We start from the raw sequence: 52,436 nt of genomic DNA, 5'->3' as shown, positions 1-52,436 counted from the left end.
AAAAGCGCCCATGCTATCGATAGCATGCGCTTTTTGTATGGCAATATTGAGCAACAGTAGTAGCGAACAGCAGTATCGGAACTATTTATAATCTCGCTTATAAAATCTTGAAAAAAACCGATAGCGTCGAAGGGCGCGTGGCTTTGGCTTCAATGAGCCTAAGTAAATAGCAAACATCGTTAATAATGCGCCACTCCACTGTAAAGTGTTAATCGGCTTGTCCAGCCAGCTATAGTCAATGACAAGGGCTGCAATAGGTTCAGTCAATAATAGCAGTCCAGTCAGTGCCAGAGATAGTTTAGGAATAGAGTAGGCAATCAAGCCCCATGCCAAGCATTGCATCACTGTACCATAGATAAGTACCCAGCCAATCTCAGACCATGTATTGGGCAGGATATTACCTGTGTCAAATACAAACATCGGTATAATCATGGCTAAGACGCCGCCAATACTAATCAGCTGCATGAGCATAAATATAGGCGTCGGTTCAGTGTCATGCGTTTTTCGGATAAAGGTCATCGAAGCCGCTAACATGGCACCTGACACAATACCAGTGACAAAGCCCCAAGTCGCAGCGGTGTTATGTGCAAATTCAGGACTACCTATCATCGCCACGCCTGTCATGGCTAAAAACAAACTAATAAGCTGCACGATAGACTGACGCTCATTAAAATACAAAAACCCAATCGCAGCCAAGAAAAATATTTGCAGACTATTAAGCAGCGTCGAAATACCAGGCCCAACCGCATAAATACTCTCATGCCACAGCGCCAAATCTAATCCTAAAAACGCCCCTGATAGTAGCGCATAAAAAAAATGGCCCGTCTTGATTTGGGCATTCGCTGGCCCATTATCTTAGCCAATACCGCAAATACAATACCAGAAACAGCCAATCGCCAAAACGACATGGCCCAACCACCAATATCGACGTGAGCGACAATTAAGCTGCCCAATCCAAAAATGATACAACCAATGACTAAGCCAATAGGTGCAGATCGCGTTGAAGCAATAGCCATAATTTATCCTTATAACAGTATTTGAATAACAGCACTCTTATTATCATTGCATCATGTCAGAACTTATGTTGACATAGAGCCATATTGTCGTGGTTTTAAACGCAAAATGAAATGGCAAAACCACAATTTATTATGCTGAATGCAGATGCTATCGCTGTAAGGAAAATTATTGGGCACGTTAGACGCAAATAAATGACCAAAGTATCTGATATAGTTACGTTTTTCACAATAGGCTTATGATAATTGGGTAATAGTATTTATATCAAAATATTTGTATCAGGGCGACGATTCGTAGGAGTATGAAAGAGCATAATGTATGCAAGTGATATTTCTGTACGGAGAATATGTGTGTAACACTTTAAGCGACATTAACGCGGCAACACATGTATAGTAGATTGACGATATAATGTACTTAACGTCTGATTGGTTATACCAAACAATCTATATTATTTGTCTAGGTTTATTTATGCTTCAACGATTGCTATCAAAAAAACAGCCACATACATTGTCTGGCTTGCTACCAAAAATATCGCAATACATTGTCGTCGTGACGATGCTATCTAGCGCATTGTTTTTTTATGCCTAGCGCACACGCCGCCAGTTGTAAAATCCCAAAAAGTTATTATAAAAACGTTTCCTGCACAGCCAGTAGCAGTTACTTTTTGGCGATCAAGGATTTTGGTGCGCCAGTGGCTTTAATCGATAAAAAAGGCAAACGAGTCGTTGATTTATCGCGTTATCAAAAAGTCGATGCCGATAAACTGTCAGGTGGACTGTTGCCTGTACTGCGCAACAGTCGCGTCGGTTATCTCAATATGCAGGGCCGCGAAGTCGTGCCTGCCATGTACGATATATTGACAGAGAGTCAAGGATGGGCGCGGCCTGTATCGGATGGGCGTATCGTGGTAAAAAAAGAGGGTAACTATGGTGTGATTAACACAGCCAATAGTACCGTTGTCTCATTTTCTGCAGCGATTGATGATATTGATAATTATCGTAATGGGTTGGCGCGTGTACGCAAAGGCCGTGCAACCAGTTGGGTGGATAAAAACGGTAATGCAGCGAATGATCCAAATGCCCAGAACGACACTCAGGCAGTGAATAAATCTACTTCTTCTAACGAAAAACCTAGCGCAGCATCACAGTCTGCACCAGCGCGTTTTACGACACTTCAATCGCGTCAGCAAGATGGTAAATGGGGTTTCGTCGATGACAATAATGTCACGATGATTACGTATTCATTTGATGAAGTGCGTCCGTTTTCTGAGGAATATGCTGGCGTGCGTATCGGTGAAGAGTGGGGCTTTGTCAATTTAGGCGGTGAGCTGGTGATTCCTTTTCGCTTTGCTAATAATGGTGTGAACGCTAACGATAGCTATCAGGGCAAACCATCCTTCGTATTTATAGGTGGTAAGGCGTGGATTGGCAACCTAAAGAATGGGAATAAAATGTGTATTGATAAGGAAGGCGCTGGCGTTGCTTGTGATTGATGCAATTGCTAGGGCGTGTCCTCGTTTTAAGAGTGGTGATAAAAATGAGATAAATCGCAGTCAAACAAGGAAAATAGCGCAGATAATATCGAGATATTAACCAGCTATTTGACACAATTTGGCAAGATTTATCTCATTTTTAACCCATTTAGATAGCTATCGATTGAATTGAGGACACGCCCTAGGATTAAATAGGCAATAAAAAAGAGTGTAAAACCTATGAGTTTTCGATAGGTTTTACACTCTTTTTTTGACATTGATGTTTTTAAAGCTAGTTGCTCGATAAATGATTACTGATTAAGTCAACCATATAAGGCTGATAATACTCTGGAATATCGTGTGCCATGCCTTCGATGAGATGGAACGTAGCATTAGGGATGGTCTTGGCAACGACTCGGCTGTGAGGCAGGCAGGAGTCCATCAGCGCTACCATGTAATACAATCGTCGGTGCTTTGACTTGCTTACTAAATCGGCTGATAGAGCCTGATGCCAAGATAGCATTGAGCTGCTGTACTGTACCAAGCGGGTGGAAGTTGCGCTGATAGCGAATCTTAGCGATTTCACGGACCATACGCACATTCACATGACCTGGTGTACCAACGGTCTTCATAAACCAAACACTATGACGCACGATATCACGCTCAGAGTGGCTCTCTGGACGATTGATAAGGGTATATAGCTGTTTGGGCTTTGGCGGCTTTAAAAACGCACGATTGGTCGTGGTAAACATAAGCGCCATTCGCTGCACTAAGCTTGGATAACGTGCCGCCACAATTTGTGCAATCATACCGCCCATCGAAGCCCCAAGCAGGTGTGTTTTACCAAGCTTTAGTGCTTTAATCAAACGCGCGGTGTCTTCAGCCATGTCCGTCAAGTTATAAGCAACCTGCGTGCTTTTATTAGACAGCCCTGTCTGTAGACGTACCATCATTTTAAGCTGGCTAATACGCGGCAAGCCTTCTATCTGCACTTTAGAAGACAAGCCGATATCTCGATTATCAAAACGAATCACAAAAAAAACCAGCATCGATAAAGCGCTTAATAAAATTGTCTGGCCAAAATATCATTTGTGAGCCTAGCCCCATAATCATCAGTAGCGGCGGATTATTAGGATTACCGCCAGCTTCGACACACAACTCAATACCATCACCGATGTCAATCATTGCTTGACGAAGGTGCTTACTCAAGTCAGAGTCGCGCCATTGATGCTCCCCAAACTTGCGCCACTCAGGAGTAGGGTAGTTATTCAGATGATCTTCTAGATTGTTATCTAGCGTTTCAGGCAATTTGGCACTATTGATGTCATTTGATTTTGTCATGAAGTGTCCTAATTAGAGGGTCATCTACTACAGCTCAAGCATCTCAAAATCAAGCTTACCGACACCGCACTCAGGGCAAGTCCAGTCATCAGGGATGTCTTCCCACTTAGTGCCAGGTGCGATACCTTCTTCTGGGCAGCCAAGCGCCTCATCATATATCCAGCCGCAGACAATACATTCATAACGTTTCATAAATAGTCCTATCGATCATTACCAGTATTACAGTTACAGCGTGCTATAAACGCTCATTTTTAATATTACAGCTATTATATTAGACTGCAAAAACGCACGTAGTTTAGCATATAACCGCAATTTTCATAGTTAAGTTTACACTTGTATATTGAGATGACTTTTCTTTTATCAAGTCAATCACATACGTTACCTTATTAACGCTTAATAACAAGACTGGACGCCAGCCCGCCACACGAAAACCAATTATGCTATAATAATCGCCGCTAAATTCACAGTAATGCTTAGCATTTATCGCTGATATATCATCCAGTTGTTGTCTTATCTAAACTAACTAAACCATCTAAATACATAAGCTAAGGGTCATCATGAGTACCAATGCCGCCGCCACATCCGCCACCAACAATGAGACGTCTCATGTGCTCAATACTGACCATCCGTTTTGGCAGATTATTCGCACAGTACCAGACTTTCCAAAAGCTGGCATTGATTTTTATGACATTACCCCGTTACTGCGCAGTCATATTGACGCTGTCATCGATGCGCTACTTGCCGCTTTGCCAGAAGGGCTTATGGACGAGGTAGATTGTCTGGGTGCAGTGGAAGCGCGTGGCTTTGTCTTTGCCAGTATGCTAGCAGGCCGTCTGGGCAAAGGCATGATCTTGCTACGTAAACCAGGTAAGCTGCCGCCACCAGTTGCCAACAAAGCCTATGCACTGGAATATGGTAAAGACACGCTTGAGATGCAAAATAATCTACCGCCTGAGCGCGTACTATTGGTCGATGACATCTTGGCAACTGGTGGCACGTTGACTACTGCTTACGAGCTGTGTCAATCGGCTGACCATACTGTGGTCGGCGCGTTAGTGTTATTGGACTTGGTTGACTTGCATGGCGAGTTCCCAGTACCTGTTTATACGGTACTAAAAGCTTAAAATGAATTACTATTCCTTTGACTACTAGACACTTTGGATAGTCGATATATAGTCGGTGAACTACTAAATCGCTACGGCGTTACCCTCCTTAGATGTATTATTTGTACAATCTGCAGTCGGCTGCCTTGTACCCATTTTAGAGTTCTTTGACTATAGTTAAACGATTCTCCAAATAAAAAGCGCCTGATACTATGTCAGGGCGCTTTTTTTGATACTGTACTGATGTTTTTTTAGTATTGTGTTGAGTAGGCTGTATTTATTGCACTTCGTCTTGTTCGTAGTCTTTACAAGACTGCTCTATCACCGTACGACCGACTGTCTTTGGGGTAGTGACTTTAAAGTCTTTTGTAGTCAATATTGGTTTTTCTGACTGCCATGACTTGGTTACTTTGCCTTCAGCATCGTAGTTAACAAAGGCTCGTCTATAGTAACTGGCGTCTTTACATGAAATGAGCAGTTGTTGCTCACTATGGTCAATATTGCTTTTTTCTTCCTTCTGGTCATCGGACTTGGTATCTTTATCTTTAGGATAGGTTCTAAGGATAGATACCGTGATATTTTCGACGTCTTTTTCATCTATGATACTGATGTCAGAGCTTTCAATAGAATCCAAATCTATACTAAAAATTGATCCAGAGCTGCTCTCGGACACCTCTACCCAGTTAACTGCCTGGGCGCTGATCGCTAAAGCACTGCCTGTCAATAATATTGATAGCCGTTTCATATAAGCCTTGCTTCTTGTCATTTGAAGTAGGTAATGATAGCCAACTTACTATTAGTAGGCAAATATCTTTTGTGCCAGCCCAGTATCCGTCGTGCTCTGTCGTGTGGCTATTATTGGCCGCGAATGGCTGCCAATGTCTTAGCCAGCTCGTCACGCGCTCCGATAAAACCATCAATACCCTTAGGTAATAAGTCTTGCGTAACCTTGTCTTGCTGATACGCAGCATTAAACTCTTCATGCGTTAAGCTTACCTGAGTCATCGCCTTCATATCCATCGACATACTCGGAGACAGTTGGCGAGTTACCTCGGTATCCATGGCTGCCAACTCATCAATGAGGTTGGGAGCTATCGTCAACAAGTCACAACCTGCCAATGCCAAAATTTGCTCGGTAGAGCGGAAACTGGCGCCCATTACTTGCGTCTGGTAACCGTGCTGTTTGTAATACTGGTAAATGAGCTTGACTGACTGTACGCCCATGTCATCAGAAGCCGGTACGTTTTGACGGCTTTGTTGGCGTTTTTGCCAATCTAGAATACGGCCAACGAAAGGTGATATCAGGGTCACGCCAGCATCTGCACAGGCAATCGCTTGGTGTTGTCCAAACAGTAGGGTCAGGTTACAGTGAATATTTTGAGTCTCAAGGTAGCGCGCCGCCTCAATACCTTGCCAAGTTGCCGCCATTTTGATCAATACTCGCTCTGAATCGACGCCTGCTTTTTGATAAGCATCCATAAAGGCCAGTGCCTTATCTATCGTCGCTTGAGTATCATAAGATAAGCGAGCGTCCACTTCAGTAGAGACTCGGCCTTCGATCAGCTCTAAAATATCGCAGCCAACCTGAATGGTCAGCGCATCGATCACGGCATCCACGTCACCATTATGACGACTCATGGTCTCTGACAACATGCCTTGATTATCAGGATGAATCAGAGCCTTGGTAATAAGGCTTGGGTTGGTGGTTGCATCGATAGGTTTTAAACGGGCAATAGCGGCAAGGTCACCAGTATCAGCAACAATCGTGGTCATAGTGCGTAGCTGTTGTAATGTGCTCATCAGGTATCCTTTTTTTTATTAATCACATGATGCTCCTCTTATATATAACAGGGTAGGGAGCTGAACTGGAACTGTAACACAGTTTTGGACAGGTGTTGCCTCATAGTTATGCTATGTGTCGCTGTTATCTGGCTCAGCTGTGCTAATATTAATAACAGTTGGTATATTTATACGCATTTACGCATGGGCACTGACCTTAGTTTTTGCTATAGTAGAGCCGGCTATGTATCAAGCTGCTGTATTTGGCAGTAAGGGCGTGTTGAACATTCAAATATTAGGGCTGCTGATCGCTAAAATTGCACCAAACTAGGCGCAAGCCGACGATAATGTCGAGACCTTAACTAGGCTTGTAACGACGTTTGGGGTGATTTTAGCATCAGCCTTTCAGGGCAGTACTATTTTCTGCCAATATATGGCGAAATTGTTTAACCTAGAATGACTAGGCGTCAAAAATTTCACTGCATATTGTCTAAAAAAATAGTCACTGCCAGCACCACATTTGAATGTTCAACACGCCCTAATATAGCATTAACGCCAAATGGCACTAGCAATATAAGGTGTTTTTGATAGACTGTTTTGAGGTTGATTTTGAATAGAGTTTCTATCATCAGTCTTAGTCTTTAACTAAAAACAGAAAACAGTCAGATTTGGCAATAGTGCTACTTAAGTAATAGCAATGTAATAACAATATTTAAATAATAGTAATATCTAACAGCGATAAAATCTAAAAAGGATGGGCGGTAATGAGCGAGCAGTCACCAGAGCAAACAATGGATAATCTAAATCAAACCACTACAGGCGCTAGCGATACCGCAACTGAAAAAGAGTTTTTAGACAATATTCGCCAAAATATTGACGCAGTAGACTGTGAGATCCAAACGTTAATCAACAACCGTGCAAAGCTGGCTCAGCAAGTAGCCATGGTAAAGAAAAACCATACCGCTGCTGATGACAATAGCAATCCTATCTTTTACCGCCCTGAGCGTGAAGCACAGGTGCTAAAAGCTGTCATGGAGCGTAATGCGGGTCCCATTGCTGATGAGAAAATGGCGCGTTTATTCCGTGAAATCATGTCAGTATGCTTGGATTTAGAAGCGCCGCAGCGTATTGCCTTCTTGGGCCCTGTCGGTACCTTTACGCATGCCGCTGCGCTCAAGCACTTTGGTAAAGCCGCTGATACTGTGCCAATGACAACCATTACTGATGTGTTCCGCGAAGTCGAAGCGGGTACAGCGATGTATGGCGTGGTCCCTGTCGAAAACTCTTCAGAAGGCGTAGTCAACCATACTCTAGATGGTTTCTTGTCTTCTACCTTGAAGATCATTGGCGAAGTTGAACTGCCAATTCATCAAAACTTCTTGGTTGCTGAGCATACTAAAATTGATGGCTTGAGCCGTATTTATTCGCATCAGCAGTCGCTTGCTCAGTGCCGTCATTGGCTAGATGTAAACTTCCCTAATGTCGAACGCGTTGCTGTATCGAGTAATGGTGAAGCTGCTCGCCGCCTTAAAAACGAATGGCATTCAGCTGCGATTGCAGGTGACGTCGCTGTTGCAGAGTATGGCTTGCATAAGCTTTATTCAAATATCGAAGACAATCCAAGCAATACCACGCGCTTCCTTATTATCGGTCATGAAGCGATTGCACCATCTGGCCAAGACAAAACCTCTATCGTCGTCTCAGCTCACGATAAAGCAGGCGCACTGATCGAAATCTTGAAACCTTTGTCATATCATGGCGTATCGATGACCAGTATTGAGACGCGTCCTGAGCGTCCTAACAAGTGGGCATACGTATTCTTTATCGATATGAATGGACACGTTAATGATCCAAACGTTAGCGCTGCCATCAATGATATCCGTCCATTGGTCAAAGATTTGCGCATATTAGGCTCATATCCAAAAGCTGTCCTATAGGCGACTACCTATAGATAACTATAGGCTTATTCACTGGTATTCATACATAATAGATGGGTCTTAGCTTTTGCAGATAGCATTAAAAAAGCATTTACAGATACTATCTAAGGATAAACCATGCAGACTACTCAATTGACCGCGTCAGATCTATCGCCGTTAACGCCAGCTTACGACAGTATTTTGACATTGGCACCTTATCAAACTGGTAAGCCAATTGAGGAGCTGACACGTGAGTATGGTGTTTCAGACGTGGTAAAGCTGGCTAGCAATGAGAATCCAATGGGATGCTCACCACGAGTGACGCTAGCAGTGACTGAGCAGCTAGGGCAGTTGTCGCGCTATCCTGATGGCAACGGTTACTATCTAAAGCAAGCGCTGTCTGATTTTAACGATGTCAATGCCAATCAAATTACCTTGGGTAATGGCTCTGATGATTTGCTCGATATTTTAGCACGTAGCTTTGTGGGTGCTGATGATGCCATCGTCTATAGCCAGTATGCTTTTGTGGTATATCCTATGCTAGCGAAGATGCAAGGTGCCACGGGCATTGAAGTGCCTGCTCAACGCTTCGGCCACAATCTAAAAGCCATGAGCCAAGCGGTACAAGATAATCCGAATACTAAAATCGTTTTTATTGCCAATCCGAACAATCCAACGGGTACGCAGCTAGAGCAAAAAGAGCTGCGCCAGTTCGTTGCCAGTGTACCAAGCTCAGTCTTGGTGGTACTAGATGAAGCTTATATCGAGTATAGTCCTGAGAGTAATAACCGCGCACTATTGGATGAGTTCGATAATGTCATTATTGTGCGCACTTTTTCTAAAGCTTATGGGCTGGCAGGTTTACGCGTCGGTTATGCTCTAAGCTCGGTGGCAGTGGCGGATTTATTGAATCGTATTCGTCAGCCATTTAATGTCAGCCGTATCGGTTTAGCTGCCGCTGCTGCTGCGCTTGCCGATCAAGACTTCATCGAAAAAAACTCGTCTGATAAATGATGAGCAAATGCGTTGGTTAGAAAAGCAGTTTGACGCGCTAGGATTGGGTTTTGTGAAGTCGCATGCCAATTTTATTATGGTCGAAGTGCAGGTTGAGATGGAAGATATAACTGCTGCTTCTATCCATCAGGCACTACTTGAACAAGGCGTTATTGTCCGTCCGTTGGATGCTTATGGATTGCCTAACTGGCTGCGTATCACAGTAGGTGTGGCTGAAGACAATCTGCGTTTGATTGATACTCTGCGTTCTATTTTGACTGAAGACTAAGCGCATCTATTAATATTTTTTAACTTAAAAACTGTGCTTAATTAGCCATTAAAATTTATAACACTAAGACTGGCTCTATCTATGTCTTAGTGTGTTCAACGAGAAAAGCCGTGAGTAGTCAGAAAAATAATAAACTTCAATCGTCCCTAAATACTACGCTACCTATATTTAAACAAGTTTGTGTGATTGGACTTGGGCTGATTGGTGCCAGTTTTGCGCAAGCCATCAAAGACAATGGCTTAAGCGCGCGTCTGGTAGCAGTCGATAGACATGCGCCAAGTATTACAGAAGCTATTGAGCATGGTCTGCTAGATGCAGGTAGTGCAGACGCACAGGACGTCATCGCTGGCAGTGATTTAATCATTATTGCAGTGCCAGTACAGGCAGTCCAAGCAGTGTTTGTTGATATCAAACAAGCGATGGATAACGGACAGCTTGCCAATGATTGCATCATGACAGATGTCTGTAGTACTAAGGTCAATATCATTGATGCCGCTAAAGCAGTGTTCGGCTCGCTGCCGATAGGATTAGTGCCAGCGCATCCAATTGCTGGGGCTGAAAATTCAGGGTATCATGCGCGCCGCGCCAGTTTATTTGTCAATCATAGCGTCATTATTTGCGAGCTACCGACAACCAGTGCAACTGCTATTGCAAAGTTGCGACTATTATGGGAATCAGTAGGCGCAAATGTTATGTCAATGGATGCTGAGCACCATGACCGCATATTAGCGCACACCAGCCATTTGCCACACCTGCTTGCCTTCAACCTGGTTGAGCAATTGGCAAGCCATGATGATAATTTAGATATGTTTCGTTATGCCGCTGGTGGTTTCCGCGATTTTACGCGTATCGCCGCCAGTGACCCTAAAATGTGGCATGATATATTTTTTTGCCAACCAAAGCGCGATTGTCAGCGCTCTTGATGAGTATGGTGTCTATTTACAGACGATGCGCCAGCTTATCATTGATCAAGATTCAACTGCCTGATGGGACTTTTGGGCCGCGCGCAAGCCGCACGGCGACATTTCGGCCATATGTTAGCCAGCACCCCTTATACGGATACTTCTGCTATGTCAGCTTCTTATAATATTACCCCTAGCAATACTGTTTCTGGCACCATTGCGATCCCTGGTGACAAATCTATCTCGCATCGCAGCATTATGCTCGGCAGTCTTGCCACAGGCGTGACAAATGTGACTGGGTTTTTGGAAGGGAGGATGCGTTAGCGACGCTACAAGCATTCCGCGATATGGGTGTGACTATCGAAGGCCCTGATAATGGCAGTTTGACCATTCATGGTGTCGGTATGAATGGTTTAAAGCCTAGCAAAACCCCACTGTATATGGGTAACTCTGGTACCAGTATGCGTCTGCTATCTGGTATCTTGGCAGCACAATCATTTGATAGCGTGCTGACAGGTGATACTAGCTTGAATAAACGCCCGATGGAGCGCGTGGCGGCACCGTTACGGTCTATGGGAGCTGTGATTCAGAGTACTGGGCATAGTGGTACTGCGCCGCTGAGTATCACTGGTCGTGATACAGCTGGCAAGCCATTACAAGGCACTGAGTATGATATGCCAGTTGCTTCAGCTCAGGTGAAATCTTGCTTGCTACTAGCAGGCCTATGGGCCGAGGGTACGACAACGGTCACACAGCCTGAGATCAGCCGTGACCATACGGAGCGTATGCTATCGGCCTTTGGTTATCCGGTGACCGTAGAAGGCAATCGCATTAGTGTCACTGGCGGCGGCACACTAACAGGCGGCGATATCGCGGTTCCTGCCGATATCTCATCTGCAGCGTTTTTTATGGTGGCAGCGGCCATCAGTCAAAATAGTGAGCTGACCTTGACCCAAGTAGGTATCAACCCTACGCGTACTGGCATTATTGATATTCTAAAATTAATGAATGCAGATATTAGCCTAAGCAATGAAACACATGTTGGCGGCGAGCCAGTTGCTGATATTACGATTCGCAGCTCAAATTTGGTCGGTATTGAGATACCAGAGCATCTTGTACCATTGGCGATCGATGAATTTCCTGTATTATTTGTTGCAGCTAGCTGTGCACAAGGTCGTACGGTATTGACTGGTGCCAAAGAGCTGCGTGTCAAAGAATCAGACCGTATCGCTGTGATGGCAGAAGGGCTACACACACTTGGTATTGATTGTACTGTAACTGATGATGGTCTCATTATCGAAGGCAAAGGCGTTGGTACCGAAAACGGTGAAGTAAACAATAGCCAGCCTGTCTTTGGTGGCGGTCATATTGTCTCGCATCATGATCACCGTATTGCAATGAGCTTCTCTGTTGCCAGTCTGCGTGCATCCCAGAAAATTACCATTGAAGGGGTTGAAACGGTCAATACTAGCTTCCCAGGATTTGCTGAACTTGCCAACCAAATCGGTATGTCTATCCAAGTGGATACTGGTGCTGAGTAAGTCGCTAAGCTACTATTAACTCTTAAAGATTTAATCTAACATCGTTAGCAATGTACTCATGTCACTATTGGCGTGAGTACATTGCTTTTTACCTTATAATCTCACTGTAGTAACCCTGCACTCTCACTATTCGATTGACAATAATAATTAGAATTAGGTGAGAGCGCGCTTTGCTCTAAAAAGTTGTCCTATATTATGACTACCCAAAATGTCATCAAAAAACCCGTTGCCCCAATCATCACAACCAGACGCGGCATTATTACTGCGCTTATCGCGTTCTTTATTTGGGGCGGATTTCCGCTATACTTCAAGCAGTTATCTGATTATGATGCGACGGAGATCATTGGTCACCGTATCGTTTGGACGTTTTGTTGCCTATTGATTGTATTAGTGGCTACCAAACGCTGGGGGTGGATAGAAACACTCAAGCAAAACCCAAGATGGATTGCACTATCTCTATTGTCCAGTGTGATTATCGCAACCAACTGGCTGACTTATGTATGGGCGGTCAATCAAGACCGTATCCTTGAGGCCAGTTTGGGCTATTTTATTGGGCCATTGGTTGGCGTTGCACTATCCATGATTTTATTCAAAGAGCGTTTGCGTCCTTTGCAATGGGTAGCCATTGGCTTTGCATTATTTTCTGTGGTCATTCAAGTGGTGATGCTTGGCAGTCTGCCGTGGATATCGTTGATTTTGGCGTTCAGTTTTAGTACTTACGGGACGATTCAACGACAAACGCCATTGACTGCTGTCGATGCCATGTTTGTCGAGACTGCGATGTTGGTGCCGTTATGTCTGTGGTGGTTTTGGCAGTCTGATGTGGCAAGTCATCAACTGAGCTTTTGGTTTAGCTCAAATATTTGGCTGCTGATGATCGCAGGTCCGATTACGCTAATACCGCTTTTATTATTCAATAAATCTACCAAGCTCGTTGCATACAGTATTCTTAGCTTTATGAACTATCTGACGCCGACCTTCATTTTCTTTTTGGCGGTGTTCTATTATAAAGAACCATTCGATTTACAACGTTTGGCAGTATTTGGTTTGATTTGGTTAGGTCTGCTATTATTCAGCATCGACCTGTGGCGCCATCGTCCAAGTAAAGTGTTAAAAGCGGCGCGCCTACGTGAAGAAGCGCTAAAATCAGTTAAGTAAACACTAAAAACACGAAAAAAATTAGCAAACAAGGATGACAGGATGTTTCATACTCAGTCTGACGTGGTATTTATAAAAGGTCTAAAAGTTGAGGCGGTCATCGGTGTGTTTGATTGGGAGCGAGCCATTACTCAGCCATTACTCATTGATATTGCGCTTGAAACGGACATTAGCCGTGCTGCTGTGTCAGATGATGTCAGCGATGCCTGAGTTATAAAGAAGTCTGCGATGATGTGAGCGAGTGGTGCAAAGAGATTCAAGCAAAGCTGCTTGAGCATTTAGCTGGTCAAATCTCTGATAAGATATTTGCAAAATATGACTGTCAAAAAAATAACGTTGAGCATTGCTAAGCCTACCGCTATTGCCCAAGCTGATGCGGTAGGGGTGCAAATAACGCGCTATGCGCCAGCATCAACCAACGAGCCAGCTACTAAAGAAGCTGCCAAAGAAGTTAACGTCAGCCAAGCTGATGATGCATAAAACGTCAGTGGATTTGAATGTGGCAACGTTAAAACGATGCGCACCTGAGATGGTGCAAGCACGGCCTGTGGTAGAGCTAGTGTTAGCGCTAGGCAGTAACTATCAAGCCGACAAGTATCTCCCGCTTGCTCGGCAGCGCTTGGCAGCGCTAGGTGAGGTGCGATTGTCTACGGCTTTCCAAAATCCTGATTTTACTGCGACTACCCAATTACCAAAGCCTGATTATACCAATCAGTGTGTACATCTAACATTGATCACACCGATAAGCCTGCAGCAACTACAGCAAACCTTCAAAACGCTTGAAGGAGATTGTCATAGATGTCGACAGACTAAGCCGAATCAAGTACGGCGAGTGACAATGGACATTGATATTTTGATGATTAAATTGGCTAATATAGAAAATAGCCTAAGCAAAGATTCGATATTTAAATCAATGTCTGATTGGATAGTAATGGCAGATCGTTATCCGTTTAAAGCGCATGAGGAAGCGGGAGTTAAAGAATTGATTTTAACCAAGCTATAGTTTGGCTAATAAGTAGCCGTATCTTAATCGCCATTGTATCTTGTTATCTGAAACCATCGCTGTTCAGTACTCACTCTGCCTCAACCCATCAGTTCCTAGACAAAAATCTAATAAAAACTATGCGATTATCTAAGCAGTTGTTAGTATAAGTGACGATGTAATCTTCAAGATACTACTACCTATGCAAAAACCAATGAACTTTTTGAATAGAAAAATAATCAAGAGTTTAGTAGCAATAATCATTATATCTACTTTACCTGCCTGCGATAAAACGCCTTCCGAGCATCTTCAATCTCTTACCGAAGACAAATACCCTGTGGCAAATATGCCAGACGAGCCGTTAGAAACCCCACTTGAGATTAACATTGAACCTAAGCGCCTTGCGATGACCAGCTCATGGAGTGCAGGAGTAAAAGACGATGGTACGCTTTGGACATGGGGTACAGACGGTTTATTGCGTGATACTAAGACAGGACAAGATCCAACGCCTAGGCAAGTCGAGGGTGTCAATGATGCGGTGGCTGTGTCAGGTGCTGGTCATATGTTACTACTACGAAAAGATGGCACAGTGTGGGGTTGGGGTAGTAACTCTCATGGAGAGATAGACCCTAGTGATGGTGACATCTTTATTGAAGAATTGAGACAGATTAAAGGGATTGAGAATGTTGTAGATATCGCTGCTGGTGAAATGGACTCCATATTCTTAACTAATAACGGTGAAGTCTATGTATTAGGCAGTAATGAAGGTGGTTGGGTTAATGAAATCCCAAAGCAACTTATTATCCCAACTAAAGTTCCTAATCTTTCAGATATAATCCGTATTGAATTTAGAAATGGAGTTCTATTAGCGTTAGATAAAAAAGGCGAGTTGTACTCTACAGGAAAATCAGAACGTGCGTTAGGACGTCTTCTCTATCAATCACAAGAACCTGAAATAGAATATCATCCTGCTGCTAAAGTCGCATTACCTAAAAAAACTATCGATTTCTCAGTAACCTCTACAAGCGCAATGGCAGTTCTTGAAGATGGAAGCGTATGGAACTGGGGAAGCAACAGCTCTGATAACCTAGCCTTATCAGATTCTGAAGATATTAAAATGCCAGAAAAAAAATCCATATTTACATAAGGTTGTAAATATTGGAATACATGCTGCTGTAACTTCTCAAGGTGACTTATATACTTGGAGTAAATACGGGTTTGGGAAGAATAAAAACTCTATTTCAGCGTATACATATAATAAACCTTTTTTTTAATAATGCAAAATATTGATCCAGACCAAATAGTTTATGGGTACTTATCATATGCTGTGGTCACAAATGATGGCAATGTCTGGTTTTGGAATTGGAATGAAAATGGGCAACGCGGCACGGGTGAAATTGTAGAAAGCATGGAAAAAGATTATGTATTAACCACCGAAAAATCACTATTTACGTTAAATTAAACTTCTTAATTATCAGGAAACTTACTATGTCACAGTCCATCAAAGATATCTTTTATCATGCGCTACTAACTCGTGCTGCTTATGAAGACATGGATGAAAATAGTGATAGTAGCTGTTCAAACTAAAAATAAGAGAATCTATGTCTTTTCAAAACCTTACTATGCATAAGTATTCGTCCACACTCTCTGTAGTGGCTTTGATATTATCTTTGACAATGCTGATTGCCTGCGATAAAACGCCTTCCGAACATATCAAGACATTGACCGCAGACAAATATCCTGTGGCAAATATGCCAGATGAGCCGTTAGAAACTCCGCTTGAGATAAATATTGAGCCCAAGCGCTTAGCCATGACCAACTCATGGAGCGCAGGAGTCAAGGACGATGGTACGCTTTGGACATGGGGTACAGATGGTCTACTGCGCGAGACTAAGACAGGACAAGACCCAACGCCTAGGCAAGTCGAGGGTGTGAATGATGCGGTAGCAGTTTCAGGCGGTGGTGGACATATGTTACTGCTACGTAAAGATGGCACAGTGTGGGGCTGGGGCAGCAACAGATATGGAGAGATAGACCCTAATGATGACGACACCTTTATTGAGGAGTTGAGGCAGATTAAAGGGATTAAGAGTTTGGTATACATTCATGCAGGTCAGCAAGCTTCTATATTTGTTGATAGCGAAGGAAAAGTGTTTTTTTTAGGGAACAACGAAACAGGTGTTGTTAACGGTAATATTCAGAAAAAAATTTAATTCGCCTGTGCTTGTCGAAGGTTTTGAATACATTGTCAAAGCCGAAGGTAGTGCAGGTGCTATCGTCGCTCTGAATGAGGATGGATCAATTGTTTCATCATCTTCAACATTAGATTCATTAGGTAATCCAAATGCTAAGAAAACCACTATTAGCAATGGAAAAATTTATTATTCACCAGTCATTGTTTCTCTTCCAAAACAGGCAGTTGATTTTACTAAAGGGTACGCAAATTTTGCTTTATTAGAAGATGGTAGTGTTTGGAGTTGGCGTTCGCATGAATGGTCTGCTCAGAAAGAATCTAAAGAAATTTTTATTAAGTCACCAAAAAAAAGTAGAAGGTCTATCAAAGGTTGTCAGATTAAATAGTATATCGGCTAATACTATCAATGGTGACCTTTATACGTGGGGTAATTACGTGTATTCATCTAGATCTAGTTCAACCAAAGACTATATTCAAAGACCTATACGGATTGCTCAGGATATAAAAGTTGACCAATATGGAACTGGAGGCTTTGCTGATTATTCTTTTATAGATGATAAAGGCAATGCTTGGATGTGGGGCGATAAAATCGACAGAGGGCAATGGGGGACAGGAAAAATAACTGAAGATTATATGCCGAAAGAATTCGTACTGAGTCTACACGAATCATTATTCAATACTCATGCTAATAAATAATTAATAACTCTAAAACTAAAGGGAAAATATTATGTCACAGTCAATGAAAGACATCTTTTATCACGCGCTACTAGCTCGTGCTGTCTACTCTGAGATGAAAAGCAACGACTCGCAAGATTGACATTTTCTAGAGAGTTAAGCAGGATTGATAGAATCTACCATGTATGCGGACATGGTAGATTCTATCCAATCCTGATTTAATTTCATTGTTTCTTCACTAAAATCTATATAAGCATTTGTTATCAGTCTATACGGCAATAGTACTGCCTACATTTAACGACTGTCTTAGCGATTTTTCTCATTATCTACGTCATTGATATCAGCACGACCAATCACATCTAAGTCCTCTAGACACAGCTTATCGTATTTTTTTCTTGCAGAAGCTAGGGTCGATATCGCACATTGCTGACTGCAATTGATCGAGACGATTTTCTGATTGCTGAATGTGCTCAAGCATTTTAGCAAATGCTTCTGCGACAGGGTCTTGCGAATAGGGATCGATACCATAAGCGCGGAAGGTATTGGTACGTTTCGCGGTAGGGGTGGTATCAGCTGTTTGATCTTCGCTGCTGTCACCTGCTTTCGCAATTTTCTCTTGCTGCTTGGCATCTTGTACCTTAGTCGTAAGCGGGTTGCCTTTTTCATCATGATAATCTGAGATCATACGAGCCGCACTACCGACCATCGTTGCACCTGCTGGTACCGGTTTGACCACCACTGCATTTGAGCCAATTTTGGCATTTTTACCGACAGTGAATGGCCCCAGTACTTTGGCCCCAGCGCCGACTGTTACACCATCTTCTAGTGTTGGATGTCGCTTGCCATTGTTCCAAGACACCCCGCCTAAAGTGACACCGTGGTATAAGGTCACATCGTTCCCAATCTCAGCGGTCTCACCGATAACGACACCGACACCGTGATCGATAAAAAAAGCGCTTACCAATCTTGGCAGCAGGGTGAATCTCGATACCGGTAATAATACGTGAGCCGTATGAGATGACGCGAGCGGCTAGTTTCTGTTCATTGTTCCAAAGGCAGTGTGCACCGCGATGCAAAACAAGCGCATGTATGCCCGGATAAGTTAGGATCACTTCCAGACTATTACGCGCTGCAGGGTCTCGGGTGAATACTGCATCAATATCTTCTTTCAAATCATTCTTGATAGTAACAAGTGATTTGAATAATTTGGATGGCAATGACATAAAGCGTCCTATCTATTCGTCGGTAGAGTGTCGTTGCGAAAACAGCGATGCCTCTAATCTGTGGTCATAAAGTTCGGATAATCAGGAATATATATTTTCGCTAAGCTTCTGCAAGTTATAACAGCTTTATACCGCAAAATATAGTAAAAAGCTGTCAAATAAAGGCAAGCTGATAAACAATGGCTTGTTTTAGTCTTTTGATAGTTTTGCAATCAAAGCGCTTAATAGCTGATACTCTTTTTGATCAAGCTGTAGGCGTGACCCAAGTCTAGACAAGCGTGATGGCAATGACTTTAAATGTTCGCTATTTGCCAGACCACGCTGCACCATAAGGTCAGTGGTGCGCTGAGTGAGCTGTTGCAGCTGCTGCTGATTAATAGCAGGCTCATCCCATTGCTGACGCAAATTCACATTGATTGTCGATTGAGCGTCTGTGCTTGTATCCGAATCTAAATTATCAGCTGTCTGAGTATGCGTTTGAGCATAAGCAAAAATAAAGCTGGCGATGACTTGCACCGCTGATGCGACATTTAGCACAGGGTAAACAGGATTGGCGTCAATTTGAATATGATAATCGGCATAAGCCAATTCTTCATTGGTCAATCCACGGTCTTCACGTCCAAACAGTATAGCAATATTTGGTTTGTTAGAAGTCGCAGCAGATGAGGTATCAGCATTACTATCGTCTACACTTAGAGCTGCCTGTGCATCGATAAAGTCGAACATAATCTTAGCGGCTTGCGTAGGTGTCACGACAGGGCGAGGTAAGTGACGGCTACGACTGCTAGCGGCAAACACCAACTGACAGCCAGAGATAGCAGACTCTAAAGTAGGTGCAATCAAAGCTGACGATAATAGTTCACTGCCACCCGCTGCATGAGACACACTGGTTTCGTCAATCGGTAATTTGGGATCGACCACCGTTAAGTGAGACAAGCCCATGGTATACATCGCACGGGCAGCCGAACCAATATTGGCAGGCAAAGTTGTATTGACCATGACTACTTGCAAGCAATCAAGGTAGTCGTTCACTGTGCGTGATGATATTGCTAATGAAGCGTCGTTACTCATTATTGTCCCAGTCTCTGATTGATTTCTTGTTCAGCACGGTGTAATGCAATGGCAATATCTTCGATCAGGACGGCTTGCTCATTGATACGGCGCTCACGGCAGTATTCTTGTAACTGGCTGCTAAGACGGACTAATTGAGTCGTACCTAAGTTGGCGCTGGCACCTTTTAGAGCATGAGCAGTTTCAAAGCCATTGGCGTTATCGTCTTTTTGATGAGCAATTCGCAGCGCTGCAACTCTTTGCTTACTATCAGCAAAATATACTTGTATCAAATCAACAAAGTCTTCTTCGAGCAGGTCACGCATGTCCTCGAACTGTTCATGATTGATAATTTCTTCATCAGTTTGTCCGAGCATATTATTATTTGTAGTGTCATCCATGGTGGTTGTCCAATTTATAAAAGTTAAAGCAATAAGATTACTATAATGAATTTTTAAAACGTAATGTACGTCTTAGCTGTAATGGAAATGTAAGTTCTCTTCACTGACCAAAGTCTTTAATGTCTGCAAGTTGTCGTCATTTGGGTAAACGCGCCAGTGCTCAGACAGCCCGACATTTGCGATGCCATAGACTTCATAAATGCTTAGTCCAAGTGGCAGACAATTATCATTGATAGAAGCGTCAGTATTACTCAGGGCATTATTGGCATAACTGGCTGACATACCGTTTTGATTGGCCGCGTCATGGTTCATGTCGCTCTCTAATGCCAATAAATCATTACCGTTCTCATCATACAAGCTGCCACCCATTGCAGGGTCGTAGACGTTACTACCGCTGCCACCTTGCTCGTCTTGCTCTTGGTTATAAGCCAGACGCGGCTCAGGAATAATGTCAGCTTGGGCTGATTTAAGTAGTGGTTGTAGACGTGTGAGCAAATTAATATCACTACCGTGAACTTTGATACTGATTTTTTTGAGCCAACGTAGTCTGGCATCTACCATGCTCATGGCACTATCAAGACGTGCAAATAAGCGCCCATCACGCTCACGGATGCTGCCTTTGATGATGACGACTTCATCGATTTTCAACTGCTCTTTGACACGATTAAAACGCTCAGCATAGCAGCTGACCTCGAGTCTCGATGTACCATCATCTAAAGTAATCACGTTGCGATTACCAAAGTTGGCAATATCTATGATAAGCCTGAAAAATAGCAGCTGCCGTTATAACCAGTATCGGTTAACTTGTCGAGACGCGCACCAGAGGTATAGCGTTTCAACTCATCCAAATACTCATTGATTGGATGTCCCGTTAAGTACAGTCCCAAGGTGTTCTTTTCCGCTTTTAGACGGTGCTTGTCACCCCAGATGAGTTCTGGCGTCATCACTAACGGCGGCGCTGCGACCACACCGTCCATTTCACCAAACAAATCCATCATACCGATTTCGCGGTTTTGACGGTCTTGCTCAGCGGCCTGCACTGCGCTTGGCAATTGACTCATCAAGGCACCGCGAATCTCGTAAGCTTCATCGGCTGGTAAATCAGGTCGTAGCGTGGCGGCAAAGTCATCAAAACAGCCAGCACTGACCAACGCTTCAAGTGTGCGTTTATTGACTTTTTTGATATCCACACGGCGACAGAAGTCATACAAGTCCTTAAAAGGACCATCCGTGCGACGTGCATCTACGATAGACTCTACCGCGCCTTCACCCACGCCTTTAATTGCGCCAAGACCATAGATGATATTAGTCGGAGTATCGGCAACGAAATGCCACTCACTGCGATTGACTGAAGGATTGACTACGGTCAACCCAAAGTTTTCACGGCAATCATTGATAAAGAACACGACATTGTCGGTGTTGTTCATATCAGAAGTTAAGACCGCTGCCATAAATTCGGCAGGGTAGTATTGTTTTAGATAGGCTGTTTGATAAGCCAATACCCCGTAAGCCGCAGAATGAGAGCGGTTAAAACCGTAACCTGCGAACTTTTCCATCAAGTCAAATACACCGCCTGACGTGACCTCATCGATACCTTGTGAGGTGGCACCAGTGACAAAAATATCGCGCTGCTTTGCCATCTCTTCAGGTTTCTTTTTACCCATCGCACGGCGTAGCATATCAGCACCGCCCAAACTATAGCCTGCCATCACCTGCGAGATTTGCATTACCTGTTCTTGATAGACAATAACGCCATTAGTGTTTTCTAAAATCGGCTCAAGATTGGGATGGTCATAAATGACTTCCTCGCGACCATGCTTACGGTCGATATACATCTCTACCATGCCTGCATCGAGTGGGCCGGGACGATACAGCGCACACATGGCGATGACATCTTCGATATTGGTCGGTTGCAGTTTAGCCAGATATTTTTTCATGCCCGTACTTTCTAGCTGAAAGACCGCCGTGGTTTTGGCATCTTGCAGCAGCTTATAGGCTTTGCTGTCATCTAACGGCAAATCTTCTAAAACTAAGGCAGGTACGTTTTCTTTTGCACGGCGCAAATTGATATTTTCAACCGCCGCGTTGATGACGGTTAAGTTACGTAAACCCAAAAAGTCAAACTTCACCAAACCAACAGCTTCTACATCGTCTTTATCAAACTGGCTGACACGGTGACCTTCATCATCACAGTAAATGGCGCTAAAGTCAGTGATCTTGTGCGGAGCAATCAATACACCACCAGCATGTTTACCGACATTTCGGCAGACGCCTTCCAGCTTAATCGCCATCTCCCAAATCTCAATGGCATCTTCATAATCCATATTATCGGGATTAGAGATCAAGTCTTTGAGCTGTGGCTCTTGCTCAAGCGCTTGGCTCAGTGTGATGCCAGGCGTTTTTGGAATCAGCTTGGATATTTTATTGGCTAAAAAGTACGATTTGCTTTGTACGCGTGCCACATCACGCACAACCGCTTTTGCGGCCATAGTACCAAAGGTAATAATCTGCGATACGGCATCACGACCATAGGTTTGCGCGACATAATCAATGACGCGGTCACGACCTTCGATACAAAAGTCGATATCGAAATCGGGCATCGATACACGCTCAGGGTTCAAGAAGCGCTCGAACAGTAGATCGTAATGAATCGGGTCAAGGTCGGTAATGTTTAATGCGTATGCGACCAACGAACCTGCACCAGAACCACGTCCAGGGCCTACTGGGACGCCATTGGCTTTTGCCCAACGGATAAAGTCCATGACGATTAGGAAGTAACCGGGGAAGCCCATGGATAGAATAATATCTAACTCATATGCGAGGCGTTCATCGTATCTCTGACGGAAGTCGTTCCAATTATCCGTACGTGCTTCGACAGGAAACAGCTTATCTAAGCGCTGCTCAAGACCGCGTTGTGACTCGGCACGGAAAAACGATTCAATCGTCTCGCCTTCAGGCACAGGAAAATCAGGTAGGACGTTAATACCAAGCGTTAAGGTGACATTGCAGCGTGTAGCGAGGCGCAAGGTATTGTCAATGACCTGCGGAATATCAGCAAATAATTGCTCCATCTGAGCTTGTGTTTTTAGATACTGCTCATCCGAGTAAGTCTGCGGACGGTTTGGGTCAGCAAGAACATAAGAGCCTGCAATACAAACGCGGGCTTCATGAGCATCAAAATCATCCTGCTCTAAGAAACGCACGTCATTATGCGCAATGATAGGGATGTTGTGTTTGGCACCTGAATGGATGGCTGCTCTAATAAAAGCATCTTCGCCTGAACGATTGGTACGCTTGATCGCAAAGTATAAACGATCATCAAATTTTGCCTGCCATTCAGTAAGTAGTTCATCGGCTTTTTCTGGCATCGAGCGACCAATGCTTGACCCACGTCTGACTTTTCGGTGAGCAGTACAATCACACCTGCTGCATGCTCTAAGATATGACTGCGCTTGATAACTGGCGTGCCATGATTGACAGGATCAGCGCGACCTTCGGTAAATCCAAGCGATACAATACGGGTAATGTTTTGATACCCTTCGTTATTCATCGCAAGTAGGGTGAGGCGTGTGTCTTCATTATCCATGATGACTTCACTGCCAATGATAGGCTTGATACCCGCACCTAAGCAGGCACGATAAAACTTTACCGTGGCATATAAATTGGACAAATCGGTCAATGCCAACGCGCGCTGATTATCAGCCGCAGCAGCTTTTACCAGCGGTTTAATACGCACGATAGAATCGGTGATGGAATATTCGCTGTGAATGCCAAGATGTACAAATGCCATAGAAGACTCTTACTGGTACGATCAAAGAAATAAGCTACCGATAAAATAACTGATGATTATCAATCAATTATACTGATATCTAGAGGCCGATAAGACCTCGATAGCCATATTGATACGTTTTAAATGGGGTCGTCAATAATAGCATTATTTGCCGCAGACAGCCACAGGTTCAAAGGGTTTAATCTGCGTAAGTTAAGTCATTAAGATGTAAAAACTCGGTTATAGACAACAGCAAAAAGCCCCCAATACAACGAGGTATAGAGGGCTATGTAATTGATAATTAAAGTCAGTTTCTTAGTAACCAACCACCGCTGCATCGACAATACGTGGATCAGACGATCCATAAATACCGTTTGGTGTGAGCATGATCGATTGCGTAGATCCCATCGCGGATTTTGGACTGACCGTGTGTCCCATTGACTCAAGCTTTTTGACAGTGTCGACATTCAGTGCTCTTTCGACTCGAATCTCATCAGGTAACCATTGATCGTGGATACGCGGCGCATGTGTTGCCTCAGCGATATTCATATCATGGTCGATGACGTTGGAGATAATCTGAGTGACAGTCGTGATGATACGGCTACCACCTGGGCTACCAGTAACGATGTAAGGTTTGCTGTCTTTGAATACGAGCGTCGGACTCATAGAAGACAGTGGACGCTTATTGGCTTCCACAGCATTGGCATCGCCACCAAGTAAGCCGTAGCCGTTTGGTACGCCCGGTTTGGCAGAGAAATCATCCATTTCATTATTGAGCAGAATGCCTGTACCATCCGCAATGAGACCAGTACCATAAGAGAAGTTTAACGTATAGGTGTTGGCTATCGCATTGCCATCTTTATCAACGATAGAGAAATGCGTGGTCTGATCACTCTCGTACGGCAGAGGGTTGTTAGCTTTGATAGTGGCTGCTGGCGTGGCTTTATTGGGATCAATCAACGTACGCAGTTTGTCCGCATAGGCTTGTGAGGTTAAGCCGCTGGCAGGTACATCGATAAAGTCGGCATCTCCCAGATACTCAGCTCGATCTGCATAAGCCAACTGCATCGCTTCCGCCATTAGATGAATAGTCTGTGCGCTGTTTTGTCCGTAGTCTTTGAGTGGATAGCCTTCTAAGATATTCAAAATTTGCACGATGTGAATACCACCAGAAGAGGGCGGCGGCATAGAGACAATCTCATAGCACGGTAGTCGCCTTTGACAGGTTCGCGAGCGATGGCTTGATAATTGGCCAAATCCTGCAGGCTCATGCTGCCGCCTGCTTCATTGACTGCTTTGACCAGTTTTTGAGCGGTCTCACCCTTATAAAATCCATCGGTACCCTGTACCGCAATCCGCTTTAACGAACGCGCAAGCTCAGGCTGCTTTAAACGTTCGCCTGGCTGATAAGCGCTGCCATCAGGCTTAAAAAACACTTTTTTTGGTACTTGGCCATTTCTGTAAGCGATCGCTCAACGCCGTGAGTGACTCTGACAAGCCAGCGGTGACTTCAATGCCGTCTTCAGCCAGTGCAATCGCTGGTGCCATAACTTGCTCGCGGCTCATCGTACCATGCTCTTCTAGTGCTTTTAGTAGTCCTGCTACTGTCCCTGGCACGCCAACTGCCAAGCCGTGATAACGAGATAAGTCGCTGACAGCATTGCCTGCTTCATCGAGGTACATATCGCGTGAGGCGCTACTTGGTGCTTTCTCACGGTAATCAAGCGCACTGTTTTGCCTTGCTTAGCATCATAAATCATCATAAAACCACCACCACCGATATTACCTGCGCGCGGCAAGGTTACTGCTAGGGCAAAACCCACTGCAACGCCAGCATCTACCGCATTACCGCCGTCCTTTAGAATCTGTAAACCAATGTCAGAGGCAAGCGCTTCTTGGGTAGCGACCATGCCGTTCTTTGCCCAAACTGGATGATGAATGGCGTCTTCAGAGTAAATAGCTTGGTCGCTATTCGCATCGTTCGATGTGGTGTTAAGTGTATTAAGTTTCGCTCGCGTGATGCGCTTGGTTTCAGAGAGTATCGTTGGACTATCAGCATGATAGCCAAGTTTATGGCACTGGTATTGATTGATGTGTTGTTGACCGTAGCGTTACTTGTTGAGTTCGTTGGCTCTACGGCCTGTGCGGATATAGATAGCAGTAGCGTACTGGTAATGAGCACGACGCTAGATTTGAGTAAGGTATTGATTTTTGGTTTACGCTGCTGAGCGGTTCGATAGTGGCGAGATAACAACTGTGACATCGCAAAGTCCTTTTTACGCGAGTGGAGAGAATAGATCTAGGAAATAGATAAGCCTAAATAGTAACGAAAATATGAAATAGTAGAAAGTTGTTTATTATCTTTTGTGGTGTACGCTTTTATAGCGCTTAGCTGTATCAACTGTATTTTAAATAAATGAGGCTAATTTTCAAGTAAATGAAGCTACTGATAAGACAGCAGTTATACAGAGAAAATTATTTATTAATGAAGGAGTTCTTTAAAAATATTCGCTAATATTACTAAGTTGTAACGTCTTGTGATATAAATAACGGTACCACTATACACTCATTATCGACTGTCTATTCATACAAAGAGATTACTATGTCATCACACCATATTAATAACCGCAATCGACAGCGCTACTCTGAGACTGCGCCTGCTTATTTATCTAACACTGATCATAAAAACTATAATGGTAAAAATAATAACGGTCATCTATATCCAGCCGGTAAATTGACTTCTATCGCCTTGATGGTTGGTAGTGCTTCACTTGTACTCGCAGGTTGCCAATCGACTCCAGCCAGCTCAACTTCCAATCTGTCGTCGAATAGCAGCGCCTCTAGTACCATGATGGACTTTAGCGTCGCCGATGCCGCGCAGAGCCAACGTCAGGGTCAAGCTTTTACTGCCAGTCAAAACACTCAGGCCGCGCGTTATGAGCAGCTGTTTAATCAAGAGAAGTATCCAAATACCGAAAACCAAGCCAAATCACACTTGCTAGCAGCCATTCGTCAACACTTGGCGACCGAGCATGTCGCAGTCGCCACAGCCAACTATCGCTCAGCACCCTTCATTGACCCAAATAGTATTGACGCAGGATCAAGTAGCTTGCTCAGAACGATTATAGAAACCTATGCGTATCAGCCTGAGGGTATGTATGATAGTAGCGATGATGAGGCGCAAGCTGAGGCTAGAGCAGAAGTAGCAGCGGTAGGTGTAGAGTCGAATAGATGCAATGAAAACGAAGATGATGACGCTTATGAAGTCTGTGTGGTAGAGGATATTAACTACAATTATGATGACGCAAAAAATTCGATAGAGTCCGACTATCCTAGTGATTATGATAAGTCTAGAGCAGAAGCTGAAGCAGAGAGAAGAGCCATTGCTGCTATATTGGCTGAAGCGGGGGAGAATGAGCCGACGAGCAGTGATACCAACAGCGATAACGAGTATGCTTACGATACAGCAGATGACTATAGCAGCGATAATTACAGTAGTGACGACTATGATAATTATGATGAATACAGTAGCGGTACTGAAGGTATGCTCTCAGGGATGTCAGGGTTAAGTCCCAAATCAATGGCTGCAAAGTATGAAGCCATGCAAATGGCAAAACAGCAAGCTAAGACAGAGACGGTAAATCGTGGCAGCCTACCAGTGTCATCTACAGGCATGATTGGCAATATACTTGATATGTTCCACCGCACTCCTGAGCAAATAGCTGCATCCAATGCTTATCAGTATGAGCATTTAACGTTCAATAGTGTCAGTCAATACCGTCCCAAGCAGCGCCAACTACAAAGCGTCTATAGCTACGATTACGCCACACCAACGATTAGCTCGTCGATACAGATACCATTAGCATTTGATTTTAATAACAGCAGTGTCGTAGTAGATCCATCGGCCATCATGCCGATTGTTGCACTTGTCAACCCTGAAAATACGCCACTACCATCACAGATGACCTCGCACACGGTGAGTTTTGGTTTGTCTGAAAGTATCACGGCGCAGTTGCCACCAGCGGTGCTCTACGATGCAGTGCTCAATGCGATACAGAACAGTATGGCTGAGCTCGCGCCTGAGCATTTTAGCGCAGTAGATATCAGTGGTGACACGTTTGCCAAAGAAGTCGGTGCGACTCGTGCCGTAAAAGTCTATTTCGGTAGTCAGCAAAGCGTTGAAATGATTGGTAAGACGCTCAAATATGTGACGAAATCACTGCAAGACTATGTAGATGCCAATCCAGATAAATATCCTGATGGTGCAGCACTAAAGACAGCACTTGCTAAAGCGCAATTATACAATAAAGGTTATCAAAGCGCGGATGTCGGTTCGCTATTGCAGCTGATCGAAGCTATCGGTCCTATCTCGTTTAATCAAATCAACTACTATTACTTAGACAGCTCAGATCGACTGCTGGCCAAGCAGCAACGTGTCAATATCGGTAGTGATTTTATGGGGTCGACCACAACCATGCTAAACCAAGTACGTTACGATAAAGCCAGCTTTAACCGTCATGCCTTGACACCGCTACTTGCTGAGTCTTTTGGTTCAGACGCTACGCCTCCTATCGATGGCAATGCATGGATAGCTACGCAGCGCGCGAAAAAAAGACAGATTACAAACGGCCCGCTATGCACGCTACGACTATCAAGATAACGGTGTCGAGGGTGCTTATAGCAGTAATGAATATGGTAACGATAATGGCAATGGCGCAGACGCTGTCGATGAGAGCCGAGTTGACGATGCTCAAGATGATATGAATGAAAAATAGAAGTCAAATGACATCATCTCATTGCATTTACGCTCATATCTATTAAGGATAAAAAATGAAAACAGTACATCACACCATTGCACAACGTCTGCCATTTAAGACTAAAAACAATCTGTTAGTCACCAGCGCATTTTTGACAGGAGCGCTATTGTTAACAGGTTGCCAGTCTACCAGTTTGGGCCAGTACAATACGGTGGCTGTAAAACAAGCGCCTAGCATGGCCAAAAAAACACTAGAGACAGCACTACAAAAACAGCGTCGTCAGTCATTTAGCTACCATAGCAATCTTGAGATTGGCAATAACCAACAATTTATAGATGCCGATACTAATACTGGTACGGAGAAAATGGCAGCATCAGACTATGTAGATGAACACTGCGAAGAAGCGCATGACCAAGCGTACGCCGCTCTAATCCTGCAAGCAGAACAGCAAAACAAAGATGTTTTAGCAGTGGATTACGATACTAAGCGTGACAGCATAAGGCAGTCGTATTTTGAATGCGTAGATGCCTATCATGCATGGGATGACCATCAATACGATAGCGATGTAAAAGTAGCACCAGATTATCAAGCGCTATTTGATAATTATGAGGATAAACAAAGACCGTTAGATGTGAAGAAAGCACAGTTATTAGATGAGTATCTACTAAAGCCACTTTCTATCGACTCTCAAGGGATCTATCAACCGATGGCAGGCAAGGCTACGATGCTCGCTAGTGCGCAATATCAAGCACGTAATCATCACAGCAGTATCAACCAGCCTATTTATATGGATTTTAAAAACGGTGATATTTACTTATGGGCAGATAATTTTGCGATTCTAAACTCAGAATTATTAGACGATAAACTCGGTACAAAATGGCAAAACAAGTGGTTAAAAATAGCCATTGATGATGGTACGTTACCTAAAGGATTTGGTGGTGAAGTGATAAAAAGCCACTTTGCGGCGTTAGATGCGACTTATGATGCGGCTCCTGTCAGCCAGTTTAATTATGTGACAGCTAACTCACTTGCATCACTGTCTCCAAAGCTGCCCGCGCACCAGTTATCGGCTATGCTACCAAGCGATCAAATCATTCGCCGAGTACAACGCTTTGAGGATTATCAAGCGTCGCAACAGAAATATATGCAAATTTTCTACGATCGGATCAGTGAAAAATACCCAGAGCTGGTACAAGAACCCGAACCGATAACAGCGTTTGAGTCGATTCAAAATCCAAAGGCATTTACCAGTAAGTCTATTGTACAAAAAATACTGGCTATGATAAAAGACCAAATGAATGAGGAAGCAACGACAGGTGAAACCGTTGCCAAAACAGAAGTACAGGAACTGTACGGGTTTGATAAACGCGGTCAACTCAAGTGGGAGCACTTACGTCGTCAGTTGGACAATACTAACACTGCCGATACCGAAGCGAATAATGACAAAGGCATGAGGATAGATGTGTTGCAACAGTATTCCGCTATTAGCAATAAGGACTTAGTGTTTCCTAACCTACCAAGCAATGTGCAAACGCCGAACACTAGCAATAGCATTGATTTACGAAAGTATGCTCCAGAGCTGCTGCAATATTACCAAGATGGCAATGGCACGGCAGTAGGTAAGATGGTCTTTAACATGTTGCCGATGGTCAGAGAGCGTATTGGTTCGGTTGAGTAAATAGCGAGTTTCGTAAAAATGATTTTTCTACATTCGAATAGGATAGGTATGAAACAATATTTAGTAGGTATATTTTTTTGCTGTCATCACTTTTAGCTCTGCTCAAGCGGGATGTATTGGCAACTCATCGTTCTCCACATGTTCTGATGCTAGTGGAAATACATACACAAATAATAGAATAGGGAATACTACATATACCTCTGGCTATAATAGTAGTACAGGAAGTAGTTGGAACCAAAGTACCAATAAAATTGGTAATACTTCATATACTAATGGTACCAGTGCTGATGGTGGTTCTTGGAATAAATCTTCTCAACAGATTGGTTCTTATACTTATCATAATGGTAGTGATAGTAATGGTAATAGCTTTAACTATTCATGCAATCAATATGGATGCAACTAAAATATATAGACGATAAAAAGTAAATAAAAAAAGCGCACCTATCAACGGCGCGCTTTTTCATTTTTATACGTATACAGCTGGGTAAAATAACACTTTTCCGGAGTGGTTTATTACATACCTTGATGCTGTTTGTCATGGCCTTTACGGTCTTTTGAATGCTTGCGACCTTTTTCTTGTCTCTCTGATTTCATCTGTTCCATCTTTGCACGTTGCTCAGCAGTCAGCACTTGAGCGATGGCATGTTGGGTTTGTACACGTTCGATAAAACGTTGCTTTTCTTTTGCCGCTCTTTGATCAGCCAGACGGTTTAAAGCAGTAGTATTCAAAGTGCTGGCATTGGTCAGTGCTTGTATTTGCTGATCCATTTGCGCGCGTTCTGCTTGATGTTCTGCACGGTCAGCAGTGCGATCGCCACGTTTGTTTTGCATGATGGCTTTGATTTGCGCTTGCTGTGTCGCGGTTAAGTCCAGTTTTGACATTGGGCCTCTCATCGCGCCATCTTTGTGGTTCTTTTGCATTTGCGCAGTTGGCGTTGTATCAGTGGTGGCATTCACACTAGTGCAAGCCGTTACTGTGAATATGCTAGACGCTGCTAATACTGAGCCTAATAGTAATTTTTTCATCATAATATCCTTGATTACATTGAGTTTGATTTCATAAACACTAAATTTTTATCTCGCAAGTAGCATTTGTTTAACGTTATCGCTCGTTATGGTCAGCCATCTTAGAAATGCAATACTTGCTGTTGATAGGAGTATATTACGACAGTTAAAGGTTACGAACATTTATGAAGTATTAAGAAAGGTAACGTTTCTGGTGAATTGGCAAGTGCTTGCCTGATAATATGGGTAACTAAACGAATTAAACCAATTAATACTATCGAAAGTGAAAGGAGATAAGTGTGCCAAATATATTGATAGGCGATGACGACGAAGAGTTGACTCAGTTATTGCAAGAGTACTTGGACAATCATGGCATTCGCTGTGACTGCGTGCATGATGGTGCAGCAGTCATACAACGACTCAAGGCAGTAGCACACGAAGATACGGTTTATGATTTACTCGTACTCGATATTATGATGCCAAAATTAGATGGATTAAGTGTCTTGCGCCAATTACCAAATATTATTGATATTCCTGTCATTATGTTAACGGCGAAAGGGGAGGAGATTGATCGTATTATTGGTCTAGAGCTTGGTGCCGATGACTATATCACCAAACCTTGTAACCCTCGAGAGCTGCTGGCTCGTATCAATGCAGTGATTAAACGTACCAATACGACCGCATCAGAGCATACTCCGTTGCCAGAGAGTCGTTTGCATCTCGATCAAAACCAACGCGCCTGTCAGATAGATGGGGTGACGCTACAAGTCACGGTACAGAGTTTGATCTGCTCGTGGCCTTGCTCAAACAAAAAGGGGAGGTGGTCAGTAAAGCATGGCTGTCAGAAAATGTCTTGCAGCGTGAGTTGCAGCCCTTCGACCGTAGCTCGATGTACATGTATCTCGCTTACGCAAAAAAAACTTCAACCTTTCCACGATGAACCAATAAAAGCGGTGCGTGGAAAAGGTTATCAACTGGTGCTGTAATGACGGACATATCGATGAAAGCTTCTGAGGAGACCCTCAAAAAAATCACCTAAGTTTAAGGTGCGCATTACCTTGTTTTGGCGTATGTTTCTGAGCTATTACTAACGATTCTAATCACCTCTGTATTGTCTATCGTGGTAGAGCGCTGGCTGGCTGAAAAAGAGCTGACCTCTCGTATGGACGTACAAATCGATAGCCTATTGATAAAGCGTGAAGAGATGGTCGCGGCGCTACGCTGGTGATGTAGACTCTGTCAGGCAGATGTATCGTCAAGACCGCCAGCTGATGAATCAAATCAGAGTCTATGATGAGCAGGGCGCTATTATATTCCCGCGTTACCGTGACCAAGACGATCGTGCGCAAGGACAGTTGCAAAGTGGTCGGCGGCTAATGGATCGTGCGATACAACCGTTGCAGCAAATACCACCTAGGCCACCTAGAGTAGAGAATAACGCTTATGGTGCAGAAGGTCGCAATGCTGACAATAGACTTCGTGAACACGACAATGAAATACCGAAAATTGAGCCGTCTTTTTGGCAAAAGTTCCTAAGACCAAGAACAGCAAGTAGTGCAGCAGTAGCTGATATCGATACTCGTCCTGAACTGGCTGATATGTCTGTTGAATTACCTGATGGTCAGTCAATTATCATACAGTTGCGTCCGCACTTGCGTTTTTCAGACGTGGTAGAGCTACAGCACGGTAATTTTCCAATACGTTTGCTATTGATCGTTATCTTTAGTGTATTGGTCTGCATATGGCTCAGTCGTACGCTAACCCAGCGAATTGGCCGTGTACAACATACCGTACACCGTATGATTGATGGTAATTATCAAGCCAACCCAGAACTGTCTAAGATGGGCGATGATGAGTTGGGGCTACTTGCCAAAGACGTTGCCCATCTCTCGACCAGACTGGTTGACAGTGAGCTGGCACGTAAGCAAATGCTCAGTGATATCTCACATGAGCTGCGTTCGCCACTTGCTCGTCTGGATGTAGCGACTGAGCTGACTCGAGACTTTGCGCCCAATGCCAATCGTTATCTGGACCGTATCGATAAAGAATCTACACGAATGAATGAGCTAATTGAGCAAATCATTCATATTCAGTCTCTACAAATGCAGCAATATACCGTCGATAATTTGGAGAGTGAGGCAGTCGATATATCCGACACTATTAGTAATATCGGAGAGGATGTCTGCTTTGAATTTCAACATAAAGACGTGCATTGGCAATGGCAACCGCCTGTAGCTCAGCGCTAGATAGTTTGGAAGGATTTTGGACAGTACAAGGCAATGCTGAACAGCTGTATAGCGCGCTTGAAAATGTCATTCGTAATGCTTTTATGCACACGGCAGCGGGTTCGACAGTGATTGCTGAAATCAAAGCAATACAAATGGACAATAAGGCATCAGCTGTTCAAATTAATATAACAGATGAAGGCGGCGGTGTCGCAGAAAAAGACTTAGAACGTATTTTCCATCCCTTTGTGCGGCTCGATACTGCTCGGCATCGTGATACTGGCGGCTATGGTCTTGGATTGGCTATTGTTCACGCTGTGGTCATGGCGCATAAAGGATATATCAATGCACATAATCGCCGTGATGACGTTCAAGGCTTGGTTGTAGAAATTGTATTACCTACTAAATAGTAAGATACCTTACTGATAAATATTTTATGTAAGTGGCATGCGTTTATGATGCAGTGATGGTGCATATAAACGTATACCTGACTTACATAAAATACTGATTTTTTTAAAAATGGTCATAATTTAGTACATATATTCATAAATATAAATAAATATATTCGTTTTTATGAATATATATGCATGAACGGTATCAAAATACAGATGGACGGTATTGTCTCTCTTTATATATTCGGTAATACTAATATATAAAGAGAGTGATACATAACTTACAAAACAAAACGTCCTATTTTTTTAAACTTCAATACTAGAAATATTTGAAAAAGCTCAATCATTATAAGTTCATAATTTGTTTTATTTTACTATATCAACTCTCTTGCAAGATGGATTTTATCTCTGATTTTTTAAATCTGACAAGTCTGTAAGGGAGTACGCATCATGAACCGCATCTATAAAGTCATCTGGAATGAAGCCTTAAGTTGTTTTACCGCCGTTGGTGAATATGCGAAGGGACGTGGCAAGTCTTCCAAATCTAGTGTTAGCTCTAACGCGACTATCAACACAACATCTAATCTGTCTGCTATCAAGACGTTACGCCTGAGCGCAATAGGAATTGGGCTAATAGCGGCTGGTTTTGGCATGCAAGCAAGTGCAGTGGGCACCTACTTTGCCGGAGATGATTCAGCGCCTAAAATCTATACAAATCCATTCTACCACCAGACATTAACGGTCCAAGGTGGTGAAACAGTAATGGGCGATTCTAGTACCAAAAATATTAGCGTCACGGCTGATAGACGTGATAAATCACTGACGGTAAAGCTTGATGAAAATGTCGACTTAGGGCTGATGGCAGTCTGAAAACGGGCGATACCTTGGTCGATAACTCTGGTATTAAGATTACAGCAAGTGATCCGTTAAATAATGTGGTGCTAGGTAATAACGGTCTGAACAATGGTAACAACCAGATTACAGGCGTTGCGGATGGTTTGATTGCTCTTGGTAGTAAGGACGCGATCAATGGAGGGCAACTATCTAGCCTAGCGACCACGGTTGCCACTAATAAAACCAAGTATTACAGTGCAAATTCTATTGGCGGTGATAATGAGGACAACCTAGGCGCAACTGGACCAAACGCTATCGCCATGGGTAAAAATGCGAAAGCAATAGGTGAACAAGCTATTGCGATTGGTAGTAGTGGCAGTGGACAGGATACTAAAGCACTGGGTGAACAATCTATTGCCATTGGTGCCAATGTGGTATCAACAGGAGCATCATCTATTGCGATCGGTGGTGATGATTTAGATACTGCGTCAGAGGTTGCTGGTATTAACGAGTTATCTAATGCGTATACTAATAGCGACCTTATAGAAGATCCAAATAATCCATATGGACATACTGAGTCAGAAGGCACCGCATCTGTAGCAATTGGGGTCAAAGCAGGGTCCGAGGGTAATTTATCTACCGCTGTGGGTGTCCGTTCAAGCTCATCAGGTGATGCCTCTTCTGCCTTTGGTATGGGTTCTTCTGCAAATGCCAAAGGTTCAGTGGCACTAGGCGCAGGGTCAGCAGCTAATGTGGCAGGCGGCGAGGTAGGGTATATACCAACAGGTGCCAATACAGCCGCTACTACAGCTATCAAGAATACTCAGAGTGGCGTAGATTTCGGTGCTGTATCGGTTGGTACAGGAGAGGATGGTGGGAACCGTCAGATCATCAATGTTGCAGCAGGTAGTCAAGACAGTGACGCAGTGAACGTTGCGCAGTTAAAAGGTGGTATCTCAAGTGTCATTGATCTAGGTCTTGACTTCACAGGTGACACTGGTACGGCCACTCGTAAACTTGGCCAAACCCTGAGTATTACTGGTAGTGCAACCAGCGACCTAACGACTGCTAATATTGGTGTCGAAGCGGATGAAACGGGTGGCCTAGTTGTAAAACTAGCTGAGAAAGTCAACCTTGGCGCTGACGGTAGCGTAACTACGGGCAATACACTAGTTAATAATGACGGTCTGACCATCGCTGGTGGTCCAAGCTTTACTACTAGTGGTATAGATGCTGGTGATCAGCAAATCAAAGGGGTATTAAGCGGCGGTCTCCTCACTGATGTAAACAACGAGCTAAATGCTGCAAATATCGGTGATATAAAGACTGCCATTGGTGATGTAACGACCTTAGGTTTTGGTATCAAAGCTGCTGATAATAATGAGGTTCAGAAGAACCTAGGTCAGACGGTTGATATTATAGGCTCTAACAGCAACCTCACTACGCAAATAGACAATGGCAAAGTTGAAGTTGTGCTCAATAACAATCTAGACCTAGACACTAATGGCAGTATCAAAATGGGAAGCAGTAGCAGCTTGCCACTTGGTCTAGGGCCTGTCACTAACGTTAACCGTTTCGGTATGACAACTGGAAATGCATTGGCTGGTACTTCAATCAACCTTACAGGTGTTACGGTAGCAAGTCCGTTTGGCATTACGAATCTAAATAGCACTGGGCTTTATGTTGTTGGTGGCCCAAGCGTTACCACTAACGGTATCAATGCTGGCAATAGAAAAATTGTGAATGTTGACGACGGTAGTAATGATAAAGACGCGGTGAACTTCGGTCAACTTAAAAACTTCTCTGCTGCTGCCAGAACCAAAGTCGTCAAAGGTAGCAATGTCGACAGTGTTGACTTCTCAATCGACAGCAATACCGAACAGGATGTCTACACCGTCAATGCCAATGGTACTAGTGTCTCTAGTGGAGATGACACTGCATTGACAGTTACCGCTGGTGATAAAGGTAATGACAATATCACCAACTACAAAGTAGATTTAAGTGATAAGACTAAAACCAGCTTGAGTCATGCTGACAATGCCATACAGACACTTATTACTCAGGTCGATGGTGCTGATGATAAGACGTTAACGAAAACGGATAACAAAGCCAACTTCGCCTCAGGTGATAACATTCTACTGACTCGTGAAACAGATGGCAGTATCAAAGTTGCAACTAAAGACAACGTTGAGTTCAAAAAAAGTTACCGTGAAAGATGGTGCTGACAGCAGCGTCGTTGAGGCGACTAAAATCACGGTTGGTGGTTCAAGCCCAGTGACGATCAATGGCGCTACTGGCACAATAAATGGTTTAACCAATAAGACATGGGATGGTACCTCTATTGTTTCAGGTCAAGCAGCAACGGAAGACCAGCTAAAACTCGCTTCGACTGCATTAGTTAATAAAGGTATGAAGTTTGTTGGCAATGATGGACAAGTGATTAATAGAATGGTAGGTGAAACTCTAGGTGTCGAAGGTGGTATGACTACTGGAGCTTCTTCTGCAGCCAATATTAAAACCGTTAAGAAAGATAACGGTGCACTAGAAATTCAAATGGCTAAGAACCTAACGGATCTTGACAGCATCACCATCAATGACGGCGGTCCGATTATCAGCAGTACGAGTATTGATATGGGTTCCAACGCTGATGAAGAGGATTACCCAACCAACACAATCACGAACCTTGGAAAAGGTGTCAATGGTACTGATGCGGTGAACCTTGATCAGTTGAATGACGTGACAACGGATCTGACTGACTTAGGTTTCGACATTACTGCCGACAATGCTTCATTAGCGCCTGGTGAGACTAAAGACAAAGTCAAACTTGGTGAGACGGTCAAATACACCAGTACAGATGGCAGTATCGTCACTACAGTGGCAGATAATGAAATCGACTTTGCATTAGGCGACAACCTCAGTGTTGGTGGAGCAGATCTAGACGGTGAAGATGGTGTAGATGGCTTTATCGGTGTGAATGGTGCAGACGGTCAATCTGGCATTGCCCTTAATGGCGCTGATGGCACAATCGGGCTAACGGTCCTGCAGCGATAGATGGTGTGAGTCCAACGCTGACCATGCGTCCAGAAATCCGGCCTGGCGACGTATTTGATGATGACACAGACGTCACTCGCTTAAGTTACGAAGATGGTGACGGTAACAGTCATACCATAGCGACGTTAGAAGATGATGGTTTACGTTTCTCTGGTAACGACAATCCAACTGTTGGTTATGTCACTCGCAACCTAAACAAGGAGATGCAGATTGTTGGTAGTAAAACAGCTATTGGTACATATTCATCAGGCAATATCAATACGATTGCGACACAAGATGGTGGTATTGAGATTCAAATGGCTGATTCACCGAAGTTTGGTGAGGTAATCATCAATGCTGAAAATACCGGTAAAATCACGGGTCTTGCTGCTGGTGAGGACGATACTGATGCCGTTAATGTCTACCAGCTCAATCAAACCAATTCTACTATCAACCAAGGTCTAGACTTTGGGGGTGACAGTGGTACCGATGTCAACCGTAAACTTGGTCAAAAGCTAACTGTCAAAGGTGGCGATACCATCAATGCTGATCCAGCAACGAAAAACATTAGTGTCACTGCTAATGGTACTGATACCTTGACTATCAGATTGGATAAAGATATTAATCTTGGTAATACAGGCAGCGTTACCACTGGCAATACTCAGGTTAATAATGCAGGCATTACTTTATATAATGGTGATAATAATCAGGTAGCACTGACTAACAATGGTCTGAACAATGGCAACAACAAAATTACCAATGTTGCTGATGGATTGTTGAGCGCTACTAGTAAAGATGCGGTTAACGGTAGTCAGCTGTTTAAGACCAATAACGAAGTTGCTAAAGGTATCAAAATTGGTGACGGCAATAGCGATAATGATCAGCAATTCTCGCTAGGCGATACTATCAATGTCACAGGAGATAACAATCTGACTACTGTCGCTTCTGCGACTGGCGTCCAAGTGAAACTGAATAATCAGTTAGACCTTGGAGATGATGGCAGTATACAGATAGGCAACAGCATCATGAGTGATGCAGGCTTTACCTTCGTTGGAAATGGTGTGAATAGAATGGTTTCTCAGGTCTCATTGAGTAGTCGTGGTCTAGACAATGGAGGCAACACCATTCGCAATGTTGGGGAAGGTGTGCTAAATACGGATGCTGTCAATGTTGGGCAGTTGAAAGATGTAGCCATTGCTTTGGATCAAGGTTGGGGCATCACCGCTCAAGGTGATATCGCTACTATGGTAAAACAAGGAGATGCCGTAGACCTTAGTAGTAAAGACGGTAATATCAAGGTATCTCGGAAATCAGTGAGTGATGTCGCTGCTCTTAATGGTAGTCCATCACTACAAGCTGCAGCCATACCTACCAATGCTAATGATATTAGCTTTGATCTGAACCCAGATATTACTTTGAATAGCGTAACCACTGGTGGTACGGTTATGAATGACGATGGACTGACCATTGCAGGTGGCCCAAGCATCATGAAAAGTGGTATTGATGCCGCTAGTACCAAAATTACCAACGTTCAAAATGGGGAGGTTTCGGCGACAAGTCAGGACGCCATAAATGGTGGTCAGCTTTATGCCCAAGGCACTGGTATCAGCAGTATTATCGGTGGTGACACTGTTTACAATGCCGAAGATGGTACTTTTACCAACAGTGACATTGGTGGAACGGGTGAAAGCAATATCGATGGTGCGATTGCTTCTATCAGACAAGGCACGATTGAAATTAGTGAAAATGTGCAAATTAACACAGAGAACATTACCACTAATACAACCAATATCGCGACCAATACGACAAATATTGCTACGAATACCAGCAATATCAAGACCAATACCACGAATATCAAAACCAATACGGACAAGCTAGATGCTGGACTCAATTTTGGCGCAGACAGTGGTGCCAATATCAACAAACCAATTGGCGATGATAGTGTCCTAAGCTTCACTGGTGGTAATAACATCACCACCACAGCAGATGGCAGTAGTATTAAGTTTGATCTAAACGGTAATATCAGCGTTGATAGTGTCACAGTTGGGACAACGGTTATCAATAGTGAAGGCATTAGTATGCAAGATGGACCAAGTATGACGTCTCAAGGTCTATATGCTGGTAACCAACGCATGACTGGTGTCGCCGATGGGGTCGAAGCAACAGATGCCGTCAATTATGGTCAGCTTAGCGCGCTTGATAGTCGACTCAATAACAACATGAGCGATCTTGGCTACAAAATCGACGAAGTAGAAGACGATGCAAATGCAGGTATCTCAGCGGCAATGGCAATGTCGGCAATGCCTCAGGCTTATATCGCAGGCAAGTCATTGATCGGTGGCGGTGTCGGTACCTATAATGGAGAGAGTGCTGTAGCGATTGGTTTCTCTAAATTATCTAATGACGGTCGCTGGGTCATCAAGGTAAATGGTACAGCAGATACTCAAGGCAACGTAGGCGGTGCAGTGGGTGCAGGCTTCCATTTTGATTAACAAAGCCTTTCAGCTGTAGTTATCGGAAGACTATAAAAAGCAAGACATCCAATGTCTTGCTTTTTTTACGGCTTAAAGATAAACAATTAAAGTAATAAAGCTATCGATAAATCAAAATAAGCGCTTGTAAATTGTATCTTACAAGCGCTTATTATTTATAATTAAGGTGCTTCTATATTCTAAACATTGCGCCATTCGGTGTCAGTCCAACATAGGCCATACCTGCTTGATTCATCCAGTGAGGTTGAATAATGCCATGCTGCAAAATCGCATGAATGTCTCTATGTGCTCTTTCTATCTTGTGCTTTTTATATAGGGAGGCTGTGCCAGCGACTGCGTAAATTTCAGATACCATGTCACGAGCTTCTCTTGCGCCTTCACAAGACGCTGCCCATACATCTGCAAGCTGTATATCAGTAAAGGTGTTCTGCTGCTGTGCCTCTTCCCATAGTACCTCGACACTATGATGCAGTTGGGCGCGTTTTGATGCCAGTACGGTTTTGCTCTTAGCAATGGTAGCTTGTACCGTTGCACGGTCGCGTAGATCTGGACTCTTACCAGGCGTTACTCTCTCAAGGCACATATCAACCAAGTCATCCATAGCGGCTTTTAATACGCCTAGCGCCATAGCTGCACAGCCAGCAGCATTGATACAACCAATAGGCAGTCGACTGTAGGCAGTATCGACAGCCACAGGACTATCAAAGTCAACTGCATAAGCCTCTTTGACAAAAGCGTCTTTGACAACTATATCGTGGCTACCTGTGCCATTTAGGCGCCCACGTCCCATGTATCAATGATTTTTACATCTTTCCTGGGAATAAAAAAATAGCTTTAAATTTGCACCTGGGCCAAGGGTCGTAGGAGAGCCTTCGGAGATAACGAGGCAACGGAGCACAAACCAGTCAGCCAATTGGCATCCAGAGACGAGTGTCCATTGTCCTGATACCATATAGCCATTATCTACTGTTTGTGCCACGCCTTCAGGACGTGCGGAATTGGCATAGATATGAGAGGGGTCGCTGTATACTTCTTTCATACTGGACTCGTCCAAAAATCGACCGAATGTACAGGCCAAATGGTTGTTCCAAACAATCCAAGCAACGGAGGCTTCAGCACTGGCCAACGTCTCATAAGTTTTTAGCGTTTCTATTGGGTTTCCTGCCCATCCTCCTAACGATTTAGGCAGCCCTATTCTAAATAATGCAAATTCTGAAAGTTTATTGACTACCACGGGTGCAATTTTTCTAGCGCTTTCTGTTTCATCTCTGAACATGATTGCTGATGCATAAATCTTGTTTGCTGCATTCGATGGTAGGGTGGTTATCTCTGCTGAGGATATATCATTCATATTGTTCAACCTTATCTTGATGAATAAGACAGTACTTTTTTCTATAGCTGATAAAGTACAAATTTGAGCGATGACAAATGCTTATATAAAGAATAACCAACAACTGCCCACCATACAACCGTTAATATGAATATATTAAAAATTATATTGTAAAAATTGAATAAATAATAGTCAATGAGACAAAATTCAGCAATTAAGCTAGGAATTAAGCTGTAAAGATAGGTAGGGGTAAAGAATATTGAAGAACGAAGCCAGACCAAATACTAAGTGTTAATTCTAAGTCACTTAATATTTGGCCGAGAAGATAAATATTCTATAAAGATAGGTATCCTATAAAAACTGTCTTAAATTAGGCATCACGTTTCGGCGCATCAGGCTGCATCATAGGATCCGCATCTGCGAATGCCTTTAGTGTACGGCAATGAGTATCAATGGCGACGATATTGGGATAAGCGCTCAAATCTACTTTGAAGCGGCGAGCAGAAGAGACTTGCGGAATCAAATAACAATCTGCGAGAGTAGGACTGTCCCCATAGCAGAACTGTCCGCGATTGTTATCCGCTGCCAAACGTGTCTCTAAAGCGGCAAAACCTTCACTGATCCAGCGATTGCACCATGCAATCACATCTTTCTCGTCTACTGACAGCTCATTGCGTAGGTACTGTAAAATGCGGCGATTATTAATTGGGTGGATGTCGCAACCAATCATGGCGCTCAGCGCGCGTACCTGCATACGCCCAGCAGCATCGTTAGGTAATAGTGCGTGCTCAGGGTAGACCTCTTCTAACCACTCCAAGATAGCTGGACTTTGGTATAATAATAAATCGTCAGCTTGTAGGACAGGTACTAATCCTTGCGGGTTAATCGCTTTGAAAGCAGATTCTAACTGCTCATCCTGTGCCAGATTGATCGTGATATCATCGTAATCTAAGCCTTTTAAGTTCATAGCGATACGAGTACGGTAAGACGTGCTACTACGAAAGTAGCCATAAAGTGTCATCATGATTCATGTCCTTATATTGATGTGTTTTTATAAAGATAAATATTATGAAGTAGGGTCTGTATCTCAGTAATATCTGATCGGGCAAACCCTTATTGAACAAACCACTAACAAGCAAAGCATTATTAAAAAAATAACCAAGTACACCAGAATCGAGCAAATCATGCCAGCAGACAAAACCCTTGTAGACAGTTCTATCAGCAGTAAAAACCAAAGTGGGGTTCAGTCGCTTGAGATTGGGCTGTCGATACTCGATGTGCTGATCGACCGCAATGAGCCTATGATGCTAAAGGATGTCGCTGAAGCCATGCAAATGCATCCAGCAAAATCCCATCGTTACTTGGTCAGTCTCATCCGCAAAAACTACGCGCGTAAGCTTGATGATGGGCGCTATGGGCTTGGCGATAGGGTCAATGCATTGGCATCATTAGGACATACTGGACTCAACCGAAACAATCTCTTGGCACGTCTCACGCAAGTGGCTAATGAGATCAAAGACACGTTAAACTGCGGTGTGCAAATTGCCAAATGGTTTAGCGAAGGCCCTATTATTATCCAGTCCGTTGAGCCAGACAGTCCGATTAGTATCATTACTCGCATTGGCTCACGTATGCCTCTGACGACATCGGCCACAGGGCAGTTATTTGCCAGTTATCAACCTGATGCCGTCATTCAGCCATTGGTCACAGCTGAATGGCATACGACTAATACCGCTGTAGATATGACCGAGAAATGGCAGGATTTTGCTCAGCTACAAGCCAAAATTCGTACTCAAGGCTATGCGACAGTGACGGGCGATATGCTTATGGGGATTAATGCCATTACGATACCTGTCATATTGCCGCAGCTTGCCAATAGCGTTGTTAACCAACCCACGAGTAGTGATAAAACTGATGATGAAGATTTACCGCTAGAATATGCCATCACTATCATTGGAACAACAGAGCAATTGCCTATGAGTGAGCAACATAATGTGGTTAAGAAAATACTGGCGATAGCGCAGCGTTATCAAATTGCCTAGCCAATAATGGTGCTATAAGCTAGGGCGTGCCTTCAATTCACGCCATAGTCATCTGATATGTATCCTTTAGACCATACAGGCGCTACTGGCCGCTTTTGCTTTTTCGTATACGTTGTCAGCGTCTAGGCCAGTTGCATTTACTTCATCTAGGTAATGCTGAGAGCCTTCCATTAATGGGCCTCTCCAATCTGGATCATTAAGTGGATCAGGAATATCAATCATAATATCGCCTTTTGCTTTGGCGGCGGCCATCGCTTTGGCATTGCTGATGTCAAATACTTTAGAGATATGTGCTGCCAGCTCTGCGCCAGAATTGTCATCAATCACTTTTTTGAGGTCATCAGGCAAGCTGTTATATTTCTCTTTGTTCATGCTAATCACAAAGGTGGAGTTATAAAAAGGAATATTGGTGTGCGTATTGATCAGCTCATCAAGGCGAAACGCTTGAATAGGTTGCCAAGTAAAGCTGAGCCCATCAATGACACCGCGCTGCAGAGAGGTATAAGTATCACTGGCAGGCATGCCGACAGGTGCAGCACCAGTGGCTTCGATAATGTGGCTAGCAACCGCAGAAGGTTGGCGAATACGCAGACCTTTCATATCAGCTGGCGTGCGAATCGGTTTATCAACCGTATGAAGTGCACCTTGTCCAGTGCCTATCAGCGCTAGCAAGTGAGTGTCTTCGTACTCGTCTTTAATGACACCCTCGTCATATAGTTTATGAAGTATACAGCTCTGCTGCTGTGCAGTATTTGTGATGCCTGGCAACTCTATGATTTGAGTCAAAGGAAAACGTCCTGCTGTATATCCTTGCGCTTGCATACCAATATCTACGCTACCTTTAGCTGTAGCGTCATAGGTAGCACCTGGTTTGCTGAGCGTCGCAGAAGGGTATATCTCAACCTTTAAGCGACCTTTTGAATCTGCTTCAATTTTCTTTGCCCATGGCTCTAACGCTTCGGTGTTTATATTGTCAGTGGCAGTCATAAAATGCGAGAACCGCAATGTTGTCACTTCACCTGCATCTGTAGACGCGCCTCCTGCTTGGTCGTTATTGGAGCAACCAGTCATCGCAATCGAGGCGGCTAAGAATATTCCTAGAGGGGTTCTTATTTTCATCATAGAGTCCTTTCATGATGGTTAGATATGGTTCGCTATTCATTAATACCTAGGGTATGTCGTCAATTAGCACTTTTATAATTAAAGCGATGATTAACTGATCATTTAAAAAGGCAGTAAACAGAATGACAGGAGAGTTACTCGCCGACAGGAGCAACTTCGCGTGCTTCAGCCAGCTCATCACTATGCAGAAACTGTGTATGTGCAGGAGCACGCTTGGTACGAGACCACTCATCTAGCATGTCTTGCTTGATGGCATCTGTAATCATCGATACTTTGTCTTCTGAGGTTGGATCATCATAGGTCAGCTCGAGACGATGACCGTTGGGATCAAAAAAAGTAAATCGAGTGAAAGATGCCGTGATTGGTCACGCCAATGACATCGATGCCTGCATTTTCTAAATGCTCTTTGGCAACAATTAGCTCGTCACGGTCCTTAACCTTTAGCGCCAAATGCTGCACCCAGCTTGGGGTATTAGGATCAAAGCCCATCTCAGGTTGATTGGGTACTTCAAAAAACGCTAAGACATTTCCATTACCAGCGTCCAAAAAGACGTGCATATAAGGGTCAAAGGCTTTGGTCGAAGGCACATGATCTTCTGCGAATGCCAGAATAAAATCCATATTTAGATTCTTTTTATACCATTCGACGGTTTCTTTGGCATCTTTGCAGCGATAAGCCACATGATGGATTTTCTCAATTTGAAAGCTCATATCAAACTCCTTTTGATAAGGCGCGTCACTCATTTGGCTGTATTCACATAACGATGAGTAGGTGAATGCATTTGTCTTCCTATCAGCCTGCATGAGAGTTTTCACGCCTATTTTGCTATTTCTCTATCTATGTTATTTCTTAAATACTATTTATCAAAATCAAAGCTCAGTGCTGGTAATACTTTGCCGCGTACTTCACCAAAGCCAACACGGATGCCGTCTTTTTCGCTATAGCCTTTCATGATGACCGTGTCACCATCTTCAATAAAGCTGCGCGTCTCGCCGCCTTTTAGCGTGACTGGTTTGGTAGCATTCCAAGCAATTTCTAGCATCGAGCCATAAGAATCAGGCGTTGGCCCTGAAATCGTGCCTGAGCCCATCATGTCGCCGACTTCAACTTTGCAGCCAGTGATGGTGTGGTGGGTAAGCTGCTGTGCCATTGACCAATACATGTATTTAAAATTGGTCTCGCAAATGACTGTCTCTGTTTCCGCATTTTCAGGCAGTAACTCAACCGATAGATTGATGTCAAAGCTGTTATCGCTCGCTTTTTCGTTTAGATATGCAAGCGGCTTGGGTTCTTGTGTCGGACAAGCTGTTTTGAACGGAGCCAACGCATCCATAGTGACAATCCAAGGAGAAACCTCGGAGGCAAAGGTCTTGGCATTAAATGGACCTAAAGGCACGTATTCCCATTTTTGGATATCTCGGGCTGACCAGTCATTGAGCAACACCATGCCAAAGATACGATCAGCGGCATCATCTACGGCAATTGGCTGACCGATATGATTACCTTTACCAACGACAAAGGCGGTCTCTAGCTCGAAATCCAAGCGCTTACAGGCTGAGAAGATAGGACGCTCATCAGGGCTAGGCTTTAGCTGACCTGATGGACGTACGATATCAGTTCCACTGACGATAACGGTACTGGCGCGTCCGTTATAACCCACAGGCATTTCGGTCCAGTTAGGCAATAGGGCGTTGTTTGGATCGCGGAACATGGTGCCGACGTTGGTCGCGTGCTCTTTCGATGAATAGAAATCGGTAAAGCCTGGTACTTGCACTGGCAAATGCATGGTGACGTCTGCTTGCTTAAATAGCGCCTTTCTTTGCAAGTCTGTATTGTCACGTAAAATGTCATTGTCGCTAGACAGCAGTGTTTGAATGGTAGTGCGCGCCTGCGTCCAATTGTCTCGACCAGAATCAATAAAAGAATTTAGAGTGAATTGGTCAAAATAAGGACCACCATCCAAACTTAATAATCCTTCGGCTTCGAGTACAGATAGATCCAGTACATGCTCACCAATGGCAACGCCTGCACGGCGCTTGTTATCACTAGCAGCGTCTTTGGTCTCGCTAAAGATGCCATAAGGGAGATTGTGAATAGAAAAGTCAGAGTCAGCAGCGATATCGATAAAAGAGGTGAGGGTGCTGTCAGTCGTTGACATGATTTGCTCCTTGCTAATATACATTATGAATTACGTTATAATTAATCACTTACGCATAATGTAATTTATTGATATATGGATTGCAAGTTTTTTTGTGCAATGTCTTTTGTGAAAAGGCTGCTTTGAAAAGTGGTTGTCGTTGTTTTGACTAAACGGTTCTGACTAGATGATTTTAATAAAATAGTTTTGACGAAATAATTTTGATTAAATGCTAGGCACAAAAAAAGGCCGAGCAATCGCTCAGCCTTTCTTATCTATGTTTATTTTTTTATAAAGTTACATATTGAGTAACATGGCTTACGTGGTTTAATCAGTCTTTTAAGACGTCTGCCATGGCATTGGCCACATAGTCGATGTTGCTGGTATTTAGTCCAGCCACACACATACGTGAGTTAGAAACCATATAGATACCAAACTCAGTTTGTAAACGCTCGACTTGCTCAGGCGTGAGACCAGTAAAGCTAAACATACCGTTTTGACGAGTGATGTAGTCAAAGTTACGGTTAGGGATTTTAGCCTCTAACACTGACTTTAGCTTTAGGCGCATGGCTTTGATACGGTCGCGCATCGCATAAACTTCGCTAACCCACTGTTCATGTAGTGCTTCATCGTTCATGACGATATCGACCACACGTCCACCATGTGACGGCGGGCTTGAGTAGATACGGCGTACGGTTGCGTTTAGCTGACCGAATACGCGCTCGGTTTCGTCTACGGTTGGGCAGACGACTGATAGGCCGCCGACGCGCTCGCCGTATAGCGATAAGTTTTTAGAGAATGAGTTGCTAACAAACAATGGGAGGCCCATCTCAACCGCTTTACGAATAGCGTAAGCGTCGCTGTCCATGTCTTCGCCAAACCCTTGATAAGCGATGTCCATGAATGGAATCAGCTCACGCGCCTTCACGACATTGAGTACGGTGTTCCATTGTGCTTGGGTCAAATCCATACCGGTTGGGTTATGGCAGCATGGGTGTAGCAAAATGACGTCATTTTTGTTTAATGTTTCAAAAAACGCAATCATTTCATCAAATTTGATGCTGCTGTTGGCTTTGTCGTAGTACGGGTATTTACCGACTTCTACATCAGAGCCTTCAAAGATAGCGATATGGTTGCCCCATGTTGGATCGCTCACATAGCACTTAGCTTGTGGGAACCATGTGTGGATAAATTCAGCACCGACTTTTAGCGCACCAGAACCACCGATTGTAGCGATAGTAGCGACCAAGCCGTCTTTTAAAATTTGGGCGTCTTTACCAAATAGTAATTCCTGACAGCCTTTACGGTGGCCTGGCAGGCCTGCCATTGGTAGGTATGGACGCGGTGCGATAGGATCAGCAATAAGCTCTTCGGCTGTTTTCACACAGTCGAGTACAGGCAATACGCCACTCTCATCATAATAAATACCAATGCCTAAGTTGACCTTGTTAGGATTGCTATCTGCTGAGTATTTTTCCATAAGACCTAAGATTGGATCACCAGCGTAATAATCGATACGTTCAAACATGCCATTTCCTTATAAAAATATAAATCGAGCAGCCGAAAATCATAGAGCAAATCGCGGCTGAACTCAACACGAGAGTGAGTTATATGAGGCAATTAATAAAATAAATAGCTAAATAGATTATTTATCCATCTATCAAGCGCATTTGAAATGCTATACGTCATTCGCTAGACGATGAGTCAGAGTGATGTAGGTCGTTATAATGGGTCGCAAAATAGGTTTGCAAGAACTGCTTAAAAGCAATGGTCGCCGGAGAGAGAGCCCGTGAGGCACGCTGATAGATAAAGAATTGCCGCATTTTGACTGGTTGAGTGAGTGGTCGCATCAGCAGACCATTGGCGCTGACCCAATCAATAACTTCAGGCATATAAGGCAGACACAGCGTGATACCAAAGCCTTGCCGCGTCATCTCAAGCGCGGTGGACATAAAGTTTACCTTGTAGCGGGCTTGTTGAACATGAGCGGAGATAGAGCCGTCGAGCTCTGCGGTTACTTGCTCAAGGAACGGACCTTGCAAGGTAATCAGCGGCGTTTCTAATAAATCTTGCCAAGTGATTTCGTCTCTTTGTGCCAGTGTATGGCTGTCTGGCATAACCACGCAAAAAGGTAGCTGATACAACAAATCAGCACCGATATCATCTTCAGTTTCTATAAAACCAAGTTCGGTGCCAACGCCTAAATCGACTTCAATATCTTGGATATGTTTAAGCAAATTCTCGGCTGAGCAGTCCAATAGTGAGACGCCGATATTTGGATATTCTTTGGCAAATTGAGCGATGACAGCAGGTAGGGAAGAAGCTGCAAACTGTGATACAGCCAAGCGTACCTGACCTTGGGCTAAGCTGGTCAAACTACTCGCTTCATTTTCAAAAAGCTGCATCTCATTCAAGATACGCCGCGCTTGCGGTAGTAGGTGCCGTCCTACTGCTGACAAAGATAACTGGCGAGTGGTGCGATCAAACAACACGATACCGAGGCCAGTCTCTAATTCCTTAATCAATCCACTAACAGCAGATTGAGTCAAATACATCTGTTCGCTAGCACGAGTAAAACTGCCGTTGTCAGCGACTTTGATAAATGCAGTTAATTGGCGAATGCTGATATTCATAAGTAAACCTGATAAATAAATCATAAAAAACAATTAGTCTTATAAATAAAGCTAATCTAATATAAATACAACGTCAACAATAAAGATTGATTATTAATCGTTTTATAGACTTTTACTATTAATCGACTTTTACTACTCATCGATTTTCTATTACCAATTGAAATTAAGGATAATTACAATGGCAGATTTATTTGACAACCCAATGGGACTAAATGGATTTGATTTTGTCGAGTTTGCTTCTCCGCAGCCTGATGCAGTCGACGCATTGTTTAAGCAGCTTGGTTTTGCCCATGTCGCCAATCACCGCTCAAAAGACGTTGCGCTATATCGCCAAGGTGATATCAACCTTATCCTAAACCGCGAGCCAAAAAGTCAAGCAAGTTATTTCGTTGAAGAGCATGGCGCAGGCGCTTGTAGCATGGGCTTTCGCGTAAAAGATGCCAAAAAAGCATATGAGCGTGCGGTTGAAATGGGTGCGCAGCCAGTAGACGTGCCAACTGGGGTGATGGAGCTTAGGTTGCCAGCTATCAAAGGCATCGGCGGATCACTAATCTATTTAATTGACCGCTATAAAGATGGCGAATCTATCTATGATGTCGACTTTGAGTTCTTTGCAGATATCGACAGAAACCCTGTCGGCTATGGCTTCAAAGTCATCGATCATTTAACGCACAACGTCTATCGTGGACGCATGGCGTACTGGGCAAAATTCTATGAGCGTATCTTTAATTTCCGCGAGATTCGCTACTTTGATATCAAAGGTGAGTACACGGGACTAACCAGTAAAGCCATGACCGCACCCGATGGAAAAATCCGTATTCCACTGAATGAAGAAGCCAAACAGGGCGGTGGTCAAATCGAAGAGTACCTAATGCATTTCAATGGCGAAGGTATTCAGCACATTGCGCTAGCCAGTGATGACTTGTTTGCCAGTATCGATAAGCTAAAAGCGGCTGGTATTCCACTTATGACTGCACCAAATGCAGCCTACTATGAAATGCTGAGCGAGCGCTTACCAAACCATGGTGAAAATGTCGCCGACTTGCAAACGCGCGGTATCTTGTTGGACGGTACGACAGAAGGCGGTGCACCGCGTCTGCTACTACAGATTTTCTCTGAAACTATTTTGGGTAGTCCAGTGTTCTTTGAGTTTATTCAGCGTAAAGGCGATTATGCAGATGGCTTTGGTGAAGGTAACTTTAAAGCGTTGTTTGAATCGATAGAGCGCGACCAAGTACGTCGCGGCACAGTCGGTCAGCCAGAGACTGAAACGCTATAAAGCTACCTAACGCTTAGACCACATTTAACAATTGGACAAGACAAAAGGAGTTTGTATTGTCCTTAATAAGTGCATTACCTACAAGCACGACTGCAAAGATAATGCTCTCATTGCGATAAAAGGAATACAGGCATGGAACGCCTATCACAGATATATTCTCTTAATACTGCCATCGGTACCAATAGCGTTGCGACTAATAAGCAAAGCGACGATGCGTCCAGTCATTCTAACGCGACAAATAAAAAACAGCCGTATATCTCACACCAGCCAGATAGCCATGGCCATATTCACTATAGTGATGATGAGCATGCGATGTGGCAAGCGCTGCTGGCACGTCAAGCGGAACAAACGCCCAATCGTGCGTGTACTGCATATCTAGAGGGTTTGACTAAGTTAAACTTACCGACGACGCATATCCCGCAGCTGCATGATATCGATGAGGTATTGCAAGCGACCACAGGTTGGCAAACTGCCGCTGTGCCTGCATTAATTAGCTTTGGTAAATTTTTTTAAACTACTGGCCAATAAGTCCTTTCCTGTGGCGACGTTTATTCGTCGATTTGATGACATGGACTATATTGAAGAGCCTGATATTTTTCATGAAATCGTTGGGCATTGTCCGCTATTGACCCATCCTGCGTTTGCAGCCTTCAATGAGACGTATGGTAAGCTTGGTCTTAGTGCAACGAAAGAGGAGCGCTGGTTTTTAGCACGATTGTATTGGTTTACCATTGAGTTTGGCTTGGTTGGCAGTCGCATAGAAAATCGTAGAATCTACGGCGGCGGTATATTAAGCTCACCTTCTGAAACGGTCTATGCGCTTAGAGAGTATTCTGATCAGCAAGGTGAAAGCTCACATCAAGTAGAGCGCCAACCAGAACACCGAGCGTTTGATTTGCTCGATGTGTTGCGTACACCTTATCGTATCGATCAGATACAGCCGATCTACTATGTCATTGATGAATTAGATACCTTATTTGATATTGTCAATAGTGACATTATGGGTGCGGTCAAAAAAAGCAATTTCGCTTGGACTATTTGAGCCGACCTATCCAGAAAAAAATTCGTTAAAAACGTCAATTCAAAATTAAACATGAAAACCAACACTTCAGTGCGGAATATTGAGATAGCAGCAAAGCTATATCAACATGAACGTACGAGTATTAGAAAATAGCTATCAAAATAACCATTAAAAACTGACATCGAAAACAGCCACTATAAAAGGATTTTATTATGACAGCACTATCACAAAACAGCTGCGAAGCTTGCCGCATTGGCGCACCGAAAGTCGATGAAGCCGAAGCAAAAGAATTATTACCGCAAATTCCTGATTGGTCATTGATCGAAGTAGATGGTATTCAGCAATTACAGCGTCAGTATAAATTTAAAAACTTCGTCTCAGCAATGGCATTTGCCAATCAACTGGCAGACATCGCTGAAGCAGAAGGACATCATCCGGGTATATTGGTAGAGTGGGGTAAGGCTACGGTCACTTGGTGGTCACATAGTATCAAGGGCTTGCATCGCAATGATTTTGTCATGGCAGCTAAGACCGATGACTTACTAGGCAAGTAATAAGTTGCTTCACTAGCAAGTCACTTTAATCGTACTTCTACCATTAAAATTAAAATCAAACCCAATTTAGTGCCAGTATTTACTGGCATTTTAAGGATGTGTC

The 52,436-nt window shown here is 43.7% G+C and carries 43 protein-coding genes and 8 pseudogenes; 30 read left to right on the top strand and 21 right to left on the bottom strand.

Going from position 1 to position 52,436, the window contains the following annotated elements; genetic code table 11:
• Positions 1-81: 81 nt before the first annotated feature.
• Positions 82-1,016: pseudogene (locus TT11_RS14170) on the bottom strand (DMT family transporter).
• 662 nt (positions 1,017-1,678) lie between these two features.
• Between TT11_RS14170 and TT11_RS14165 the strand changes: the two are divergent.
• Entirely contained in the window at positions 1,679-2,506 is an 828-nt protein-coding gene (locus tag TT11_RS14165) for a WG repeat-containing protein (protein WP_261870912.1), read from the top strand.
• A gap of 271 nt (positions 2,507-2,777) precedes the next feature.
• On the opposite strand, the pseudogene TT11_RS14160 reads toward TT11_RS14165, so the two are convergent.
• A pseudogene (locus TT11_RS14160) lies at positions 2,778-3,826 on the bottom strand (alpha/beta fold hydrolase).
• Between the two features lie 27 nt (positions 3,827-3,853).
• Positions 3,854-4,018, bottom strand: a complete 165-nt coding sequence (locus TT11_RS14155; protein WP_057759803.1) for a rubredoxin — start codon at positions 4,016-4,018, stop codon at positions 3,854-3,856.
• Positions 4,019-4,383: 365 nt separating this feature from the next.
• Between TT11_RS14155 and TT11_RS14150 the strand changes: the two genes are divergently transcribed.
• Positions 4,384-4,950, top strand: a complete 567-nt coding sequence (locus tag TT11_RS14150; RefSeq protein ID WP_057759806.1) for an adenine phosphoribosyltransferase — start codon at positions 4,384-4,386, stop codon at positions 4,948-4,950.
• A 256-nt stretch (positions 4,951-5,206) separates the two neighbouring features.
• Here TT11_RS14150 and TT11_RS14145 read toward each other — a convergent pair whose 3' ends face one another.
• Positions 5,207-5,674 (bottom strand): hypothetical protein, encoded by a 468-nt coding sequence (locus tag TT11_RS14145; protein WP_261870911.1) that lies wholly within the window; start codon positions 5,672-5,674, stop codon positions 5,207-5,209.
• A gap of 110 nt (positions 5,675-5,784) precedes the next feature.
• A complete protein-coding gene (locus tag TT11_RS14140) occupies positions 5,785-6,729 on the bottom strand; it encodes a transaldolase (protein ID WP_261870910.1) in 945 nt (314 codons plus the stop codon).
• A 743-nt stretch (positions 6,730-7,472) separates the two neighbouring features.
• Between TT11_RS14140 and pheA the strand changes: the two genes are divergently transcribed.
• The 12 genes and pseudogenes from pheA to TT11_RS14080 all read left to right on the top strand — a co-directional run bounded on the left by pheA (position 7,473) and on the right by TT11_RS14080 (position 17,379).
• Complete coding sequence (pheA, locus tag TT11_RS14135) at positions 7,473-8,645, top strand: prephenate dehydratase (protein ID WP_102092477.1); 1,173 nt, start codon at positions 7,473-7,475, stop codon at positions 8,643-8,645.
• Positions 8,646-8,762: 117 nt separating this feature from the next.
• Positions 8,763-9,906: pseudogene (hisC, locus tag TT11_RS14130) on the top strand (histidinol-phosphate transaminase).
• Between the two features lie 110 nt (positions 9,907-10,016).
• Positions 10,017-12,349: pseudogene (locus tag TT11_RS14125) on the top strand (bifunctional prephenate dehydrogenase/3-phosphoshikimate 1-carboxyvinyltransferase).
• A 195-nt stretch (positions 12,350-12,544) separates the two neighbouring features.
• Positions 12,545-13,507 carry an EamA family transporter RarD gene (gene rarD, locus TT11_RS14120; protein WP_261870909.1) on the top strand — a complete coding sequence of 321 codons (963 nt, stop codon included), beginning with the start codon at positions 12,545-12,547 and terminating at the stop codon, positions 13,505-13,507.
• 42 nt (positions 13,508-13,549) lie between these two features.
• Positions 13,550-13,717 carry a dihydroneopterin aldolase gene (locus TT11_RS14115; RefSeq protein ID WP_261870908.1) on the top strand — a complete coding sequence of 56 codons (168 nt, stop codon included), beginning with the start codon at positions 13,550-13,552 and terminating at the stop codon, positions 13,715-13,717.
• A gap of 105 nt (positions 13,718-13,822) precedes the next feature.
• Entirely contained in the window at positions 13,823-13,987 is a 165-nt protein-coding gene (locus TT11_RS14110) for a hypothetical protein (RefSeq protein WP_261870907.1), read from the top strand.
• 19 nt (positions 13,988-14,006) lie between these two features.
• The gene (locus tag TT11_RS14105) at positions 14,007-14,510 is read left to right on the top strand and encodes a 2-amino-4-hydroxy-6-hydroxymethyldihydropteridine diphosphokinase (protein WP_261870906.1); all 504 of its coding nucleotides are present in this window, start codon (positions 14,007-14,009) and stop codon (positions 14,508-14,510) included.
• A gap of 325 nt (positions 14,511-14,835) precedes the next feature.
• Positions 14,836-15,636, top strand: a complete 801-nt coding sequence (locus TT11_RS14100; RefSeq protein ID WP_261870915.1) for a hypothetical protein — start codon at positions 14,836-14,838, stop codon at positions 15,634-15,636.
• A gap of 129 nt (positions 15,637-15,765) precedes the next feature.
• Positions 15,766-15,951, top strand: coding sequence for an RCC1 domain-containing protein (locus TT11_RS14095; protein WP_261870905.1), 186 nt, complete (start codon positions 15,766-15,768; stop codon positions 15,949-15,951).
• Between the two features lie 139 nt (positions 15,952-16,090).
• Entirely contained in the window at positions 16,091-16,702 is a 612-nt protein-coding gene (locus tag TT11_RS14090; RefSeq protein ID WP_261870904.1) for a hypothetical protein, read from the top strand.
• Positions 16,703-16,709: 7 nt separating this feature from the next.
• Complete coding sequence (locus TT11_RS14085) at positions 16,710-17,069, top strand: hypothetical protein (RefSeq protein ID WP_261870903.1); 360 nt, start codon at positions 16,710-16,712, stop codon at positions 17,067-17,069.
• Positions 16,978-17,379 (top strand): hypothetical protein, encoded by a 402-nt coding sequence (locus tag TT11_RS14080; protein ID WP_261870902.1) that lies wholly within the window; start codon positions 16,978-16,980, stop codon positions 17,377-17,379. The genes TT11_RS14085 and TT11_RS14080 overlap by 92 nt, the downstream gene beginning before the upstream one ends.
• A gap of 358 nt (positions 17,380-17,737) precedes the next feature.
• On the opposite strand, the pseudogene cysE reads toward TT11_RS14080, so the two are convergent.
• From cysE to TT11_RS14045, 7 genes and pseudogenes are all read right to left on the bottom strand, one after another.
• Positions 17,738-18,542 (bottom strand): annotated as a pseudogene (gene cysE, locus TT11_RS14075) (serine O-acetyltransferase).
• 228 nt (positions 18,543-18,770) lie between these two features.
• Positions 18,771-19,652, bottom strand: coding sequence for an RNA methyltransferase (locus tag TT11_RS14070; RefSeq protein ID WP_261870901.1), 882 nt, complete (start codon positions 19,650-19,652; stop codon positions 18,771-18,773).
• Positions 19,652-20,032 (bottom strand): Hpt domain-containing protein, encoded by a 381-nt coding sequence (locus TT11_RS14065; RefSeq protein WP_261870900.1) that lies wholly within the window; start codon positions 20,030-20,032, stop codon positions 19,652-19,654. Before TT11_RS14065 ends, TT11_RS14070 begins: the two co-directional genes overlap by 1 nt.
• 72 nt (positions 20,033-20,104) lie before the next feature.
• Positions 20,105-23,822: pseudogene (gene dnaE, locus TT11_RS14060) on the bottom strand (DNA polymerase III subunit alpha).
• A 294-nt stretch (positions 23,823-24,116) separates the two neighbouring features.
• Positions 24,117-24,989, bottom strand: coding sequence for a gamma-glutamyltransferase (locus TT11_RS14055; RefSeq protein ID WP_261870899.1), 873 nt, complete (start codon positions 24,987-24,989; stop codon positions 24,117-24,119).
• On the bottom strand, positions 24,944-25,237 hold the full coding sequence (locus tag TT11_RS14050; protein ID WP_261870898.1) for a gamma-glutamyltransferase family protein: 294 nt from the start codon (positions 25,235-25,237) through the stop codon (positions 24,944-24,946). The genes TT11_RS14055 and TT11_RS14050 overlap by 46 nt, the downstream gene beginning before the upstream one ends.
• Positions 25,227-25,711, bottom strand: a pseudogene (locus TT11_RS14045) (gamma-glutamyltransferase). The gene TT11_RS14050 and the pseudogene TT11_RS14045 overlap by 11 nt, the downstream one beginning before the upstream one ends.
• Between TT11_RS14045 and TT11_RS14040 the strand changes: the two are divergent.
• The 3 genes from TT11_RS14040 to TT11_RS14030 all read left to right on the top strand — a co-directional run bounded on the left by TT11_RS14040 (position 25,697) and on the right by TT11_RS14030 (position 30,236).
• A complete protein-coding gene (locus TT11_RS14040) occupies positions 25,697-26,029 on the top strand; it encodes a hypothetical protein (protein ID WP_261870897.1) in 333 nt (110 codons plus the stop codon). The pseudogene TT11_RS14045 and the gene TT11_RS14040 overlap by 15 nt on opposite strands.
• 374 nt (positions 26,030-26,403) lie before the next feature.
• Entirely contained in the window at positions 26,404-28,461 is a 2,058-nt protein-coding gene (locus TT11_RS14035) for a hypothetical protein (RefSeq protein WP_261870896.1), read from the top strand.
• A gap of 170 nt (positions 28,462-28,631) precedes the next feature.
• On the top strand, positions 28,632-30,236 hold the full coding sequence (locus TT11_RS14030) for a hypothetical protein (RefSeq protein ID WP_261870895.1): 1,605 nt from the start codon (positions 28,632-28,634) through the stop codon (positions 30,234-30,236).
• 513 nt (positions 30,237-30,749) lie between these two features.
• On the opposite strand, the gene TT11_RS14025 is transcribed toward TT11_RS14030, so the two are convergent.
• Positions 30,750-31,262 (bottom strand): Spy/CpxP family protein refolding chaperone, encoded by a 513-nt coding sequence (locus tag TT11_RS14025; protein WP_160021823.1) that lies wholly within the window; start codon positions 31,260-31,262, stop codon positions 30,750-30,752.
• 278 nt (positions 31,263-31,540) lie between these two features.
• Here TT11_RS14025 and TT11_RS14020 point away from each other — a divergent pair, with 278 nt between their 5' ends.
• The 8 genes from TT11_RS14020 to TT11_RS13985 all read left to right on the top strand — a co-directional run bounded on the left by TT11_RS14020 (position 31,541) and on the right by TT11_RS13985 (position 40,214).
• Positions 31,541-32,227 (top strand): response regulator, encoded by a 687-nt coding sequence (locus tag TT11_RS14020; protein WP_261870894.1) that lies wholly within the window; start codon positions 31,541-31,543, stop codon positions 32,225-32,227.
• A 77-nt stretch (positions 32,228-32,304) separates the two neighbouring features.
• Entirely contained in the window at positions 32,305-32,469 is a 165-nt protein-coding gene (locus TT11_RS14015; RefSeq protein ID WP_261870893.1) for a hypothetical protein, read from the top strand.
• Positions 32,470-32,488: 19 nt separating this feature from the next.
• Positions 32,489-33,487: a histidine kinase dimerization/phospho-acceptor domain-containing protein gene (locus TT11_RS14010; RefSeq protein WP_261870892.1), complete on the top strand. Its 999-nt coding sequence runs from the start codon at positions 32,489-32,491 to the stop codon at positions 33,485-33,487.
• Positions 33,460-33,876: an ATP-binding protein gene (locus tag TT11_RS14005; RefSeq protein ID WP_261870914.1), complete on the top strand. Its 417-nt coding sequence runs from the start codon at positions 33,460-33,462 to the stop codon at positions 33,874-33,876. Before TT11_RS14010 ends, TT11_RS14005 begins: the two co-directional genes overlap by 28 nt.
• 432 nt (positions 33,877-34,308) lie before the next feature.
• Entirely contained in the window at positions 34,309-34,728 is a 420-nt protein-coding gene (locus tag TT11_RS14000) for an ESPR domain-containing protein (RefSeq protein WP_261870891.1), read from the top strand.
• A gap of 14 nt (positions 34,729-34,742) precedes the next feature.
• A complete protein-coding gene (locus tag TT11_RS13995) occupies positions 34,743-36,917 on the top strand; it encodes a hypothetical protein (RefSeq protein WP_261870890.1) in 2,175 nt (724 codons plus the stop codon).
• The gene (locus TT11_RS13990) at positions 36,901-37,743 is read left to right on the top strand and encodes a hypothetical protein (protein WP_261870889.1); all 843 of its coding nucleotides are present in this window, start codon (positions 36,901-36,903) and stop codon (positions 37,741-37,743) included. The genes TT11_RS13995 and TT11_RS13990 overlap by 17 nt, the downstream gene beginning before the upstream one ends.
• Before the next feature lie 5 nt (positions 37,744-37,748).
• Positions 37,749-40,214 carry a YadA-like family protein gene (locus TT11_RS13985; RefSeq protein WP_261870888.1) on the top strand — a complete coding sequence of 822 codons (2,466 nt, stop codon included), beginning with the start codon at positions 37,749-37,751 and terminating at the stop codon, positions 40,212-40,214.
• Positions 40,215-40,386: 172 nt separating this feature from the next.
• Here the strand turns inward: TT11_RS13985 and TT11_RS13980 are convergent, their stop codons facing one another.
• The 3 genes from TT11_RS13980 to maiA form a co-directional block, all read right to left on the bottom strand.
• On the bottom strand, positions 40,387-41,004 hold the full coding sequence (locus TT11_RS13980; protein ID WP_261870887.1) for an acyl-CoA dehydrogenase family protein: 618 nt from the start codon (positions 41,002-41,004) through the stop codon (positions 40,387-40,389).
• 3 nt (positions 41,005-41,007) lie between these two features.
• Positions 41,008-41,565 carry a hypothetical protein gene (locus TT11_RS13975; protein ID WP_261870886.1) on the bottom strand — a complete coding sequence of 186 codons (558 nt, stop codon included), beginning with the start codon at positions 41,563-41,565 and terminating at the stop codon, positions 41,008-41,010.
• A 349-nt stretch (positions 41,566-41,914) separates the two neighbouring features.
• Positions 41,915-42,565, bottom strand: a complete 651-nt coding sequence (gene maiA, locus TT11_RS13970; protein ID WP_261870913.1) for a maleylacetoacetate isomerase — start codon at positions 42,563-42,565, stop codon at positions 41,915-41,917.
• A 163-nt stretch (positions 42,566-42,728) separates the two neighbouring features.
• On the opposite strand from maiA, the gene TT11_RS13965 reads away from it, so the two are divergent.
• Positions 42,729-43,586 carry an IclR family transcriptional regulator gene (locus TT11_RS13965; protein ID WP_261870885.1) on the top strand — a complete coding sequence of 286 codons (858 nt, stop codon included), beginning with the start codon at positions 42,729-42,731 and terminating at the stop codon, positions 43,584-43,586.
• A gap of 66 nt (positions 43,587-43,652) precedes the next feature.
• On the opposite strand, the gene TT11_RS13960 is transcribed toward TT11_RS13965, so the two are convergent.
• From TT11_RS13960 to TT11_RS13940, 5 genes and pseudogenes are all read right to left on the bottom strand, one after another.
• Entirely contained in the window at positions 43,653-44,705 is a 1,053-nt protein-coding gene (locus TT11_RS13960; protein WP_261870884.1) for a TRAP transporter substrate-binding protein, read from the bottom strand.
• Between the two features lie 137 nt (positions 44,706-44,842).
• Positions 44,843-45,419, bottom strand: a pseudogene (locus TT11_RS13955) (VOC family protein).
• Positions 45,420-45,565: 146 nt separating this feature from the next.
• Positions 45,566-46,867 carry a fumarylacetoacetase gene (gene fahA, locus TT11_RS13950; RefSeq protein ID WP_261870883.1) on the bottom strand — a complete coding sequence of 434 codons (1,302 nt, stop codon included), beginning with the start codon at positions 46,865-46,867 and terminating at the stop codon, positions 45,566-45,568.
• Positions 46,868-47,177: 310 nt separating this feature from the next.
• Positions 47,178-48,374: an amino acid aminotransferase gene (locus tag TT11_RS13945; protein ID WP_261870882.1), complete on the bottom strand. Its 1,197-nt coding sequence runs from the start codon at positions 48,372-48,374 to the stop codon at positions 47,178-47,180.
• 157 nt (positions 48,375-48,531) lie between these two features.
• The gene (locus tag TT11_RS13940; protein WP_261870881.1) at positions 48,532-49,479 is read right to left on the bottom strand and encodes a LysR family transcriptional regulator; all 948 of its coding nucleotides are present in this window, start codon (positions 49,477-49,479) and stop codon (positions 48,532-48,534) included.
• 178 nt (positions 49,480-49,657) lie between these two features.
• Here TT11_RS13940 and hppD point away from each other — a divergent pair, with 178 nt between their 5' ends.
• The 4 genes from hppD (at position 49,658) to TT11_RS13920 (ending at position 52,333) form a co-directional block, all read left to right on the top strand.
• The gene (gene hppD / locus TT11_RS13935; protein WP_057759888.1) at positions 49,658-50,758 is read left to right on the top strand and encodes a 4-hydroxyphenylpyruvate dioxygenase; all 1,101 of its coding nucleotides are present in this window, start codon (positions 49,658-49,660) and stop codon (positions 50,756-50,758) included.
• Between the two features lie 132 nt (positions 50,759-50,890).
• A complete protein-coding gene (locus TT11_RS13930; RefSeq protein WP_261870880.1) occupies positions 50,891-51,271 on the top strand; it encodes a hypothetical protein in 381 nt (126 codons plus the stop codon).
• Between the two features lie 25 nt (positions 51,272-51,296).
• On the top strand, positions 51,297-51,800 hold the full coding sequence (locus tag TT11_RS13925; protein WP_261870879.1) for a hypothetical protein: 504 nt from the start codon (positions 51,297-51,299) through the stop codon (positions 51,798-51,800).
• 191 nt (positions 51,801-51,991) lie between these two features.
• Positions 51,992-52,333 carry a 4a-hydroxytetrahydrobiopterin dehydratase gene (locus tag TT11_RS13920; protein WP_057759894.1) on the top strand — a complete coding sequence of 114 codons (342 nt, stop codon included), beginning with the start codon at positions 51,992-51,994 and terminating at the stop codon, positions 52,331-52,333.
• Positions 52,334-52,436 lie beyond the last annotated feature (103 nt).

Source organism: Psychrobacter sp. JCM 18901, from assembly GCF_000586435.1.
Taxonomy (GTDB): domain Bacteria; phylum Pseudomonadota; class Gammaproteobacteria; order Pseudomonadales; family Moraxellaceae; genus Psychrobacter.
The sequence above is the reverse complement of the archived record's forward strand: the minus strand, read 5'-3'. Positions and strand labels throughout refer to the sequence as shown.

Excerpts from the sequence above, each read along its gene's own strand:
- TT11_RS14000 (WP_261870891.1), top strand. The coding sequence starts at position 34,309 with ATGAACCGCATCTATAAAGTCATCTGGAATGAAGCCTTAAGTTGTTTT.
- TT11_RS14025 (WP_160021823.1), bottom strand. The coding sequence starts at position 31,262 with ATGAAAAAATTACTATTAGGCTCAGTATTAGCAGCGTCTAGCATATTC.
- pheA (WP_102092477.1), top strand. The coding sequence starts at position 7,473 with ATGAGCGAGCAGTCACCAGAGCAAACAATGGATAATCTAAATCAAACC.
- TT11_RS14065 (WP_261870900.1), bottom strand. The coding sequence starts at position 20,032 with ATGGATGACACTACAAATAATAATATGCTCGGACAAACTGATGAAGAA.
- TT11_RS13965 (WP_261870885.1), top strand. The coding sequence starts at position 42,729 with ATGCCAGCAGACAAAACCCTTGTAGACAGTTCTATCAGCAGTAAAAAC.
- TT11_RS13960 (WP_261870884.1), bottom strand. The coding sequence starts at position 44,705 with ATGAAAATAAGAACCCCTCTAGGAATATTCTTAGCCGCCTCGATTGCG.
- TT11_RS14010 (WP_261870892.1), top strand. The coding sequence starts at position 32,489 with ATGTATCGTCAAGACCGCCAGCTGATGAATCAAATCAGAGTCTATGAT.
- TT11_RS14140 (WP_261870910.1), bottom strand. The coding sequence starts at position 6,729 with ATGAGCACATTACAACAGCTACGCACTATGACCACGATTGTTGCTGAT.
- TT11_RS14100 (WP_261870915.1), top strand. The coding sequence starts at position 14,836 with ATGCCAGACGAGCCGTTAGAAACCCCACTTGAGATTAACATTGAACCT.
- TT11_RS14155 (WP_057759803.1), bottom strand. The coding sequence starts at position 4,018 with ATGAAACGTTATGAATGTATTGTCTGCGGCTGGATATATGATGAGGCG.
- TT11_RS14145 (WP_261870911.1), bottom strand. The coding sequence starts at position 5,674 with ATGAAACGGCTATCAATATTATTGACAGGCAGTGCTTTAGCGATCAGC.
- fahA (WP_261870883.1), bottom strand. The coding sequence starts at position 46,867 with ATGTCAACGACTGACAGCACCCTCACCTCTTTTATCGATATCGCTGCT.
- TT11_RS14070 (WP_261870901.1), bottom strand. The coding sequence starts at position 19,652 with ATGAGTAACGACGCTTCATTAGCAATATCATCACGCACAGTGAACGAC.
- TT11_RS14035 (WP_261870896.1), top strand. The coding sequence starts at position 26,404 with ATGTCATCACACCATATTAATAACCGCAATCGACAGCGCTACTCTGAG.
- hppD (WP_057759888.1), top strand. The coding sequence starts at position 49,658 with ATGGCAGATTTATTTGACAACCCAATGGGACTAAATGGATTTGATTTT.
- TT11_RS14030 (WP_261870895.1), top strand. The coding sequence starts at position 28,632 with ATGAAAACAGTACATCACACCATTGCACAACGTCTGCCATTTAAGACT.
- TT11_RS13940 (WP_261870881.1), bottom strand. The coding sequence starts at position 49,479 with ATGAATATCAGCATTCGCCAATTAACTGCATTTATCAAAGTCGCTGAC.
- rarD (WP_261870909.1), top strand. The coding sequence starts at position 12,545 with ATGACTACCCAAAATGTCATCAAAAAACCCGTTGCCCCAATCATCACA.
- TT11_RS14110 (WP_261870907.1), top strand. The coding sequence starts at position 13,823 with ATGACTGTCAAAAAAATAACGTTGAGCATTGCTAAGCCTACCGCTATT.
- TT11_RS13975 (WP_261870886.1), bottom strand. The coding sequence starts at position 41,565 with ATGAATGATATATCCTCAGCAGAGATAACCACCCTACCATCGAATGCA.
- TT11_RS13945 (WP_261870882.1), bottom strand. The coding sequence starts at position 48,374 with ATGTTTGAACGTATCGATTATTACGCTGGTGATCCAATCTTAGGTCTT.
- TT11_RS14005 (WP_261870914.1), top strand. The coding sequence starts at position 33,460 with ATGGCAACCGCCTGTAGCTCAGCGCTAGATAGTTTGGAAGGATTTTGG.
- TT11_RS13980 (WP_261870887.1), bottom strand. The coding sequence starts at position 41,004 with ATGGGACGTGGGCGCCTAAATGGCACAGGTAGCCACGATATAGTTGTC.
- TT11_RS14150 (WP_057759806.1), top strand. The coding sequence starts at position 4,384 with ATGAGTACCAATGCCGCCGCCACATCCGCCACCAACAATGAGACGTCT.
- TT11_RS14090 (WP_261870904.1), top strand. The coding sequence starts at position 16,091 with ATGTCTTTTCAAAACCTTACTATGCATAAGTATTCGTCCACACTCTCT.
- TT11_RS14095 (WP_261870905.1), top strand. The coding sequence starts at position 15,766 with ATGCAAAATATTGATCCAGACCAAATAGTTTATGGGTACTTATCATAT.
- TT11_RS14080 (WP_261870902.1), top strand. The coding sequence starts at position 16,978 with ATGAATGGTCTGCTCAGAAAGAATCTAAAGAAATTTTTATTAAGTCAC.
- TT11_RS14115 (WP_261870908.1), top strand. The coding sequence starts at position 13,550 with ATGTTTCATACTCAGTCTGACGTGGTATTTATAAAAGGTCTAAAAGTT.
- maiA (WP_261870913.1), bottom strand. The coding sequence starts at position 42,565 with ATGACACTTTATGGCTACTTTCGTAGTAGCACGTCTTACCGTACTCGT.
- TT11_RS13930 (WP_261870880.1), top strand. The coding sequence starts at position 50,891 with ATGGAACGCCTATCACAGATATATTCTCTTAATACTGCCATCGGTACC.
- TT11_RS13920 (WP_057759894.1), top strand. The coding sequence starts at position 51,992 with ATGACAGCACTATCACAAAACAGCTGCGAAGCTTGCCGCATTGGCGCA.
- TT11_RS14055 (WP_261870899.1), bottom strand. The coding sequence starts at position 24,989 with ATGCCGCCGCCCTCTTCTGGTGGTATTCACATCGTGCAAATTTTGAAT.